The following is a 57,671-nucleotide window of genomic DNA, read 5'->3' on the forward strand; positions in this document are numbered from 1 at the left end:
TAACTGTTGGGCACCTTCTGGGTGTACAGCAGGGCTACGATACCTTCTTTAGGGTCAACCCAGTACGTCGTACCGAAGTAGCCACCCCACTCGAAGGAGCCTTCGGAAACGGGCAGCCGGGCTGCTCCCTGCACGGTAGTGAGGCCGAAGCCCAGACCAAATTTGTTTTGCCCCTGATTCAGATCGCCGATCTGGTTCGTCGTGATCAGCCGGATGGTGGCTGGGCTCAGGAACCGTTTGCCATTGTACTGACCGCCGTTCAGCAGCATTTGCAGGAAGATAGCGTAGTCGAAGAGCGTGGAAGACAGGCCGGCTCCCCCCGAAAAATACGTACCGGCTGCTTTGGGATAATCCGGCGACAACCGACCGCGGGGCATCATGCGCCGAAGTGCTCTGGTCGAATCTTCGGTGTAAAGCACCGTGAGCCGGTCCTGCTTCGGAGCAGGCAGATAAAAGTGGGTATCCTTCATGCCCAGCGGCTCAAACAACCGGGCGCGAAGGAACACATCGAGCGACTGCCCCGACAAGACTTCGATCAGGTAGCCTACTACGTCGGTGTTCAGGCCGTAGGTCCAGCGGTCGCCGGGGTTATGCATCAGCGGTAACGCAGCCAGCCGGTTGATGGCGTCAGAGAGCCGTCCCTCCGGTGTGCCGATGCCGCTCGGGATGGTATTTTTGGCGTAGATCGCGTTGGCTTCTTTGGACCCGATGGATGGGTAACCGATTCCCGATGTGTGCGTAAGCAGGTGACGGATTGTGACCTCGCGTTTGGCCGGAACCGTCGTGTACGACGAGTCTTTCTCGTTGAACTTGTCCAGTACCTTCGGATTCTTAAACGCCGGAATATACTTCGATACGGGGTCGTCGAGCAGAAACTTGCCTTCTTCATACAGCATCATCAGGCCGATGCTCGTGAGCGCTTTCGTCTGCGAGGCAATGCGGTAGATGGCGTCGCGCTGCAGCGGGGAGTCAGTATCGAGGTCGCTTTTGCCGTAGGCCTTGTGCAGGATGATTTTGCCATTGCGGGCAATCAGCACACCCACGCCGGCCTGTCGGCCCTGGCTAACGTACTCGTTGATGACGGCGTCAATGCGCTGGAGCCGCTCAGTACTCATGCCGACGCTTTCCGCTTTGGCGGCCAGCAGAATAGGGGAGGGAGCCGCAACCTGCGCGGTAGCCGTTAAACAAAAACCGGCCAGAAGACCGGTTAGAATAAACGTTTTCATGCACGAAAAAGCTATTTTCAGCTCAAAGCTACCTATTTCTTCGTACAGGTAATGCTGCCATTTTTCGTGAGAAGCTGCGAAACGGCGCGAGTTTCGGATTTGGTGGTCAGCAGCAGGTTGTTCTCCGTAAACTGGCCGGTGGCTGTGTAAGCCGCGTCGTAGCCCACGGGAGATCCTTTGCTGTCGGTACCAAAGTAGATGGTTTCGCTTTGTTTGTCAGTGATCGTAAACTTGTTGTCGGTCAGCTGGGCCGTCCGGCGCTCTTTCGTGGTTGAATTGAACGTAAAATCCAGGTACAGTTCGTTAACCGCCTGACTTTTCGATACGGCAATCGTGACTTTACCGGCTTCATCGGCGTAGGGCAGCGCATTATTGATCAGCGTCTGGGTTGTGTAGCCACCATCATACGTACCGACATACTGATCGCGCGGGTCAATTTCGCCGGAACCGGAGCCTGATTTTTTGCAGGCCGTTGTGCAGACACCAAGGAAACATAACGCCAGGAACAGATTACGAAGCGGGCGAGACGCGTGAGGAGTGATCATGTTTGTCTGAATCATCAAATTTGTCTATGAAACGATGGGGAATGGCCTGTAGTATACCTGCCACCGGAACTGAGCGGCCAGACATACAGTACGTGCCCGAAGGAAGTATACATAAAAATTAACTTAAATGCTATTTTTTAAGGAAATAGGCATAAAATGGCGTCTGCTCAGACCTGCATAGCCATTCGAAAACGTTGCCGGGTTACCAGATGTCATTCGATCGACGACGCCAATCGCCCGGCGGTTTTCCCACTGTATAAATCAGTAAACCTCAGTCAGCCAACGAGGTTATTAAATAGTGTAATTAAACGCTAGGATAAGTGGGAAATCGATTAGACAAGAAAGTCGCCATTGTAACCGGGGGAGCTACCGGCATTGGTGAAGCCATCTGCAAAAAATTTGCCCGGGAGGGTGCCCGGGTGGTCGTTGTCGGACTGCCCGACGACCCGGTCGATCAGGTCGTGAAGGAAATTGAACAGCAGGGCGGGATTGCCGTGGCCTTCAAAGGCGACATATCCGTCGAGGCCAACGCGAAAGCCTGCGTTGAGCTGGCGATCCGGATGTATGACCGGCTCAACGTTCTGGTGAACAATGCCGGGGTGTTTCCGGAGACCAACTTTATGCAGGACTTTTCGGAGGAAGCTTTTGACTACCTGGTCAGGAACAACATCAAGTCGACTTTTATGATGACGAAGGCGGCTTTGCCCGAACTGCAAAAAACGAAAGGCAACATCGTGACGGCGGGATCGGAAGCCGGGCAGATGGGCGAACCGCAGGCCGTGCCCTACGGCGGTACGAAAGGCTTCAACCATGCGTTTGCGAAGGGGCTGGCTACCGAGCAGGCGAAGTTCGGTGTACGGAGCAACGTAGTGGCGCCCGGTCCGATCGATACGGCCTGGACGCATACCAGTACTGGGCCGATGGACTCGGAAATGGAAAAATCGACGACGGCTGGTACGTTGATGGGGCGCCGGGGTACACCCGAAGAAGTGGCCAACGTGTACTTGTTCCTGGCCTCCGACGAAGCGTCGTTCGTGACGGGAGCCATCTACTACGTCGACGGCGGCACTACCATTGCCAAAGGACCTCAGGGCGAAAAAGCCGCGGATACTTTCAAAAAGGAACCGGAAGGTGAACTGAATCTGCAGCATTCGCTGGAAGGACACACGTCCGTCAGATCCTGATCCGGTCTGGGACCGAAACGCCCTGGGGTTGAGTATCACCACTCGGCTCCAGGGCGTTTTTATGACGACACCAGTACCGTTTCGGCAACCGGCGTAATCAGCGGGACGGTGACGAGGAATCGGTTATTGTCTTCGCGCACCTCCACCGCCGACTGATCGAGCAGTTTATATTTCATCACGATGTTCTGAAGCCCAATCCGGTTCGATGCAACGGCGCTTTTCTTTTTCTGGAGGTTGTTTTCTACGTGCAGCGCGCCCGCCCGGGTGTACAGCTTGATAACAAGTGGGCGGTTGACCGAGATGACATTATGTTTGATGGCGTTCTCGAAGAGAATCTGTAGGGTCAGGGGCGGAATCAGAAACGACAGATACCGTGGTTCTACGTCGGTTTCCATGAAAATGGCCTCGCCGTAGCGGGTCTTGAGCAGGTGAAAATAAGCGTTGATAAAATTGATTTCGTCGGTCAGTGGGCACAAATCCCGGTTGTTCTGCTGGAGGAGGTACCGGTACACCGCCGAGAGTTCGTCCAGGAAACTTTCGGCCTGTCGGGCATCCGTGCTGATCAGCGACGATAACGAGTTGAGGTTGTTGAACAGAAAGTGAGGGTTGATCTGGGTTTTCAGCGAGTCGAGCTGGGTTTGCAGATTAATCTTTTTCAGTTGCTCCGTTTCCATGAACGACATTTTCCACCGCTGATACAGGTAGATGCCCTCGTAAACGGCGGCAATCTGGATGGTGCCAACGACGGATACGAGCGTATTGAAAAAATACGGCTTGAACAGAAAATAATCTTCGGCCGGAAACAGATTAAGCTGGTGATACGCAAACGTCTGGGCGATCCGGATGAGGCTCGAAAACATGACGAACCAGATCAGTTGATACAGCACCCGCCGGAGCGTCTGGGTTAGCTCAGGGTACCGCCGACGCGAGTAGATGATGCCCCAGCGGTTGCATTCCCACACCATGACAGAGCCCAGCAGAAAAAAGAACGGCACCCGCCAGTCGTCAGGATAGGCCACGTTTGTATAGCCGTACATGATCCATTGTCCCGTTAGGGCCAGCAATGGGACCCCGACAATGCGCATCCATTTGTCATTCAGTTTCTGCATCGTTTATCCGGGCCGGTTTGGCCATGCTTCCCAGGTTACGGGCCGGGAGCTTTACTACGTAGGTAGGGCGCCAGTTTGTTTCTGTAAAAATAAGCAATGTCACCGGTATCCGTAAGCGGTCGGCTGGTTACGTTTTCGCCGAAGGTACCCGTGTGTCGGCAGTTGATACATAGCCGTCGGCTCACGTCAATTGCGATAATTTCTTTTTCTTTGAGCGGCCAATGGGTTGATACAGACCAGCCATCCGCTTGGGGGAGCGCGTCCTGGTATGCCGGGAAGTCGAACCCGCGAAACAGGATCAAACACTTTGAGCCCCGAAACGGTAATTAGTACGTTCAACAACTTTAATGAAAAACAGCTATGCGTTGGATTGGAGGACGCGAAAGTGATAACGTCGACGATCGCCGGGGAAGCGGTGGGGGCGGATTGGTAGTCGGTGGGGGCATCGGCACCTTGGTTATTGCCCTGGTTGTATACCTGATGGGGGGCGATCCCACGGCCATACTGAACCGGACCGACAACAGCCCGGCTACGTCGCAGTCGCCAACGGGTCCGCAACCCGACGACGCAGCGGCCAGTTTTACACGCAAGGTACTGGCCAGCACCGAAGATGTCTGGAACAAGCTTTTCGCCCAGCAGGGAGCCCAGTATGCCGAGCCTACGCTGGTGATGTTCCGGGGAGCTACGACTTCGGGCTGCGGAACGGCCCAGGAAGCCATGGGTCCGTTTTATTGCCCGGCCGACCAGAAAGTGTATATCGACCTGTCGTTCTATGACGAACTCAGTCAGCGGTTTCAGGCACCCGGCGATTTTGCAATGGCCTACGTGATCGCGCACGAAATCGGGCACCATGTGCAGAAACGACTGGGGGTTATGGATCAGGTGGATGAACTGCGCCAGCGCCTGAGCCGACGCGAGTATAACCAGGTATCGGTGCGGCTGGAACTCCAGGCCGATTTCTTCGCCGGTGTCTGGGCACACCACGCGCAGGGCCAGAATTTTGTCCTGTCGCCTGAAGACGTAGAAGAAGCCATTACGGCGGCCAACGCCATCGGCGACGACCGGATTCAGCAGCAGACGCAGGGGCGCGTGGTGCCCGACGCGTTTACCCACGGTACGTCGGCGCAGCGGGTGTACTGGTTCAAGAAAGGACTCAAAACCGGCGATCTCAGCCAGGGCGATACGTTCAACAGCCGCGAAGATGCCAATTTACAGTAACTAACCCTTGTTATCCGAGAAGCCCGGCATCTTGCGGTGCCGGGCTTTTGCGTCAATCGTATGCTCGAACAGATTCAGGAAGCCACCCGCTACATTCAATCCCAGACAAACCTACAGCCGGCTATCGGCATCATTCTCGGAACCGGCCTTGGCGCGCTGGCCGGTGAGGTAACGATCGAAACCACGCTGCCTTACGAAACCATTCCCCATTTCCCGCTCTCGACCGTTGAGTTTCATTCCGGTAAACTGCTGCTGGGTACGCTGGGCGGCAAGCCGGTTGTGGTGATGCAGGGCCGTTTTCATTTCTACGAAGGCTACACCATGCAGCAGGTTACGTTTCCGGTGCGTGTCATGCAGGCACTGGGGGTCCGAACGCTGCTCGTGTCCAATGCTGCCGGGGGGCTGAACCCGGCGTTCAGCGTCAGCGATCTGATGGTAATCGACGATCACATCAGCCTGTTGCTGCCTCAGAATCCGCTGACGGGTAAGCACCTGCCCGCCTTTGGTGATCGGTTTCCCGACATGAGCGAACCCTACGATCCGGCCCTGATCCGGCAGGCGTTTGACCTCGCGCAGGCGCTTGGGATTCCGTTGCAGCGGGGCGTATACGTCAGCGTGACGGGGCCGCAGCTCGAAACCAGGGCCGAATACCGGATGCTGCGGCAGTGGGGCGCCGATGCCGTCGGGATGTCGACCGTACCGGAGGTGATTGTGGCTCACCAGATGGGCATGCGCATCTTCGGCGTATCGGTCATTACCGACATGTGCATTCCAGAGACCCTCGAAAAAGCTGATATTGCTAAAATCATCAGGGCGGCCGGTGTGGCTGAGCCGAAGCTGACCGCCCTGATGAAGAAGCTGGTGAAGGCATTATAGCCAGGTCCTACTCAGGCAATCGTGCGTACCACACCCCCATCGACCCGAACGGCGGCTCCATTGGTAGCCGATGCCAGCGGGCTGCTGAGGTACACGACCAGATTGGCCACTTCGTCGGTACTCGCAAACCGCTGCAGGATGGACGTAGGCCGGGCGTGCTGAAAAAACTCTTTTTCGACCTGGGCTTCGTCTTTTTGCTGCTGCCGGGCCAGGCTGCGAATAAACTCCCCAACCCCTTCCGAGTACGTCGGGCCGGGCAGCACGGCATTAACCGTTACGTCGGTGCCGGTGGTGAGTTCGGCAAGCCCGCGCGAAATGGCCAGTTGAGCAGTTTTCGTGGTGCCGTAGTGAATCATCTCGGTGGGAATATGCAGCCCGGATTCGCTGGAAATGAACAGAATCCGGCCCCAGTTCCGCTGGAGCATCCGGGGCAGGTAGTGCCGCGCGAGCCGCACCCCACTCATGACGTTGACGGTAAAGAACCGAAACCAGTCTTCGTCGGTAATGTCGACGAAATCTTTGGGCTCAAAAATGCCGACGTTATTGACCAGGATGTCCACCTCGGGTTCCTGCTGAATCAGTCGGTCAATGTCGCCGGTCTGCGCAAAATCGACCGCTACCCCACGAACGACGGCTTCGGGCTGCTGCTTCTTAAGCTGGTTGATAGCCTCCTGAATCCGTTGTTCGGTACGCCCGGTAATGATGACCGCGGCTCCTTCGGCCACTAACTTTTTGGCAATGGAAAAACCGATACCGGCTGTTGAGCCAGTTACTAACGCTGTCTTTTGACGAAGCTGCAAGTCCATACGTCTGTTGGGTTGATGGTTGTACAGCTACCACCCGCGGTGGTAACCCCTGCAAAGGTCGCTATCTGGCCGATACCGGCGGAACAGTACACTCGGTTTATTGAAAAAGCGCTGACCAGTTCGCGAGTCAATCCATGTGCTGCTGAATGACTATACTCGGCTCACCTCCCGCTGGCCATCTGTTAGCGTTTGTTACTTCTTGGACACCTGTAGCCCTCTGTGCCTTGCACACAGGAATCCTCAAACGTTAAAAACCCCGGCCATTGTGGTCGGGGTTTTGACTGTTGATCAGACGTAGAAACCGGGTATTAGTTTACCCGTAGCTTCTGTCCGGGCCGGAGCTTTGATCGGGCCGAGATGTGATTCTTGCGGGTCAGAGCCGAAACCGACATGCCGTAGCGGCTGGCAATGGAACTGAGCGTTTCGCCCGATCGAACGCGGTGCAGTACGGTCCGTTTAAAGCGCGGCTTGGGGCTGCTGCTGACATCGGACGTCCGCCCGCCCCGCAGATAATCCCAGACCGAACTGGTCAGCAGGAAGTGGTCGGAGTTGATGGTGTTGGCAGGAAACGTATAGATAGTGAGGGGGCTGAACGGATTCCCTTCGTAACGTACTTCGTAGTGCAGGTGCGGACCCGAGCTGCGGCCGGTGCTGCCGCCCAAACCCAGTTGGTCACCAGCCTTAATGAGCTGGCCCACTTCCACCGTTTGCTTGGACATGTGGCCGTAGAGCGTTTCCAGGCCATTGTAATGCCGAACCAGTACGTACCGACCGTAGCCACCACCGTCCCAGCCGACTACCCGCACGATACCGTCGAAACTGGCGTAAACCGGATCGCCGGTTTCCAGATCGAGATCGGCACCGGTATGCCAGCGGCCCCAGCGAAAGCCAAAATTAGACGTGAGTTTACCTTCGTTCAGGGGAGCCGACCAGTAGCGATTCGCCGGTGGGTCGTAGAGCTTGATGTCGATTACCTCGTCGAATTCGAGGGGATTTATGTTGTAGGGGTCGATGTGGCGGGAATCCCAGACGGCGTAGTAATCGGCAATTTTAACCCATTCGTCGCCAACCAGTACGGAGTCAATGACTTCTACCACGCTGGTCTGACCCTGGTCGATCATGCTGGTATCTTCGCTGACGACCGGGTTAAGTTCTTTTTTCGGTTCAAACTGGCTGTTGAAGCGAAGTTGTGTTGTTTCCTGTTCAAAAGGGCCATCCGCTTTTTGAGGCTGATCAACGGCCGGTGCACTGGTGTTTACCTGATTCTTGGGTGTAATGCGCAGATTATTTTTAAATCGCCCCCGTTCCTGCGCCTGGGTTGTCAGAGCAAAGCTCAGGCACCCGATGGCCAATAGCCAGCGTACAGCCATTTTTTGCATCATCTCATAATAAGGGTTTACGGGTAAAGGGGCTCGATTGACTGGAACCGGGCCCCCTTAACCGTAAACCGTTGGTTTTTGGTTAGTGAACAAGTTGTTCCTGCACTTCGAGCGTCACTAAGTAACGCTCGGCATCCAGAGCCGCCATGCAGCCGGTTCCGGCTGCCGTGATGGCCTGGCGATAAATGTTGTCCTGAGCGTCTCCGCAGGCAAAGACGCCGGGAATATTCGTTCGGGTACTGCCTTTTTCGGTCAGGATGTACCCGTGGTCATCCATATCGAGGTAGTCCCTGAAAATGTCGGTATTCGGTTTATGACCAATAGCTACGAAAAAGCCCGTTACGTCCAGAATGCTTTCTTCGCCGGTCTCCACATGCCGTACCCGGGCGCCGGTCACCTCCTCGTCGCCGAGAATCTCCAGCGTTTCCGTATAGTACAGTATTTCGATGTTTGGGGCCGTCTGTACACGTTGCTGCATGAACTTCGACGCCCGCATTTCGCCCCGCCGAACCAGCATGTATACCTTCCGGCAAAGGTTGGCCAGGTAGCTGGCTTCTTCGGCGGCCGTATCGCCCGCGCCAACAATGGCTACGTCCTGCCCCCGGAAAAAGAACCCGTCACAAACGGCACAGGCCGAAACGCCCCGGCCATTCAGCCGCATCTCCGACGGCAGGCCGAGCCACTTGGCCGACGCTCCGGTGGAGATAATGACGGTGTCGGCGGTAATTTCGTGCGAATCATCTACGATAGCCCGGTGAGGCCGGTCGCGGCCGGGCTGGTCCGAAAACTCCACCTTCGTTACCATGCCGTATCGCACATCGGTGCCGAACCGGCGCGCCTGATTCTCAAGATCCTGCATCATCTGCGGGCCGTTCACCCCGTCCGGGTAACCAGGAAAATTATCAACTTCGGTGGTAATGGTTAACTGACCACCAGGCTGGGCTCCCTGGTACAATACAGGTTTCATGTTAGCACGCGACGCATAGATCGCTGCAGTATAGCCGGCGGGTCCGGAGCCGATAATCAGGCACTTAACGTGTTCGGAAGTCATTGCAGAAGGCAATAAGTTGTCTGACAAATGAATAAGCCATTCGCTAATAAGGGATGGCTTAAAGACAACATACGCAAAATTGAAAAAATTCTCCCACGAAAGCAAAGAGAGTCTTAATGTATGATACAGTATAGGTAGTATGTAGTGTACGGTATTGAAATCACCGGCTACACAGTTTACACCAAACCGCTTGGTTCATACACGTCCTATTAAAGCACCCGCCATTCGATGCGCCGGTTCAGGCGTCGGTTTTCGTCGCTGGTGTTGGGCGCAACGGGTTTGGTTTTACCGTAGCCGATGGCTTTGATCCGGCCCGGGTCAATGCCGGCTTTGGTCAGGTACGTGACCACCGACTGCGCCCGTTTCTGCGATAACGTGAGGTTGGCAGCCGCATCGCCCCGGTCGTCGGTGTGGCCCGCAATCTCAATCCGCATGGTTGGATTGGCGGTCAGGAAGGCCGAGAGCCGGTCGAGTTCCGTGCGCGATTTATCGGCCAGATCATAGCGCCCTGACTCGAAAAACAGGTTGTTCAGCGTTTCTTTGCCGGCCGAACCAACGGGTTCGAGGGGGACGCTCAGCGCCATCCCTTCGCCTTTGGTTTTCTGCGTAAAATCGAACGACAGGCTCTTGAACAGATACCCCGGCACGCTCACGTACAGCGCGTACTCACCACCGCTCGGCAGGACAGTCGTGTACTGACCCGTCTGCTCGTCGGCCTGCACCCGCGAGATGACCTGGTTCGTGCCAAGATCGATCAGTTCGACGGTGGCTGCCAGTGGTTTTTTTGTCCGGGCATCGGCAACGGTGCCTTTCAGGAAGCTGACGGGCCTGACCCGCTCCCGCAGCGGTTCGGGCAGGTCGAAGACGTAGAGCCGGGACTTCTGCGAAACGCCATCTTTCTGCTCTTCAAACGAGTAGTAGGCCCGCCGACCATTCGACGATACGAACAGCGACGCCTGGTCTTCGGACGTATTGATGGGATACCCGAGGTTGGTAGGAGCCGACCAGCCGGAACTGGTACTGTCAGCAACGAACAGGTCGTAGCCCCCCATGCCAATGTGTCCGTCTGACGCGAAGAACAGGCTCCGGCCATTGGCGTGAATAAACGGCGAGGCTTCATTGAAGGGGGTGTTGACCTTGTCGCCGATGTTGACCGGCTCGCCCCAGGTTCCGGCGACATCGATGTCGCTGCGCCAGATGTCGCGCCGGCCCTGGCCACCCGGCCGGTCGGATACGAAATACAGCCGCCGGCCGTCGGCCGAGAGGGAGGGCTGCGATTCGTAAAACCGGGTGTTGATGGTGGGGCCGAGGTTATTGGGGGCAGACCACGTAGTACCGGTTTTATGGGATACGTACAGATCGCAGCTCCCGAAGCCTTTGCGCCCCTGGCAGGCCGTGAAGACCAAGGTGCGTCCGTCGGCCGAGAGGCTGGCCGTTCCTTCGTTGTCGGGGGTATTGATGTCCGAAGACAACGAGACCGGAGGAGACCAGGTTTCGCCATTGAAAGACGATACGTACAGATCCTCGTCGCCTTCGGGTTTGAGGGCCGTAAAGACCAGCGTCTGCTCGTCGGCGGTCAGCACCGGGAAGTACTGGGAAGGCGTCGTGTTCAGAACGGGCGAAACTGGTTTGGGATCGACCGGCTGCGGGTGCTGCAGGGCTTCCTGACCAAACCGGGCGCCTTCGAGCAGCCGGGCGATTCGCTTGCCCTGAACGGACTCATCCGGAAACAAACTTTTGTATTTTTCGAGGTAAGCCAGGGCTTCCTGGTACCGACCCAGCCGCAGCAGAATGTTGCTCAGCGACTGATAAGCCGCGCCGGTTGCCGGGTTGTCGGGCTGGAGCCGAACGGCATCGCGGTAAGACGCAATGGCCGGTTCGAAGCGTTTCGTGAACTCGTAGAGCTGGCCGAGCTTGAGGTGCGCATCGAGGAAGTTCGGGTCGCGTTTGATGGCTTCCTGCATGAACGGAATGGCTTCATTGGCCTTCCGCTGCCCGAACAGTTTGATCGATTGGTCGTATAACTCTTTGGCCTTCTGGTTCTGAGCGAAGGAGGGAAGAAGAAACGGAGGAAAGAGAAAGGGGAGGAGGGAGAAAAGAAGAATGCTTACCCATTTTCCTCTCGTCCCTTTCCTCCTTCCTCCCTTTCCTGCTTTCTCCTTTTTCAGGGTATGTCGAGATACTTGTGCGTCTGCAACGATATTTGCCATTGCGGATTACGTTTTACGTAATCAACGATGCGCGGTAGCATTTCGTTTGAGCGACCCCATTCGGTTTGCAAAAACAATCGACAATCGGGCCGCAGATGCGGGACGAACGACTCGGCAAACGCGAAGTCTGACTGGTTGTAGATGATGACTTTCAGCTCGTCGGCCCGCTCAAAAATTGCCGGGTTCGGCTTCCTGAACTTCTTGGGCGAGAAACAGATCCAGTCCCAGGAACCCGTTACGGACTCACAGACGCCGGAGGTTTCAATGTTGGTCTGGAAACCGGCCGACTGCAGGGCCGCGGTCAGGTTGGTGAGGTCGTGCATGAGCGGTTCTCCGCCCGTGACGACCGCCATGCGACCCGGATGGGCCAGGGCTTCGGTTACAATCGTGTCGATGGTACGTTTAGGGTGGACGTCGGCATCCCACGACTCTTTCACGTCGCACCAGTGGCAGCCGACGTCGCAGCCGCCGAGCCGGATAAAATAAGCCGCCCGACCGGTATGTGCCCCTTCTCCCTGCAGGGTGTAAAAGGCTTCCATCACGGGCAGTACGGTCTGGTTTATAGTCTGTTGTTTCTGTTCGGTAGTCATTGAAAAAACGTACGGGTTTTGAACCCGCTGAAAAACAGGACAAAGATACGACATTGCCGGGTTGCGGCCCGTCTTTGCCGGGGTAATTAAGCGGAATCTATGCCGGGTCTCCTCCGGCAATTGTGTACCTTTGCGGCAAATTTTATGTTCATGTTCCGCGGCCGTAACTACGCTTTATTCGTTTTCTTTTTTCTTTTTCCGTATTTGGTTTGGTCTCAGACGACTTCGGTAATCATCCGGCTGCAGGAAACAAATCGCCGGCCCCTCATAGGCGCAACCCTCCGGCTGACCGACCGGGCCGATACGACCCGCCACCTCTACGCCCTGTCCGATACGTCAGGAACGGCTGCTTTTCGGGTTGCGCCGGAGAAACACTACGGTCTGCTGGTAACGTCGGTCGGCTTCAAACCCCTGCGGAAACTGATTCAGCCGGGGCAGACCAACGTAACCGTAACGCTGGAGCCGGACAACGTAACGCTGCAGGCGGTATCGGTCGTGGCGGCCAAACCGCTCGTGAAGCAGGAGGACGACAAAACCATCGTTGATCCCGAACCCATTGCCGCTACCAGCACGAGCGCCTACGAGATTATGGAAAAAACGCCGGGTGTCTTTCTTGACCCCGACGGCAACGTGTACCTCAGCAGCACATCACCGGCCACGATTTACATCAACGGGCGGGAGCAGAAAATGAGTGCGGCCGACATCGCGTCCATTCTGAAAAGTCTGCCGCCCAACAGCATCGAACGCATCGAGATTCTCAGAACCCCTTCGGCCCGGTACGACGCCAGCGGTACGGGTGGCCTTGTCAATATCGTGCTGAAGAAAGGGGTTAAGCTGGGGCTGACGGGATCGGTCAACGCGGGGGTGAATCAGGGGCGGTTCGGCAATCAGTTTGCGGGGATCAATCTCAACAATACCCAGCATGGACGCACAACGTATCTAAACCTGAATTACACCAACCGCAACAGCTACGAGCAGGTGCAGAGCAACCGCCGGTTTGCACCCGATACGGCGTTGACCCAGGATGCGTACACGACGTATCCGGCGCAGATTGCCTACGTCGGCTATGGCGTCGGGTTTGAGCTCTCGCGGAAGTGGGATCTGAATTTCGACGGACGGTTTTCGTGGAATCAGGCCAATTCAGAGGCCGTCAATGAAAACACAATCCGTCGGCTCAGCACCGGCCGGGTGCTGTCGGATAACCTGAACGAGGTCGACAACCGAAACCGGGTGCTGTCGTTCAGCCAGGGCGTCACTACACGACTGAAGCTGGACACCATCGGTTCGGAACTGACCACCGACGTATCGTACAGTTTCATCGGTACGCGTGGTGTCCAGAATTTTTCAACGCGCTACCTCCAGCCCGAACGTCCCGGTACGCTGGGCGACGGCTCGTTCGTTAACCAGCGGCACCTGCTGGCGGCTCAGGTGGATCTGAAATACAAGTTGCCGGCTGCGATCACGCTCGAATCCGGGGTGAAAACAACGGTACAGACCTTCAGCAGCGACGCGGCTTATTTTACCGTAGTGAACCAGATCCGCCGGCCGGATCAGAGCCGAACCAACCGCTTCGATTACCGGGAAAACATCAACTCGGCCTACGTGCAGGCGTCACGCCTGTTCGGGTCGATCTTGTTGAAAGGGGGCGTTCGGCTGGAAAATACGAACATGGATGGACAACAGCGCCTACCGGCCGATACGTCGTTTCGGATCAATCGTACCGATCTGTTCCCGTACGTGTATCTGAGTCGGCGCGTAGCCAAAATCGCCGGCTACGAATTGCGGAGTTATCTGGTGTACCGGCGGTCGATCACGCGCCCGGCCTATGATTACCTGAATCCGTTTGCCCGCTACGTCGACCAGTATCTGTACGAAACCGGGAATCCGGCGCTGCGGCCGCAGTTCACCGACAATTACGAAGCGAACATCAGCGTGGAAGATCGGCCCATCTTTGCCCTCGGCCGGAACTACACCCGCGACATTTTCACCAACGTAGTGTACCAGGACCCCGCCAACCGGAGTATTGCCTACCGGACGTACGACAACCTGGGCGTAAACCGCGAAACCTACTTCCGGATTCTGGGGGCGATTCCGCCCGTCAACCGCTACTTTTTCGTGGTCGGGGCGCAGTATAATCACAACGACTACACCGGCGTGTACGAAAACAGTCCGCTGAACTTCAGCCGGGGCAGCTGGTCGTTCTTTACGTTCCATTCGTTTAAAATCGACAAACGCTCGACGGCTACGATGAACGGCTTTTTTCGCACCCGCGGGCAGCTTCAGTTCTACGAGCTGAGCAACTTCGGAGCGCTGAACCTGAGCGTCAACCGGAAATTCATGCAGGACAAGCTGATGATCACCCTGGCGGCCAACGACCTGTTGTTCACCAACTACTACCAGTTCGTTCTGAAGCAGGGGAGCGTTACGGCCGATGGCCTGCGCCGGAACGACACGCGCCGGTTTGGGGTAACACTGCGCTATAATTTTGGCCTGCGTAAACGCGAAGAACGGATGAATATGTTCAACGTCGAACCACCCACGCAGTAGCCCGGCCGGGGGTGTCCGGGAGTGGGCAGGAAGAAACAAATCCCGCCCGTTGCCCGCTTTTGATCGACGTACGCCCCGGCAATGGACGCCGGCTATGTCAGAACCGCTATTTTTGTGCTATGCTCCAGTCCGTACGTACTTTTCTGAATCAGCCGCTTGCCGAAGACTTCAGCCTGAAGAATACGATTCGCGAATCGCTGCTGGCGAGTCTGTACGTGTTCGGTTTTCTGGTCCTCCTGAACCTCCGGCAATTTGACTGGGAGCTGGTAGGCGGGGCATTTCTGCTCGGAGCTGGCTGTTTCATGGCGTCCCTGTCGGCCAATTGGTTGGCCCCCCGATTATTACCGTCGTGGTATGATGAAGAACGCTGGACGGTTGGCCGGCATATTCCCCACACGCTGTTTGTCCTGCTGTGCATCAGTGTCACTAATCAGTTGCTATTAACGGTAATGGGCTCGGGCAAACCGCCTTTCTGGCAAATGTATCTGTACGTAACGCTGATTGGGTTCTTCCCCATAACGCTGGGGGTACTGGCCGCCGAGCGCCGTCGGTTCGCCCGCAACGCCACGCAGGCCCTGGCGGTTAATGCGCAACTGGAGCGACGACAGGAAAACCGACCGGCGCTTTTGGACCAACCGCAGCCGACCATTACGCTGCTGTCTGACACCGGTAAGGAAAAGCTCAGCCTGCACCCCGATCAGCTCGTTTACGTGGAATCGGTCGGCAACTACATCGATGTGCACTGGCTGAATCTGAACGCCCCGCAGAAGACGGTGTTGCGCAACACGCTCAAAGAGGTTGAAGCCGTACTCCGCGAGTATCCCCAGTTTTTCCGCTGCCACCGGGCCTTTATCGTGAACCTGAAAGCGGTGAACTGCACCGAAGGCAATGCCCGTGGCTACCAGCTTACGCTGACCGGCGCTGCGGTCGGGATTCCGGTCTCACGCAGCTACCTGGATGCCTTCGATCAGCGCATGGCCATGCTGACGTAGCCTTCCCATTCATCCCAGAAACGGTCTAAATACCCCAAAATCGGGCGTTTTGTCCCTTCCCGTTTGTCAGCTATCCCACCCTATTGCGAAGGGCAGGCCGGCCGCCGATGTTTGTATCAACGATTCGCTGACGCAAACACAATTCGGCTATGATACGCATCTACTCAATCGGGCTTATTCTCCTCACAGCGCTGCTGCTGTTGCCGTTTACGGTCTTTGCCCAGAAGATCCGTGTGCAGGGAACGGCCACTTACAACGGTATTCGCCCGCTGCCCAACGTGAGCATTTCGCTGGACGGTTCATACGACGGCGCCACTACCGACGACAAAGGCCGGTTCACGTTTGAGACGGAGGAAAATGGACCGTTTAAACTAATTGCGCGAGTCGCTGGCTTTGTCGACGTAGCCCAGCCAATCGAACTAAACGGCGCTACCACTGTGGTTGCTACCATCGTGTTCACGACGAAAGCCGTTACGTTGAATGACGTAACCGTCCGGCCGCGGCTGTTCGATCTGACTGATAAAAACAAGTACACGGTCATGAGCCCGCTGGACGTATTGACGACCGCTACGGATGGCAATATCACGTCGGCGCTCAGGACTCTGCCGGGTGCTCAGCCCGTTGGCGAGAGTGGCGACCTGTTCGTGCGGGGTGGGACCGGTACCGAAACCAGGGTGTACATTGACGGTTTGCTGGTCAATAACTTTACCTACAGCAGTCCGTCCAACATGGCCGCCCGCAGCCGCTTTGCGCCCGGCATGTTCAAGGGCACGTTTTTCTCAACGGGCGGCTACTCAGCTCAATACGGGCAGGCGCTCTCGTCGGCACTGGTACTTGAAACCGAAGATCTGCCGGTGAAAAGCAGCGCCGAACTGACCCTGTCGCCGGTCATGGCCGGCGCAACCCTCGAAAAGCTGAGCCGTGACAAGAAGACTGTCTACGGGGGAGGAATCAGCCATACGAGCCTGCGTCTGTATAATTTGCTTGCACCGGCTACGGTTTTGTTCACTAAAACGCCCCGCTACTGGGACGGTAACGGGTTTGTCCGGCGGCAGTTCAGCAACGGGGGGATGCTCAAATTTTTTGTCAACGGTGGCCTGAGTGATGTCGGTCTCGACCGGCCAAATCTGGACTATGAGGGTGTGGTCAACAACATCCGGTTGACTAACCGAAATCTGTATACCAACCTGACGTACCGCCGGAACCTGAACCGTGGCTGGAAGTGGCAGGCGGGGCTTTCCTACAACTATAACACCGATCTGACCAACGTAGCGGCTCGCGTTGACGGGGGCTTGCGAGCCGATTCGCTGGTCCGGCAGGCCGATCGGTCGGCGCTGTGGCAGGCTCGTAGTGTAGTTTCCAAACTGATACTGGCCCGCACCCGCCTGCACGTTGGTACCGAGCTGCAACGGGTCAGTGAGCAACGCAATGACAGCCGCAACGTCGACACCTTCCTGGCTCAGTTTGCCGAAACCGAATCGTACCTGACCGACCGGCTGTCGGCGCGGATTGGGCTGCGGTTCGAATACGCATCGGTGCTGCGGAAAGCCAACGTAGCGCCCCGGCTGGCGCTCGGGTACAGCACCGGAACAAATGGGCTGCTGTCGGTGTCGTACGGCCGGTTTTATCAAAAACCGGAGCGGCAGTTCCTGTGGCAGACCACTGATATAGGCTACACCAACGCCGATCATTACATTGCCAGCTACCAGCAGCTTGCCAACGACCGGACGTTTCGGGCTGAGGGTTTCTTTAAACGGTACAACCACCTGATCCGGACAACGCCGAACCTGGATAACGGCGGCTGGGGCTACGCCCGCGGGGTTGAGGTTTTCTTCCGCGACAAGAAAAGCATCAAAGGGGTTGATTACTGGCTGTCTTACTCGTTTCTGGACACGAAGCGGCTGTTTCTGGACTACCCAACGGTCGTACAGCCGTCGTTTGCCGCCCGGCACACAGCCTCGGCCGTCGTGAAGCGCTTTTTCTCAGCCGTTCAAACCAATATTGGCCTGTCGTACACCTACGGCTCAGGTCGCCCGTATGTCAACCCAAACCGCCCGGTCGAAGCGTTCATGACCGATCGGACCCCGCCTTACCATAACCTCGGCCTGAGCATCGCCCACCTGATGAGCGTTCGGAAAGCCCAGTCGGTGCTGGTTCTGACGGTCAGCAATGCGCTGGGTAACCGGCAGGTATTCGGCTACACCTACTCAACCCGACATCCAGAGCGCCGGGAAGCCATTGTGCCTACCAATAACCCTTTTGTGTTCGTCGGCCTGTTCGTCACCCTCGGTGCCGATCGTCGGCAGGAAATCATCAATAGTCAATTGTAACCATAAACTCAATCCATTTTATAACCATGAAAACGCTTGTCATTACCCTGATTAGTCTTGTTTTGCTGGCTCATGCTACGTTGGCTCAGAGCGATAAGTACCAGAAAGCAATGGAAAAGAACCTGGCCCAGTTTGATACGGCCCGCACCGTATCGTCGCTGCTCGGCCTGATGAATACGTTTGAACGAATTGGCTCCGTCGAAAAGGCGCAGTGGTTGCCTTACTATTACGCCGGAATGTGCGCTATGAACCTGGCCAACAAGGAGAAAGATAAAAACCAGATCGACAGTTGGGCCGATAAAGCCGAAAGCTTCGCCAGCCGGGCCGACTCGCTCAGTCCGAACAATTCCGAAATTTCGTGTCTGAAAGCGACCATCCACTTTGCCCGTATCAACGTCGACTTCATGAGCCGCGGACCCAAATATTCGGCCCTTGGTGCGGAGGCTTTACAACAGGCGTTGAAACAGAACCCGAACAACCCCCGTGCTATGGTTGTGCTGGCGCAGTTGAAACGCAGCGCCCCCGAAGGCTTTGGTGGCGACAAGGCGATGGCCTGTCAGTTGGCGGCCAAAGCCGCCCGGATCTTTGAACAGACCCCGACGGGTAACCCCATTAATCCAAAGTGGGGCCAGAACAGTGCCCAGGCCCTGCTGAAAAAATGCGAAGAGCCGACCGCGCAGAAGTAACCGAAGGGGCCGGCTCCTGTTCGGAGGGTGGCCTGGACCACTTCAGTATTACTGGAATGTAGTTGCAACGAAAAAACGTGAGCGATTCCAACGGTTTAACAGTTTCAGGAGTCATGCCGTAGGGATCGCTCATGCCATGAAAAATATATTGGTTATTCTGATGGTCATAGTCATGGAGGCATGCCACCCCGGCGACGGAGCGGAGTGCCTGCCCTATGTGGGGCGAGTGTACGGTACCGGCTGTAGCGCCGTAGCCGTTAAAGTCCTTAATAAAGAGGTCAATTCGAGGATCCCGACAGGTCAGAATGCATTTGAGAATAACGTCATTGAGCTTATAGGAATACCAGACACTGTACGAGCCGGCCAAACGTTCTATTTTGACTTCAGAGATGTTCAGCCACAGGATGAGGCTCCTCCCTGTCAGGCTATTTTTGCAGCCGCTTCCCGAAAAGTTGTGCTGACCCGGTTTGGTTACACGCGCTGTGACATCCCGTGATTCTCCGCTGCTCAAACAAACCGCTTTATAGAATTTCGACCTGGCGACTGAATGGCAAGGTGGCTTCCCTATTAGTCTATTTAAACAGCATACTGTCTTCGTCTGCACGTTTTACGGAGGCTATTGGGAAGTTGCCTGATTTTTCTATCATCACAACTAAATTGTATGAAAGCGTCCTCCTTTTTGCTACGTTACTGCTCCGGCAACCCAGCAGTAACGTTCTCAATGGCTCTTCATTGACGGACAGTAAATAGACCGTTATCGAACTGTCGGGTCAGCCAATACCGGATTGCAGACAATCAGTTGTGCTTAGCAACGGCGATACGGTAATAGTCTAACTGCGTGGTGGGCCAAAACCGCAGTCCAGAGGTAGTGTCTCAGTGTAAATTTCAATGGCATTGCCTGCATGATCTGTTAGCGGATGCGACTAACCTATTCGGAATCGCATTCTGAAGACAGCGTGTGATTTGTACCTTTTCCAGACGAGTTCTGTGACTGATGTGTTTGTTGCAAAAGTCCGTTAGCCGCTTAATCGAACTGTTCTGGCTGCTAGTATATGACCAAAAAGTACTTACTCTTGAGTCCAGTGGCTACCTGAACAAGCAAACCTGAAACTTTTGCAACAGTCACTGGCATCATAATAAGCTATGGTAATGGATACTTGGAAATATAGACCACACCCCGGCCCTGTTTACTGTTGCAAAATGAGAAAGGCTCACCCGTTTTGCCACCGCGACCGCAAACAGCATCTGTACCGGCCATGTATAGCCGTTGCTTGCTATCCAGGTACAGGCTATTCAACTGATGAAGCAGAGGAAGATCAACTCGACGCCCATCTAAAGTAATCACCCCAGGTGTTTCAAAATGACCAGTTGTAGCAGTTGGATCCACGAAGACCCGATTAATTCTATACGTAGTTCCTGTAGACGTCGTTACAGGATTAATCAATAGTCTTTTGTCGATTGGTTGACCTGATCGAGGTTCATCGAGCAAAGGATTCCGCTTTGTGTACCGTTGCCACGTTTGGCCATCGTCCAAACTGTAGTTATCAGCATGAATTAAGATTTGTTGATAGTAGTCTTTTGGCGTTTGATTGATCAGCCCAGTCATGGTGAATAGGGTATCCTGATTCTGGACGATACCGAACATACCATTTGACTGCTGATAAACCTGCTGCCAGTGCTTGCCTTTATCCGTTGACCGGAAGATTGCAAATCCAGTCGTTATGAGTAACGTTTTGTCCCAGTCTCCCCACACTCCTTGAATTTCTTTATCCACTGGAGCTTTGAGCGTGTACCAGTTTGGGTATTCGGCGAGTACGGTGTCGTGCTCAGGATCGACGATGTCAGATGGAGCCTTTTTACAAGACAAGGCTAGTAGAAGGAGACTACAGCAGAGCAGAGTTTTCATAATCGTTGATTCTTGGTTTTACTGCTTCTAAAAGGCAGTGACAGTAACTTTTACTATTTGACTTAACTAACGTTCATGCTGTCAATCTACAAAAGCCTCAGAACTACTTGCTCATACAACTACTCAGACTGAAAGCGAGTATTTGCGAAATTCGACGACCGCCAAATCAGTTCGGGTGAGTGGCGGACAGACTTTTGCAACAGCCACTGATGTTATGTAAAAGTAATATAAAAACAAAAGCTACGCTGTTACAAAAGTGATTAGCCTTGGTTTTATCTAAATGATCTCTTACAGATTAATTGGCTCTTATTATGAAGCAATGTTTGAATACCTTGGTACCTCTTCTAATCATACTAGGTGCTTGCCAACAGCAAGAAAAAAATCAGCAGTTAACCATAAAGGGCCTCTTTGCAGATTCGACTGGCAAGCCAATTGCCAATATGCAGGTTTTGTTCGTTGAAGAAAAACCAAATGAGCACTTTAACCCTTTCATACCAAGTACTGTTGTTGCTCAACATGTATTACGTTCTGACTCAGAAGAGCGTTTTTCTCAACCAGTTAGCTGGCACTCGGGTGTTTTCTTCACGGTAGCCTCTTATCCTGATTCCGTTGCCCCCTATCTAATTGTTAGCTGCTCAGCCGAGACGCAAGGTAATACGTGTCGAATAGTTCCTCCCTTTCCTACTACTGTAAGCCTTACGGTTCGACGGTTTAATTAGACCTCTGAAATTTGTTGTACAAGTGGCATTAAGTTGGGTAAGTGATCAATATTTGGTACCAGAGCTGCTTACGATAATACCTGTGTTATGATAGATGGGATAGATACTGGTAGTAGATGAGATTAACTTTGTATGCAGCCTAACAGGGTTAAAGGCTTCTCCACAAGCCTTTTGGAACGCATTAATATCTACTATATTCCTTACCCTTACATCAGCAGAACGCTTCTCAAGTGCTCTGATTAAACTTACAATCAGTCTGGCGTTGTCTCGACTAGCTTTACAAATAAACAGATCGACACCGCTCTCTAACTGATAATACAGGCCTATCAATTCAGTATTCAAGTCACAACTGGTAAGCTGCTTTGTTTGCTTTTTGGCTCCCAGCAAGACCATACAAGCCAGAGTGATAAGTCCCATTAAGAACAGAAGATGTGTCATCAGGTCTGCTTCTAAGATTCGTTGTAACGCCATGGGTCGTTTTGTGGATTAATGAATTTGTTATATAAACTAACGATATTAATAAAACGTCCTTAATTGTCAGATTATCACGGTCGTTGACAATTTTTTACAATAATAAACTATGTAGCTGTTCAAAGTGAAACATTACCAGTCCGGAAACTGACAATTAGCCTAAGAATCGCTTTTGGTTGATCTACCCGCACAAACACTACCTTTGCCGGGTTAGTTAACCCAAGCATGAATCGACGCCTACTTGCAGTCTGTATACTTTGCCCCTGCCTGGCCACCGCCCAGGATAGTCTTTCCACTACGTCGCCGGTCAATTCGCAGGGCCGACTGACGGACGATACGCTCCATCTGAACGAAGTGACCGTGACGGGATACGCCACGAACCGGCGTCTGCTCGAAACGGCCGCGTCGGTGGGCCTGCTGACAGCCCGGGATCTGAACCGCCGTTTTGGTACGCCCACGCTGGTTCCGGCGTTCAATACGTTGCCGGGGGTTCGGGCCGATGAGCGGTCGCCGGGGAGTTATCGGCTGTCGATTCGGGGGAGTCTGATCCGTTCGCCGTTTGGGGTGCGGAACGTAAAGGTGTACTGGAATGAACTGCCGCTCACCGATGCCGGTGGCAATACGCCCCTGAATGCGCTGGATGTCCGGTCGCTGGGTCGGGTTGAAGTAATCAAAGGGCCATCGGGAAGTCTCTACGGGGCTGGTACGGGCGGCACCGTCCTGTTTGGCGGTCTGGCGGTACCGGCGGGGCGCTCGTCGGTCGAGGTGTCGGCGCTGGGTGGGTCGTACGGGTTGTACGGCAACGGTCTGACCTTGCAGACGGGTAAAAACAACGCGGCTGTTTCGCTGAGCTACAACCACCTGCAAAGCGATGGCTACCGTGAGAACAGCGCCCTCGTACGGGACAACATCAGTCTGGTCAGTTCGTTCAATGTCAGTCCCAAACGCACAATTTCGATGCTGGGCTTCTATTCGGACCTCTATTACCAGACTCCCGGCGGACTAACCGAAGCGCAGTTTCGGGCCAATCCCCGGCAGGCCCGTCCCGGTACCCGCGTTACGCCCGGCAGTGTTGAACAACGGGCGGCCATTTATCAGAAGCTGGGCTATCTGGGCGTTTCGCAGGAATACCGCTGGAACGACCGCATCCAGAATACGACGGTTCTCTACGGATCAATCACCGACTTTGCGAACCCATTCATTACCAATTACGAACGCCGGGCCGATCAGGGCCTTGGTGGGCGCACAATCACCCAGGTACGTTTCCCGAACGGACCGCTGCCCACGACACTGACCATCGGGGCCGAATACCAGCGTAATTTTACCGTGACGCGCAACTACGGCAACCGGCGCGGCACTGCCGATACGCTACAGACCGACGACGAGCTGCGGGCGCAGCAGTCGGTGGTTTTTCTGCAAACCGAAACCACGCTGCCCGCCCGGCTGCTGCTGACGGCGGGCCTGAGCCGGAACGAGCTGCGCTACGATTTTACCCGCTTCTCAATCCGACCCGTATCGCCCCAGCGCCGGACGTTCGATCCGGTTTGGCTGCCCCGGGTGGCGTTGCTGCGTACCTTCGGTCCGAACGTATCGGTGTTTGCCAGCATCAGTACGGGCTATTCGGGGCCGACAAGCCTGGAAGTGCTGTCGTCGACCGGCCAGTTTAATCCGACGCTGGAGCCGGAGCGGGGCGTCAACTACGAAGTGGGAGTCCGTGGGTCAGCTTTGAGCAGCCGACTGCGGTTCGATGTAGCGGCCTACCAGTTTCAGCTCCGGCAAACCATCGTCCGGCGGTCAGCGGATAATGGTGCTGAGTTTTTTGTCAACGCCGGGCGCACGGATCAGCAGGGGCTGGAAGCACAGCTATCCTACGACTTTGTAAGTCCGGTTTCAAGGTCGTCGTCCCTGTTTTCCCTGCTGCGGCTCTGGCAAAACGTGAACCTGACCGACTACCGCTTCCGGAACTACCAGCAGGGGGCCACCGATGTTTCCGACAAGCGGGTGCCCGGTATTGCCCCCACGACGCTCATCAGCGGGTTTGACGCCGAACTACGGCTGGGATTTTACGCCCACCTGACGTATCAGTTTCTGAATCCGTTTCCCCTCGATGAGGCCAACACGGCCCAGGCTGATCCAACCCGGTTGCTACAGGCCACGGTCGGATTCCGGCGCACGTTTGCCAGCCGCTGGACGCTCGATCTGTACGCCAGTGGTGATAACCTGCTGAACCAGACCTATTCGCTGGGCTACGACCTGAACGCCTTTGGTGGCCGCTACTTCAACGCGGCTGCCCCCCGAAACGGCGTGGCCGGTGCGCGACTGCGTGTACGCTGGTAGATGGTTACGCGGATCGGGGCCGGTGCTTCGTCAGCGCGAGTCGCAGGCTGAAAACCGCCAGCAGGAGGGTCAACGGCGTAAACGCGAGTTTCTCAAACTCATTCAGCGAAGCTAGATTGGCCACCGTGTTGACCGCAAACAACCCAGCCATCAGCCACAGTGCTATATTGATCAGCAACGGCAGAAAGTTGACGCGGAGAAGTCCGGCTCGTATGGCGACAACCACCAGCATGAAGGCATTTATGGCGATGGACGTCAGTTCAAAGCGTACCATCTGCGTATCGGAGGTCAGGCGGCCACCCCAGACGATGGTGTAAGGAATAACGTGCAGCAGAACCAGCAGGTGAAAGACAATAACCAGCGACAGCACAGCCAGCAGGCCGTTGGCTGCGAACCGTTCGGAAATAAGCGTTTTCATGAAAAGCAGACTAACAACAGCTCTGTAGCGTGTTGTGGTCGTCAAAAGTAATGCCGGACGGCAGGCCTACAAAAATCCGACCCACCGATGGGCGGTGGGTCGGATGAGCGAACGAATACTGCCTTAAGCGGCTACGTCGGCCGTAGTCGGGTCGATGATCGTTGCTACCTCAGCGACCGAATTCGCCGGGAAGCCACCCTGTTCAGCGTGTTCGCGGATCATCTTTTCGTTGGGAGCAATGTATACGCAGTAAATTTTGTCGCCTGGTAAGCAGCTGTGCGTCACTCCGTTTGTCTGTACAGCTCTCGAAAATTGCTACATAAAACAAGTTGACTATGTACGTATTTATAATAGAAATGGCCGTTAATATCATGATTAACGGCCATTTTCGGAATACTACCTATGATTTAGTTTACCCTACCAACCTGGATTCTGTTTGATATTTGGATTTCGTTCAATGACCGTCGTTGGAATTGGAAACAACCGGAATTTCGGATCCGCGATGCGACTACGGTCAATGACCAGCTTTGGTCGTTCCGCTTTGGTAGGAACTGCTCCCACCGACGCCTGTGACACCCGTTCGATGAAGATGTCATAAAAGCGCAGGCCATCAAACCACCCGTGCGCTTCCATAACCAGTTCCTTCCGGCGCTCAGTGTACAAGGCCTGGCGGAACCGCTGGTAGTCCAGACCCGTCAGGTCAACCTGCGCATCGGGTGAAGTAATGCTTTTTCCAAACGCCCGCCGACGTACCCGGTTAATCAGGTCGTACGCTTCCGCATTGGGACCTTTGTTCACCTCGTTCAAAGCTTCGGCCAGCATCAGCAAGACGTCGGCGTAGCGCAGCACAATAAAATTAGGCTCCTCTTTGTCGAGGTCGGCGGTTCTGTTGAAGTCAACGTTCTTGCGGAAGCCGGGGGTATCCTGCGGAAAACCGTTGGCAGTTGGGTTGGCCGGGTCAAACTTAACCACCTGCCCGTTCCGCAGAAACTGGTTGTCGAACGTAACGTCTAGGCGGGTGTCGCCCGGGTTGTACGATTTATAAAAATCCAGTTCTACGTTCATCGTCTGGAATGAACTAGCGTAGGTGTTGCCCGTGTTGGCCGTTGAAATCTGCCGGGTCAGCCGCCCACCCAATCCCGACGTACGCGTCAGCTGAATATCGAAAATTACCTCCGCATTGTTTTCGTTGGTTTCGTAATCCCAGAGTTTGGCGAAACTGGCCTCCAGCGCGTGATCACCGTCCGTGATGACCTCCCGTAAGGTCGTTACGGCCTTTTGGTAGTCGTCTGGCTGCGCCAGTCCGGTAACGGTGGCACGGGTCAGGTAAACCTTTCCCAACAGCGTCTTGGCCGCACTACGGCTCGCACGACCTCGGTCAGCGGCTCCGTACGTTTTTACCGAAGGTAAATTGTCCTTGGCAAACGTCAGGTCTTCGATAATCTGCTGATAAACGCGTGATGCCGGTGCGGCTTCCACCTGCAGGTTATCGAGGCTGCGGGTTTCAGTAAGCAGCAGAGGCAGATCCCCGTAAAGCCGCACGCCGTTGAAATACGCCAGCGCCCGCAAAAAACGAGCCTCCCCTAAAATCCGCTTTTTCAGCGTTTCGTCCATGGCGATGCGGGGCACGTTGTCCAGCACGGCGTTGGCGCGGTTGATAATCTGATAGGTGTTCTGGTAGATTCCACTTACATCACCGACGCGAGTATTCCAGGTATCCAGCCGTCCAAAATCCACCGATTGGTCCCATAGGATGCTGGTGACGGCTTCAGTCGGCAGTTCGTTTATGGCCAGCATATTGTAGCCATAGTAGTTGCCGTCGTTATCGTAGAATTTCTTGTAAACACCATTAACGGCCGCCTGGGCATCTTTGGCGTTGGCATAGAAATTACCCGGCGACAGGAAGCTGTAGGCTTCTTCTTCCAGGAACTGTTCGTGGCAACTACTTAGCGACAACATAGCCGTGAGCGCCAGAAAGGTTGATATTTTTTTCATGCTTAATTGAATAGATGGGTCAAAACTCGACGGTTAGTCCCGCCATATACGTCTTAGCCAGTGGGTAAGCGCCAAAATCAATGCCCTGGTTGATGGTGGATTGGCCCCGGTCGTTCACTTCAGGATTGTAGCCCGTGTATTTGGTGAACGTAAGTACGTTCTGCGCGGCTACGTACACGCGGGCCTGCTTAAGAAAGGGTTTATTCTTAACCGGCAGGGTGTACCCTAACCGAATATTACGCAACCGGAGAAACGAACCGTCTTCAACAAAGAAATCGACATACTCATCAGCCGTAGGGGTGTTGTTGTAACCTGAACCACCGATCATAGGCAGCGTGCCGCCCGGATTCTGGGGGCTCCATGAGTCGTACAGCGTGCCCTTCGCTAGATTGTGGCGGCCCAGGGTCGCGTACAAATCCCGTTTGGTTGCGTTCAGCACGGAATTGCCATATACACCCTGGAAGAAGAAGTACAGTTCAAAGTTTTTGTAATTAAAGGTATTGTTCCAGCCGTAGATAAACTTGGGAGCCGGGTTGCCCAGAACGGTTCGGTCGTTTCCGTCCAGCTTGCCGTCGCCATTAACGTCTACGTAGCGAACATCACCAGGTTTGGCCGTGGGTTGTACCGAGGCTTTCACGTCTTCCGCTGTTTTGAAAATACCCGCCGTTTTGTAGCCGTAGAACAACCCAACCGGCTCGCCAACCTGCAGCATATTGCCTCGCCAGCGGTAATCGAACGTGAGCAGCGGGCCAAATACCTGATTCACCGTTGATAAAGCCAGCACTTTGCTGCGGTTGGCCGACCAGTTCAAATCCGTCCGCCAGCGCAGTGGGCCATCCAGTACGTAGCCGCCCAGCGTTAATTCAATGCCCTGATTCTGAATGTTGCCTACGTTTCCCTGCGTCGACGAGTAGCCTGAGTTAAGGGGTAGGCTGATGTCGAAGAGCAGGTCAGTCGTTTTCTTGAAATAGTAATCTGCCGTCAGCGAAAGCCGGTCATTGAATAAACTCGCATCCAGACCGATATCTGTTTGCGTGGTCGTTTCCCACTTCAGGTCAGGATTCCCGATGGCGGTGGGCGTCAGACCCGTCACCCGTTGTCGGTTAAAGGTGTAGTCAGAATTAGTAATGCGGGTCAGCGAGCGGTAGGGACCAATTTCCTGATTACCGATCTGACCAATACTGGCCCGCAGTTTCAAGTCGCTGATGAACCGAACCTGCTTGATAAACGGCTCTTCGCCCAGTTTCCAGCCAAGGGCCAGCGACGGAAAGAACCCCCACTTGTTATTCGCTCCGAAGCGGGATGAACCATCGGCCCGCGCCGATAGCGTAGCCAGGTACTTGTCTTTGAAGATGTAGCTGATGCGGCCCAGGTACGACGCTAGTGACCAGCGGTTTTTGGACGAGAAGATGCCCGGTCCACCCACCTGTGTTCCGGCCCCGATGTTTTCGAAGCCGAACGCGTCCGTCACAAAAATGCTGTTCGACATCCCGCGGAATTGCTGCGTCCGCTGCTGAAGTTCGTAGACACCTGTCACAGTAAGCTGGTGCGCCCCAAATGTTTTGTTGTAGGTGAGCTGATTGGTATTGATCCAGCTGTAGGCCGCCGTTGTTCCAATGGAAGCTGAGCCCTGGGCCGTCAGGTCGCGTTCTCCTTCTCCCGCGAAATAGTAATCCCGCTCCCGGTTATCAATATCGGTACCGAGTGTCACCCGCAGGTTTAGCCCATCCAGGATGCGAAAATCACCGAATATGTTTCCCAGAATACGGTTTGAGGTCGTCAGGTCCGTTGTCGATTCAATGAGCTGAACCGGGTTCGTCCGGCCAAAGGGCGACATAGGGCTGGGTTCGTCTTCCCGACGCGAATAAAGCCCGTTGTTGAGCCGAATGGGCAGGATGGGCAGGTATTGCAGCGATGCGTGTACCGCTCCCGCATTGGCGTTACCCATTCCTCCGTCCACAATCTGGTTGTTGAGTGTCCGGCTCACCGTCAGGCTGGTGCCCGCCTTGAAGCGGTTGCTGATCTGGGCATCGAGATTCGTACGCAGGGAGTACCGCTTAAAATTCGACTTCTTCACCACGCCATCCTGATTAAAGTAGTTACCCGAAATAGCGTACTGAACCTTTTCGGAACCACCCGAGAACGAAAGCTGGTAGTTCGAGATGGGAGCCGTCTGGAAAATCTCCTTTTGCCAGTTTGTGCCTTCGCCGGTCAACAGGGAGTTCCAGTCAGCCTGGTTATTGAATGTCGGGATGGTCTGGGGCGTATAGTACTGGGGTTGGCCAAGATTGGTAGCCTCCTGGTTTAAAAACTGAGCAAATTCCCGACCGTTCAGTACGTCGATGGTCCTGTCAACCTGCTGCACACCATGATACACGTCCAGATTTACTTTACCCTGACCGGCCTTTCCGCGCCGTGTCGTAATCAGCACGACGCCATTGGCCCCGCGAGACCCGTAGACGGCCGTAGCCGACGCGTCTTTCAACACCTCAATTGATTCAATATCGTTCGGGTTCAGCGACGCCAGTGCGTTCGGGGAGGTGCGATAACCACCCAGTCGGCCGCCCGAGGGATTGGCTTCGTCGTTATTGTTGTAGATCGGAAAGCCGTCAACCACGTACAGCGGTTCGTTCCCGCCGTTAATGGAATTGCCTCCGCGAATGCGCACCGAAATACCACCGCCCGGGGCCGAAGACGCCTGCGTAACCTGAATGCCGGCTGCCCGCCCCTGTAGACCCTGCTCCAGCGACACGGTGGGCATCTGCCTGATTTCATCGGCTTTAACGGTTGATACGGACCCGGTCAGATCGCTCTTTTTAACCGTACCGTACCCAACGACCACCACTTCGTTCAGCGATTTGATGTCCGTTTCCAGTTGAACGGTCAGGTTGCTGCGAGCGCCAAGTGCGACCTCTCGCGTTAGGTAGCCGATGTACGAGAAGACCAGCGTCGCATTCGCCGACGATTCTGGCACATTCAGCGTAAACCGGCCTTTGCTTTCGGTTGTAGTACCGGTTGACGTATTTTTTAATACGACCGTTACGCCCGGTAAGGGTTCGTTGTTGGCATCAGTCACCAGTCCAGTGACCATTCGGCTTTGGCCCAGAGCCCAGTTCGACAAGCCTGTACATGTCAGTAGTAAAACTAGACATCTACCTAAAAAAGGGTATTTGTTCATCATGTTTATTTTATACTTTTTCTATTTTGCTGGTTTGTGAAATTCGGGCAGATAACTCATCTGTATGGGGTAAAGACTTTGCCGGTGGACAGAAACGTATTTCTAAGCTAGGGCCATTTATGGCGCTCCGCAATGATTTTTTAGTTAGAAAATAAGATTTTTTTTACTTTAACGTTGCCGAAAACGTTAAAGCCCGTTACCGAAAAAGTACTCTGCTTTGATGCAGTTGAAGATTCTGTGTATATTTCCGTCTGGAGGGGGGTAGTGAACTTGCTTGCCTAAACCCCAATGCTGAACTTGCTCTACCTCGCTTTACTTGATTTAATAAATTGTATTTATTCGCTATCGAGCGAAAAGGCTGCCAGTGCTTCCACTTACGTATGAAAAACAATCCGGCAACAATTAAGGACATTGCCCGCAAGCTCAATCTGTCCGTAACAACCATCTCGAAAGCCCTGCGGGGTATGCCGGACATCAGCGTACCGACGCGCCAGTTAATCGTGGAAACGGCCCGCCAGATGGATTACCAGCCGAATCCGATCGCGCAAAGTCTGGTTAAGAATCAGACGCACAACATCGGCGTCATCATCCCCAGTTTTACGATTCCGTTCTATGCGTCGGCCATCAGCGGGATTCAGCAGACGGCGGCCGAAGCGGGCTACAACATCATGGTTTGCCAATCGAACGAATCGGTGGCAACTGAAATCACGTATACGCAATTGCTGCTCAACAACCGGGTGGATGGGCTGATTGTCTCTCTTTCGCGCGAGACGACCAGCTTCGACCATTTTGCCCCGCTGATCCGGCGGTCGATCCCGTTGGTGTTTTTCAACCGGGTATCGGAGGAAATGCCGGTTTCTAAAGTTGTCGTCGATGATTACCAGGGGGCGTACCGGGCTGTGAGCTACCTGATTGAGCGGGGTTGCCGACGGATTGCCCATATCGCCGGACCAGAGAATTTGCTGTTAAGCCAACAGCGATTAAAGGGATATGTCGATGCCATGCGGGAGGCAGGCCTGTCGGTACCGGATGAGTACATACGTCACGGCGATCTGACGATTGCCAATGGGGCCTTCATTACGAGTGAGTTACTGACGGACGTCAACCCGCCTGATGCCGTTTTTGCCGTGTGCGATTCGGCGGCTTTCGGCGCGTTGCAGGCCGCCAAAAGCCGGGAGCTAAACATCCCGTCGGACCTGGCCCTGGTTGGCTTTACGGATGAGCCCGTGGCAGCCATCGTTGAGCCGGCCCTAACGACGGTGGCCCAGCCAATTTTTGACATTGGGCAAGTAGCGGCCAAGCTGTTCCTGGATCAGATACGGCTGGGTGAATCGTACACGCCTACAACACACGTACTGGAAACCAGACTGGTTGTGCGGCAGTCAACACCCTGAGTGTTCAGCAAGCCGGGGGTAGCTACCTCCGGCTTGCTGAACACTTAGCATACTCTATTCTTTCAGAATACGGCGAACCTGCTGGCGGCCCTGCCCATCGGTGATCTGTAACAGATACATACCCGTATGGGCTTTGTTCATCGTAATTGGAACAAGCTGCTCGCCATTTTCTGCTACCTGAACGGTCCGGCTGAAGTCGGCCCGACCAGCCATGTCCAGCATCTTTAGGTGATACGTTTCTCCGGGAGTGCCCTTTACCAAAACCTGTACGCGCTCGGTAATGGGGTTAGGATAGACCTCCACCGAAAACGAAGGATCACGCCTACCTTCCTCGGCTATAAGCCGTGCTCCCGCTGGTTTGGTTACCTTTAAAAAATCGATGTCGGGCCCGACGTTATTAAGGGCTGTCAGCCGAACCGTATTGGAGCCGCTGTTGAGCGCTACATTGCTGACGGTTACGGTTGCCCACGTACCCCAGCTGGTGGTTCCATTGAAAGCGAGCGAGGAGTTCACGGTTATGCCGTTTACCTGTAACTGCAGCGGCCGGTTAGCCCCCGAGCCGTTGGTATACCGGAACTCCAGCGTGTGAGTCCCGGCCGTTGACGCATTTACCGTCCACTGGGTGTACACCCCCGATCCAAAGCTGCCAGGGTAATCAACATACGCACTGTTGGAGGCCCCTGTCCAACCTGAAGCTGTCTGCACACCACCGGCTTTGGTCGCGTTTTCAGCTTCATAGGTGGTGCTGGTTCCCCCCGTACTGGCTGATTTTTGATACACTCTTACCCAGTCTACCTCCATGTACCGGGGCAGATTAACACAACTTAAGGTTCCGCCGGTCCAGGGTTGGTTGGCAGCATGGACGTTCAGCATCATGTAAATACCATCGCTTACGGCATTCCACTGGTTTAAAAATGCATCTGCATCGGGCCGGGCGTAGGTACGCCGAACCTGTCCGTCTACGTACCATTTGATGTAGTTAGGATCCCATTCGCAACCAAAGGTGTGAAACGCCGTCGACAAATCACCGCCATTCCAGGCTTGTCCGCTTTGCTGGTGCGTAGCTGAGCTGCTTCCCCAGTGTACGGTAAACTGAGCACTCTGGTTAGAGCCAAATATCTCCATGATATCCAGTTCGGGGGGCCACTGATCGTTGTTGAACTTTGCCCAAAAAGCCGGTAACAGTCCGGCTGCAGCGGCCGGTACCTTAATCCGGGCTTCCCAATAGCCGTACTTCTGGATGAATTTGTTACGCGAGTTGATGGCTCCTGATTTATAGCCGTTGTCGCATTCCATTTCAATTTTTAACGTACCGTTTGAAACCACCACATTTTCAGGCCGCGTTGTTTCATTAAAGGCCCCACTGACCGGCCCCCAGCCAAATCCCTGGCTCCATTTGGTCTGATCGAGGGACGTACCATTAAAGTTGTCTTCAAACTTCAGCGTCCAGGTTGCTCCCGAGGGTGGCTGCGCCCAGCTTAGCGTAGGTAGTGTCAGAATACTCAGGAAGAGAGAAAGCCATTGCCAAATACGTAGTGATTTTAACATAAAAAATCAGAGTTAAGGGTGAAATGAAAAAAGATTACATACATAAATAATACAATCCAACGACTAGTGACAAGGGTGGAATCAAGAAGACGAAGTTGGGGTATGGATGTAGCAGATGAATGGAAGTTATAACAGCTCAACAGCAATTATCAAGAAAAATATAAACTATTTATCAAAAAATTTTACTTTAACGTTACCTAAAACGTTAAAGCTGTAAAGGGTATAACAAAGAAGTGAGTCGTTGAACTACTCTTTTGTTACAACTTACTTATTAACCGTCATCAAAATCTGAGAAGTCAATTCTAAGAATAAGTCAATACTTTGCTAACGCTTTCCTGTTAATTCCCGGTTGATAAAACCAAAAAGCCTCACACTACCGACCAAGGCCTGCGCAATTCCATACAACCTTAAAAAAAGTCAATTTGCAGCCATCGCTTACTAACTAGACAAGCACAGATCCCTTACAGGTGTTTAGTCGCCTTCGCTGCGCCGGATACAAACCAATTAAGGATTTTTTTGTGGTTCACTTTAACGTTAAAGAACCTATGCTGACCAGTTAACCCAATTTTTTTAGGAATAGCTGTACTAAAAAGTGTTGCCTCTTTCTGTAACTTCTCCTTCGAAACGGGTCAAGTTTGAATTTGCAGAATCGTTTCAAAGCCCAAAGCTCTTTTAATAATACAATTCATATGTACCAAAGGACTACCTGTATTAACCTCCTCATTACCGTCGTCACGCTGTTATCGGCTCGTACCGCAGTAACGGCTCAGGCCGACAACTTCACGGCGGTTCAGGCCGAGGTTGACTTTTCGAAAAAAATAAGACCCTGGGATGGGTTTGGATTCAACTATGTCGAAACCGCTCAAACTATAAACTACGGCAGGGATAAGCAGGAATACGGGGGTTTTAGTTTGCTAAAAGAGGCTGATCGGCAGCGTATTCTACAACTGGTGTTTGGTGAGGATGGGCTGAAAGTAGGGCTGCTGAAGATGTTCTACGATCCTCACCACCAGCAGGCGGCCAACGGCGCGTTTGACCACGAAAGCTCCACCCAATGGATTCGGCAGTTTGCCCGCGAGGGGCTAAAAATTACCCGACAGCGCGGGGCAGATCTGCAAATCATCACGACGCTGTACGGCCCGCCCCCATTCGTCACCAAGCAGAAAACCATGCGTGGCCGCGACCTTGACCCGGCCATGAAAAGTGCCTTGTCGCAATATCTGGTGGATTGGGCAACGTACTTGAAAGAGAAAGAAAAGCTGCCGGTCCGTTACATCTCCCTGCACAACGAAGGCGAAGACTGGTTCCGGTGGGACCCGGTAGACGAGACGGGTAACATAGGCCACGGCCATGATTATAATATGTTCTGGTCGCCTGCTTTGGTGGCCGAGTTCATCAAACGCGTACGAACGGACCTCGACAAAGCCGGCCTGAAAGACGTCGGCGTTACGCCCGGCGAAAATACGAACTGGTACCGCTGGAGCCACTGGGGCTACGCAAACGCCATTGCCGATGACCCGCAGGCACTCCAAAATTTGGGACTGATTACGTCGCATGGCTTCTATGTCGGCAGTTACGGTCGCTGGTTTGGCGAGCACACTAGTTTCGGTACTGATCTGTTACGCGAGAAACGACCGGAACTGCATGCCTGGGTAACGTCCACCAGCTGGAGCGGCATGGATACGAAAAACGTGAAGGAGTTTCACGGCAACATCTATACCGCCAAAGTCAACGGAATCATTCCCTGGGCGGGTATTCAGCGGCCGGTTCAGTGGGTAGGTGGCGACCCGAATCCGGGCTCGGCGTTTACTGTGCGCGAAGACGGTACGTACGAAATCCGGCGGGGTTATTACTTCTACAAGCAGTTAACCCGCGCCGGTCAGCCGGGCATGGCCGTGGCCCGCACGTCGTCAATGGATTCAGAGATGCCCATCATCGCCTTTGCCGGCAATGGGACTGCGAATAAAGATGCGTTCGTGGTCACCAACATGTCGGCGTTTAACCGGCGGATTGTCATTGCCCTAAAAGGCACCGGAGCAAAAACGTTTACGGGTTTCCGTACGACCGAAAAAGCCGACCGCTATCAAAACATTGCCGAGGAGACATACAAAGCCATCGGAAACGTATCAGTTAACGCGGAAGGTAATCTGGTATACGAAGCGCCGGCGGGGTCAGTGACCACTTTCTTTGCCAACTGACGGACAGGTATGGCAGCACTTCTCATTGTTACCGGGGGGATAGTCGGGTTGCTGTTCCTGATGGTATTTCTTCGGCTTAACGCTTTTCTGGCGCTCATTATCACCTCCTTGATGGTAGGCGTAGCTGAGGGCATGGCACCCGTGGATGCGTTGAAGTCGGTGCAGAGTGGCGTAGGCAGTACGTTGAGTAGCATTGCCCTGATCCTGGCCTTCGGTGCCATGTTGGGTAAGATCGTTGAAGACAGTGGGGCCGCCCAGCGCATTACGTTTGGGTTGATTGGCCTTTTTGGCCAGAAACGATTGCAGGGGGCACTACTGCTTACGGGGTTTGTTGTCGGCTTGCCGATGATCTACAATGCCGGCTTTCTGGTGCTGATTCCGCTGGTCTACACGCTGGCATCGGCTACCCGACTGCCTTTGCTGTACGTCGGTATTCCCATGTCGGCCTCCTTGTCGGTGGCGCACGGCCTGTTACCACCCCATCCGGCCCCAACGTCCGTAGCCGCGCTATACCACGCTGACGTGAACCTGACATTGGTGTACGGCATTGTGTTGGCCATACCAGCCATCGGCTTGTCGGGCTTATGGTTCTCGCGCTTGTTTAAGCACTCAACGGCCGAAATTCCATCCCGGTTTTTTACCTACCAACCAAAACCGGACGCCGAATTACCACCAATTGGCGTGAGTCTGCTTTGTACGCTGCTACCGGTTTTTCTGATGATCGTATCGGCTATACTGGACTTACTGCTGACCAAAGACTCACCCTTGACGCAAGCCGCTCATTTTCTGGGCGACCCGACCATTGCCCTCGGGCTGGCGGTGTTGTTGAGCTGCTGGCTTCTGGGTACCCGCCGGGGCCGCACGATGGCCGAGATGATGGATCTGGCCGGCACGGGCGTTAGCAGCGTGGCTATGGTGCTCTTGATCATTGCCGGGGGCGGAGCGTTCAAGCAGGTACTTCTGGACAGTGGCGTCGGAGAAACCATCAAACAGGTAAGCGCTGGCCTTTCGCTGTCCCCGTTGCTGCTGGCCTGGTCGGTAGCGGCTCTGCTGCGGTTGGCGTTAGGCTCGGCTACGGTAGCGGCCATCACCTCGGCAGGGATTGTGCTGCCGGTTTTAGGAGCAGCACCGTCGGTGAAGCCGGAATTGCTTGTGCTCGCGTCGGGAGCCGGTAGCCTCATGTTCTCGCACGTCAACGACATTGGGTTCTGGATGTTCAAGGAGTATTTCAACCTGAACCTCCGGCAAACGTTTTTCTCCTGGACGGTTATGGAGACGATTGTAGCGGTAGTCGGATTATTGGGAAGCATCGGATTGAGCTATGTGGTATAAAGCCTTTCTTCTTGGCATTCTGATGATGTCGTTGAAACCCGCTAAGCTGTTGAAACCGAAGGAGGTGTACCAGGTGCTGTACATTAATTCGTACCATGCCGGCTACGGCTCCAGCGATTCAGTGATGGCTGGTATCCGTCAGACGCTGGCTGCGTCGGATAATGTAGCACTGAACGTATGCTTCATGGATACCAAGCGGCACCCTGACCTAGCAACGGCGAAAGCCCAGGCGATCAAGCAACAGATTGACTATCTAAAACCTGACCTTGTGATTGCGTCAGACGATGATGCTGTCCGCGAAGTCGTCGTGCCGTATCTGAAAAACAGCAGTATACCGGTTGTTTTCTGTGGAGTAAACTGGTCGGCCAAGGCTTATGGATTACCCGTCGCCAACGTAACGGGTATGCTAGAAGTGGTACCGATTCGCGAAACACTGGAGACCATGAAACGCTGCTATCCGCAGGCCCGGAAGCTGGTGATTTTGTCCGAAAACAGTCCCGCCGAGCAAAAGAATACACAGGTGCTGGACACCCTGTACCGTGCTCTTGGGTTTAGTCCCGAGTATGCACTCGTTGATGATTTCAACGCCTGGAAGCAGGCCTTCCGAGACGTTAACCAGACGGCCGATCTGATCTACCTGTCAACGAACGGCAGCATCCGGGGCTGGCAGAACGAGGAAGTCAGGGCGTTCGTCGCCCAGACGATTCGTCGGCCGGTAATTACCTGCGACGACTTTATGATGCCTTATGCGGTGTACGGACAAACGAAGGTGGCCCGCGAACAGGGCGAATGGGCCGCTCGTACCGCCTTAAAAATTCTACAGGGTGCTAAACCGGCCAGCTTTCCGCTGACGCGCAATCTTCAGTCGGTTTGCTGGTTTAACCCGACTCTGGCCGAGCGCATACAGTTCAAACCGGATACCAAACAGTTACAATCTTGTCGAAAATTATTATGATCATTGACGGAGACACCCACATCTCGCCCCTCCCGACGGGCGGCAACAGCATTACAATCGATGAACTTCTCCGGCGTATGGACCGGGCGGGCGTCGACAAAGCTATTACCTGGATTCAGCCTCCCTACTGGCGGTTAACTGAAGACTCGAACCGCTACGTGTACCAGGCCACCAAGGATCACCCCGACCGGATCCTGGGCTTTGGGTGGGCCGACCCCAACTGTGGTGTACAGTACGCATTAGATGAGACCAGGCGGTGCATTGAGGAATATGGCTTCTACGGCGTCAAGATGAATGGTGCGCAAAACGACTTCTTCATTGACGACCCAAAGCTGGCCATGCCCGTGATCGAATACATGGCCACGACGGGCAAAATGATGGCTTTCCACATCGGCGGAGATTCGCCTGAGCATACGCACCCATTCCGACTGGCTAAGATCGCCCGTTTGTTTCCCGCTATGCAGATTTTCAATGTGCACATGGGGGGCGCTCACTTCCACGACTTCGGCAATGCCTGCATTGAACTTACGCAGGAGTGTCCGAACGTAACCATCATTGGCAGTGTAATTCGGTGCCAGCCCTTGTTGAAAGCTGTAAAAACCCTGGGGGCTAACCGGGTATGCTATGGCAGCGATACGCCGTTCGAACTCATGCACGTTGAAGTGGCCAAATACAACGCTTTGCTCGATGGGGAGGTGACTGAGGACGAAAAAGCGCTGATTATGGGCGAAAATATCGCCCGCCTGTTCGGATTGACCCCCTTGCCGACGACCGTAAGCGCCGACGTGCAAACCGTTATCGCGTAACCAGTCTCTTGCCATAAACGCAAGCCGGTGAACCACCGATTCACTGGCTTGTTGTCCCCGCCGATGCCGCAACCGGCGATGGAAGTACATACTGAATAATTCCTTCTTCGGTCGCCTAACGTTCATGTATAACTAGCTCATAAATCACCCTTGCTTACTGCTTAGCGGAAAACGGTCGTTTTCCTGCTTGCCAGCCAACACCCTAAACTTTTAGATTATGAAAAACTGTACAATCTATTACCTCGTTCTCTTTCTGCTGCTGGTCAGCAAAGGACAGGGGCAATCGTACCGCTGGGGTAATGTAGCGGTAGGTGGTGGTGGCTACACCATCGGCATAAAGATTCATCCCAAGAATAGTGATCTGATTTACGTACGAACCGACGTTGGCGGTATGTATCGCTGGGACCCGGCGGGTCAAAGGCTAGTTCAACTCTTTAACTGGGTCACCTCCGAACAGGACAATCTATACGGTATTGTAGGCATTGCGCTGCACCCCACTGATCAGAACCTGGTGTATGCCGGAGCCGGTAAGTACCTGGGATCAACGCCACACGGCGTCTTTAAGTCAACGAACCAGGGCGCTACGTGGGTAAACCTGAACCTACCCGTCCCCAATGCCTTTGACGTAAATAATGGCAATACCGACCATCGTTTCGGTAATCCAATTGAAGTTAACCCGCACGCGCCGAATCAATTATGGGTTGGAACCGTAAAAGACGGCTTGTACGTGTACGACGAAACCACGGGCCAATGGTCGCTCGTAGCCTCCATTCCAACCGGTTCCAGCGTTCGGAACATTGTATTTGACCCCAAACCTAATTCTTCGCTTGTATACGTCGGCATCCGGGATAAGGGGGTGTACCGAAGCACGGACGACGGTAAAACCTTCAGCCAGATTCCCGGCAGTGAAGGCTTTACCATTCAGGATTTAGACCTGTCGAAGAGTGGCAATAAACTGTACGTGACCACCGAAACGCAGGGTATCCTCCGCCTGGAAAACCCCAAAAAAGCGTCGCAGTGGATAACCATTTCACCGGGTGGACAGACTGAATTCCGTGGCTTTGCCGTTAGTCCCCACGAAAACGATGTGTTGGTTACGTCGCCCAAAAACGGCATCGGGCTCAGCACGGTTTATGTCTCTACCAACGCCGGGGATACGTGGACACTGACCCAGAAAGGCACCATTGACCAGGTCTTTCCCTGGCATCCGGCTTCGTACCCCGGCTCGGCGATTTCTCAATTTGTTTTCGACCCAAATCCGGCCTATCCGAACCGCGTTTATTTCACCGACTGGTACAGCGTCTGGCGCACGGATAACGTCCTGGCACCTACTGTCGACTGGACCAACCAATATGGCCAGGGACACGAGGAAGTGGTCAACCTGAGCATGGCTGCTCCGCCGAACAACGGAGCAGGGGTTGTGCTGTACTCGGGCTTTGCTGACATCAGCGGGTTTCGTCATTCTAACCTGAAAGCGTTTCCCACGCAGAACATCCGGACCATAACCCCCGGAGCGGGCGGAAACCTCAATGACATCACCGGCATTGACCACAGCGAAAACAACCCTTCGTTCGTAGGGCTGAGCAGTGAGGACAAACATGCACCCAACACCGGAGCGTTTGCTTATTCTACTGACAACGGGGAGACGTTCACGCTATCGGACGGTTACAATCCAGCCTGGGGATACGCCCGCGTTGCAGTAGGTACTACCTCAGCAGCACCGGGGGTGCCGGCTGTAGTCGCCGTGTCTAAAGGGGGAGGTGTACGCTACTCTACGGACGGTGGTAAAACCTGGGCTGCTTCAACCGGCACACCTGGTTCAACGGATATGGGCATTACGAACTCCCTATTCAATAGTTATGTGTATCCCGTCGCTGCAGATCGCGTAACGCCTAATACGTTCTACATCTACGTCCGAAGTAGTGGGCAAGTGCTACGAAGCACCAATGCCGGTGGCAGCTTTGCGCCACTGACAACCTGGCCGGTGGGTGGCACGAGCCTTATTAACGTAGAAGCCACGCCGGGCGTAGCGGGTCATGTGTGGGGAGCCTTAGGCAATAGCGGCCTTTACTGGTGGAACGGCACGAGCAGTACCCGTATACCCGCTGTAGCCGAGGCCCGACTCATGTCGTTGGGCAAGCCAGCGCCGGGTTCTCCGTACCCAACTATCTATCTGTACGGCCGCTTGACCGGAGACACCGAGCGGTGGATCTACCGGTCCATCGACCAGGGAAGCACCTGGATTCGCATTAATAATGAGCGCAACCGGATTGGCGACAGCCCGCAGGTGATGAAGGCCGACCGTCAGGTGTACGGCCGCGTGTACATTGGCACCAACGGTACGGGCGTGTGGTACGGAGAAGCTGTTAACTCCGGCGTAGAGGATTCACAGGCACCGAGCATCCCCCTGAATCTGACGTCGCCCGGGAAAACAGACAAAACAGTTGATCTGATCTGGTCGGCAGCTACCGATAACATTGGCGTGATTGCGTATGATATTTACCAGGGTACTACGTTCGTGGGCACGTCGACTACCACTAGCTACCAGGTTGGCGGCCTGGCGGGGAACACGAACTATTTGTTCTCGGTGCGTGCGCGTGATGAGGCCGGCAATACGTCGGAAGCCAGCCAATCGCTCAGCGTAACGACCAATCCTGCGCCGTTGAAGTCAATCTACGAAGCCGAAGACGGGGTATTTTCAGGGCCTGTCATTGCCCAATCGTGGACGGCCTACTCGGGTACCGGCTACCTCGATTATCCCAGCTTCATCGGGGCTTTTAATCAGTGGACCATAACCGTTCCTTCAACTGGTATGTACACCCTTGAGATCCGGTATACCAACGGCTCTGGCGTCAATCGGCCTTTGAGCTTACAGGTTAACGGCACGATGGTGAAGTCCTCCGTTGACTTTAACGGTACCGGGACCTGGGGCAATTGGCAGACCGTAACCGAAACGGCGTCCCTGAACGGGGGCGATAACACCATCCGCCTGACGGCTATCCAGGCCACAGGACCGGACATCGACTATGTGAAGGTTACGCCTGTATCCGGTGGTAGAAAAGGACTTGCTACGGTAAGCGAAGGTGACATTTTTTCCTTATTTCCCAACCCGGTGCGGGACCACGTAACGATCCGTTACTACTCGCAGAACGAGCAACCAGTACGCGTACTGATTTCGTCAAGTGCCTTGGTGCGCGTTGGCAACATAGAGAAAGTTGTAAAGGCAGGTCTCAACCAATTTACTGTTCAGTTGCCCTCCCTGCCGACGGGTTTGTATTTTGTGACGTTGCAGACGCAAGCGGGCGAGCATTGGGTTAAGAAGCTTGTCGTTGAGAAATAGATGTAGGTGTGCTGGAAGCCTTTAAGTTCATATAGCGAATCTGAAAAATCCGACCCACCGATGGGCGGTGGGTCGGATGAGCGAACGAATACTGCCTTAAGCGGCTACGTCGGCCGTAGTCGGGTCGATGATCGTTGCTACCTCAGCGACCGAATTCGCCGGGAAGCCACCCTGTTCAGCGTGTTCGCGGATCATCTTTTCGTTGGGAGCAATGTATACGCAGTAAATTTTGTCGCCTGTTACATAGCTGTGTAACCACTGAATTTCAGGCCCCATGGTACGCAGTACACCACATGAAGTTTGAGAAATGGCCTGTAGTTGTTCGGTTGACAGATTTCCGGCCCCCGGAATTTCACGTTCAATTACATACTTGGGCATGTTAGAAGCGGTTAAAAGTAACCCTACTCATCTGGCTTTTCGGAACGCCCCGTTTTTTACATGGTAGCTGGTCTCCATGATTGACTTTCAGTACGTTGTAGGCTTGCTGGCTGTTATGCTTTCTCCCCGTAAATTACCCGGGCGCTGGCATCGATCCGTACGTTGCCATCCGGGTATTTCTGCTGAATCAAGTCAAACACATCGGCCTGAATCTGCGCTTTCTGGGCGTCATCGGCTTTGCTGAGCGCACCAACCACCGGGGCTACGACGTCGTTCATGAAACGCCAGTACACCTCGAAGCTACCCACGTTCAGTTTGCTGTTGACTTCCGTTTCGACTAGGTTGGTCAAACCGGCTTCGGCGAACAGGTCGGCGATAAGCCCTGGTTGCGCACAACGGAACATGCCGGGTGCGCCCGCCGGGGGGGAAGGGAGCTGCATGTGTTTGTTGATGACACTCATGGTGGCCGTGACCCAGAAATTCTTATCGGGTCCGTTCCAGACCGACGTTGCCAGGCGGCCACCGGGTTTCAAGACGCGTACCATCTCCTGCGCAGCCAGCCGCATGTCCGGAAAGAACATAAAACCGAACCGGCAACTGACGGCGTCGAACGTATTGTCCTCGAAGGGCAGCTCGCAGACATCGCACACCTGCGTATCAAAATTAGTCAGGTTGCGTCGGGCCGCGTTTTCCTGCGCTACGGCCAGCATCCCCTCGGCCAGATCGGTGCTGATGACCCGGCCGCTGGTCAGCATCGACGCAATGGTCAGGCCCGGTTCGCCCGTGCCGGCGGCTACGTCCAGCACCCGGTCATCGTCCCGGATTTTCAGGAGTCTGATGATCTCGTCGCCCATGGGCTTCAGGAAATCCATGGTCAGATCATCCCATTTCTTCCAGCCAGGTGAGAAGTTGTTCCAGGAGGCTTTCTGCTGGTCGCGAATTTGCTCCAATTGTAGGTCCATCGACGTAAGGGTTTAGGGTATGATGCGTTTGAATTCGTTGCTCGGTTGGGTTGTCATCCACCTATCGGCGGGTCAGACCGGCCAGCAGGCAGCACGAGTGAGCCGGATGCTGATAAAAGTATCAGGTAGCCGGAATTGTCCGTAAAATCCTTGATTAATCGGTAGGGCGCACTTAGCGAAAGGAAACCATAAGGAGCAGCGGCCTGCCGGCGTGATAAACGGGATAGATGACAAAAGCGGTTAGCTGTATTTTTGCCTAAATCAATCGCTGCGCCTTGCTCACCTTTACCAACGTAACGAAGTCGTATTCAGGGCGCACCGTCCTGACTATCCCCGCCCTGACGGTTCAGCCCGGAATTCATTACGTTCGGGGAGGGAACGGTTCCGGGAAAACTACGCTGTTTCGGACCTGTGCCGGACTGCTGCCGTTTTCGGGTCAGATTCTGCTCGACAATCACTACGAAATCAGCCGCGATCCGGTGGCCTACCGGCTGCGGGTCAACTACGCCGAAGCCGAACCCCAGTATCCGGGGTTTCTGTCGCCCCGCGACCTGACGTATTTTGTCGGGAAAACCAAGCGAGCACCGGACGGGCAGATCGACAGCCTGGCCGAGGTGCTGGGAGTCGATCAGTTCTGGACGGCTCCCAGCAGTACGTTTTCGAGTGGGATGCTGAAAAAACTGGCCTTGCTGCTGGCGTTTCTGGGTCGACCGCGGCTTATTTTGCTCGATGAGCCGCTGACAACCCTCGATCGGGCAACGGCCGGGCGGCTGTTCGATCTGATTCGCCGGTACCGGACTGAACAGGACGTAACGTTCCTGCTTACCTCGCACCAGGACGTAACGCTGTCGGATCTCCCGCTGACGGGCGTCTGGGAGGTAGGAGGGGGGCGGGTCAGCGCCGTTGAATGAGTCTATGCTAGTAATCCTATACCGAACGCTGATCAGTACGTTCTACGCACAAAACGCCGGCTTCTTTCTGGTGATTGTGCTGATTGCGTTCGGATTTATGCGGCCCATCGAACACGAAGCGCTGATTGCGGCTACGTTGGGCTCGCCGTTTCTGCTGGCCCTGGCGGCTGGCTTGTGGCTGCTCTATACCCTTAAAACCACGGCCTATGTGCGCCGACAGCTCCGTGCGCCGGAACATCTGTTTCTGCAAACGTTCTGTCTTTTGCCGAGCCCGCGACGCTGGAGCCTGTGGCTGCTGGTTCAGACGGCGCTGCTGGTGCCGATCCTAGGCTACGGCGGCTGGATGGTAGCCCGGGGTTTACGCTACGGGGCGCACGAGGCCATCGGGGCCATCGTTGGTGTGCAGGGGTTGCTGCTAATGGGTGGCGCCTGGGCGAACGACTACCGGCTCCGGCACCCGAATCCCGAAGGGCCGGCGGTGCCCCGGTTGGGCTTCCGGTTGCCCTACGTCCTGTTTTTTCCGACGTACTGGCTTCGCCACGAACCCGTGTCGATGCTGCTCACCAAAGCGTTTTCGGGCCTGTTGCTGGCGGGCGTTTGCCGGCTGTACCCCACCGACGAGTACGACCAGCGGCTGCTGCTGATTGGCCTGGTGCTGTCGGTGGCGACCCACGCCCAGGTGGGTAGTCAGGTGAGCGCGTTCGAACACCGGTACCTGCTCATTCTGCCAAATCTGCCACTGGCCTGGTACCAGCGGCTGGGGCGTTACGCGCTGACCTACGGGCTCATCTGGTTTCCTGAACTGCTGATTGTACTGCGTAACTGCCCGGTCGCCGTTGGGCTTGACTACGTCGTCTGGCTCTGGCTGACGGGCTGGGGCTGGCTGCTCTTCCTGCATGCGCTGTCGTATGCATCCGACCGGTCGCCGGACCGCTGGCTGACGGGCATCCTGATCGGCGTGGTGGTAGCAACGCTGACCATCATGTTTGGCCTGCCGGTGGGCGCGTGGCTGGCCATCGGGTGGCTGGGGGCGGTGGTGGGCGGGTACCGGTTTAAATCGCCACCGCGTTAACGCTGATCAACTTTTCTTCTGCTTACCGGCCAGGTTCTGTTTGCCGGCGATGGTGGTGATTGCCGCCACGAGCCGGTCCAGATCTTTGGGGGTGGTATAAATGTGCGGAGTTACCCGGACTCCATTGATGTTTTCCCACGCAATGGGTGAGGTGTGAATTTTGAACTGGTTGAGTAGCTGGCTTTCAATCTCGGCGGGTTTCATGCCATCAATCGAAAACAGGGCCAGGGCACCGGCGTACTCCGGTTTCAGCGACGTGTGAATGCGAACGCCCGGTAGGTCGCGGACGCGCTCGGCCCAGTAATTTTTGAGGTAATGCAGGCGGGCAAACTTGCGGGCCGCGCCGATGCTCAGGTGAAAGTCGACGGCCGTGCCGATGGCCATTTCGGAGGCAAACGAACGCGTACCGAGCGATTCAAACTTGCGAATGTCGGGGCCGTCGGGTTCGTTGTTCGAAAGCAGCGCCCATACGTTGCGGATTTTGTTCTGACGGATGTACAGCATACCACTACCAAACGGGGCGCAGAGCCATTTGTGCAGGCTGGTCGCGAAATAGTCGCAGCCGAGGTCGGGAATCCTGAAGTCAATATGAGCGAAGGAGTGAGCCCCGTCGGCGATGACCTCAATGCCCCGCTTGTGGGCTTCGTCGGCAATTTTGCGCACCGGCAGCAGTTGACCGACCCAGTTGATCAGGTGAGTGACGTGCACCACCTTAGTCCGGGGCGTGAAGGCCTGCACGAACTGGCTGACGTAGTACTCGTCATTCTCGACCGGTACGTTCAGGTCCAGGAACACCAGCTTGATACCGTCGCGTTTTTCGCGCTGTTTCCAGGCGTTCAGCATGTTGGGGTAATCCTGCCTGGTCAGCACCACCTCGTCGCCCGGTTTCAGGTTCAGTCCAAAAATGACCGTGTTCAGGCCCTCGGTGGCGTTGCGGTTGATGGCGAGTTCCTCCGCTGAGCAGCCGGCCAGATCGGCCAGTTTGCTCCGTAGTGCTTCGCGACCCTGGTCCAGAATCCGCCACATGAAGTACGACGGGGCTTCGTTGGCGTACTGGTAGAACCGAACGTGCGCATCCTGCACGGCTTTTGGCTGCGGACTTACCCCGCCGTTGTTCAGATTCAGGAGGTTGGGCGACACCGTAAATTCCGTTTTGATCCACGACCAGAAGTCTTCGTCCTGCGCCCATTCAGCGGCCGTTTTTAACCCGGCATCGGCAACCGGCTTCGATTGCGCGTAGGGTTCAGGCAGAAAAGCGGGCAGCGTGAGGGCACCGGCGGCCTGCCGGAAGAACGTTCTGCGGGTAGTCATGGCTTGGGAAAGAATAGGTGTATAGACAAAAGAAAGCAGCAAATGGCATTATCGCAAGCGGTTTGCAAAAGATTATTAGGTAATAATAAGCATTAGCCATAGACATTTAAACCGGTGCCCGAGTCAGTGCCGTTACGTTTTTGTTACCCTATGTTTTTGTAAGGCACTCCTTGATTAGTTTTGGCATCGTATCCTGGGAAGTAGGATACTTGTTAACAACTCAAACGATATGAAAACGAACCGCGTCAAACTGCCCGTATTGATGTTGCTGCTGGTAACTGCCTGTGAAATCCCGGCGCTCAATGGGGGGTACAACAAGCGATTGGGTAAGTATAACTCTAAGGTTGAAGCCCAAAATAATGCGATGCGGGAGATACTGGAACGCTTCAATAGGCTTCCCGACGATAAGAACTACAAAATCTTGTACACTTTCAACTCTGCGCCCGGTAGTAGAGGTGAGGAAGCTATGTGGTATAACCGAGGTAACCAGCGCCTGGCGTTAGAGGTTGATCCACAGAGTGGTATCGCGTGTTCTTGGTTTAAGATTGACAAAACCATCTTGGAAAAAGCAGTTGCGGCAAACGATGGGATAACAGGGCTCGATTCTCTGGCCCAAACCGTAGGCAACCTTCCTGTTACGTGTCGTTGAAGGTTATAAAACAGGACCGGTTGTTTGCCGGTCCTGTTTCCATTTATAAGCCATCCTGCTTTCTGTTCGTACGTTGGGCCGGTAGATCAACTACTCTATCTCGAACGTGACCGTTACGTTTGACCTGCCCAGAGCAGCCGCCAGCCCCGTTGGGTTGTCGACCCGGCTAAGCTTCGTATAGCTGTAGGAAGTCCGGAAAGTTTCATAGAAAAGTACCAGCGTATTGGAACCGTACAGCATCAGATCTCCCGTCTGTATCGTGCCGGGATTGGTCGCGTTTGAGGGTAGGCTATTGGGCAGATCGACAAATTTTTCGTTTCCATTCAACTCTTTCATCGACAGCGTGAGCGGCAACTGCGCTTTAAAGGCGGTTACGGTCGGATTACTCTGCAGCGTCGCGGTAAAGGTGCTGGAGCCAACCCGGATGCGTAGCCGGTTTGAGGAAGTATTGGTCACTGGATTCGTAGCGGGGTCTGTTGGTGTCGACATACTCGATTGATTCTCTGGAACCGGATTGTCCGTTTTACAAGCCATACTACCCAGGAAAACCAGCAGGAAGGGAAGAAGCAGAAAGAGAGTCCGTTTCATAGTTGTTGACTTGTATGTGCCTCACGAATACTTGAATACGATGCAAAAGTACCGGCTGGTTGCCCGGTACGTTTTATAGATTTTACGGTTTTGCCTACCACTTTTACTGACCCCGCCATAGAACACCGGTTTGCGTGGTAGATTTGATTAAAAATCGGATGGGACGGTCAGCCGCAGCTGCCACCCGCGCCGAACCAGAAGCGATGATCGTCTACGACACGATAAAAAAATACTCGGAAACCTTCAACAACAAAACCCAGCACCCGCTGATTAGCTTGGTCAATCTGGATCAGTCCAAGCCCTTGATGCGGTCGAAGTTTACATTGGGTTTTTATGCCGTTGTCGTGAAAGAAACCCGTTGTGGCGACTTGCGGTATGGGAACCAGTATTATGATTATTCGGAAGGAACGCTGGTCTTTTTCGGGCCTGGTCAGATCGTAGGCAATGAACCCGAAGGTGAACTGCACCAACCCTACGGGAAGGCCCTCATCTTCCACCCCGACCTCATAAAAGGCACCAGCTTAGGCAAGCAGATTCACGACTATTCGTATTTCAGCTATCAGTCGAACGAAGCCCTCCATCTTTCTGAGAAAGAAAGAGAGGTGGTGATGACTTGTTTCAGCAACATAGCCACCGAAGTAAGCCAGAATATAGACCGTCACAGTAAGGCGTTGATCGTAGCCAACCTGGAACTGTTGCTGAAATATTGTTCCCGTTTTTACGACCGCCAGTTTATTACCCGTAGTCATGTCAATTCTGGCCTCATTGAACAGTTTGAGCAGAAACTAAACGAGTATTTACTGAGTGATACGCTCAAAGCCGATGGCGTTCCAACAGTGGCTTATTTTGCCAGTGAATTACACCTGTCGCCCAATTACTTCGGCGATTTGATCAAAAAAGAAACGGGCAAGTCGGCGCTGGAATACATCCACCTGCATTTGATTGATTTGGCCAAAGAACGACTTTTTGATACCAGCAAATCCATCAGTGAAATCGCGTATGAGCTGGGCTTCAAATACCCTCAGCATTTTACGCGCTTCTTCAAACAGCAAGTTGGGGCTACTCCCCTTGCGTACCGAAGCGGGGTGAATTAGTGCCCCGGTGACTCAACCGCTTATTGTCCCTGGCAATTCGGCCGGCAGGCCCGAATAGTTTTGCCGGGTTGCCCTGCTGCCGCTGATCTACAACTGGGTCTGACCAAATGACCGAATTGAGCTATTTAATCGAAACGAAACCGAGAACTATATGACAGTCTCAAACGGACGAATAGGATTTATAATTACGCTGGGCCTGTTGAGCCTTTGTCTCCAGGTCGGTAAAGCGCAACCGACCACAACCGGCACGAAACCCGTGACCGGTAGCGCTATTTTTCCCAAAGGGGAAAAGGGCTCCGCCCAGACTTTTACCGGTACGGTATGGGTGCAGAGTCTGGTAGAAAACGACTCCATCTATCAACTGGTCAGTGGTAGCGTCACCTTCGAGCCGGGGGCGCGCAGCTTTTGGCACTCCCACCCGAGCGGTCAGGTTCTGCTGGTTACGGACGGAATTGGTTATCATCAACTGGAGGGAAAGCCCCGGCAGGTCGTCCGAAAGGGGGACGTAGTCAAGTGCCCGCCCAATACTCCCCATTGGCACGGTGCTTCAGCCGACAGCCCCATGACACACATCCATATTATTCCCAAAACCGAAAAAGGTATTGTCAGGTGGCTCCGGGCCGTCACCGATGCCGAATATACCGGTGCCCGGTAGACCGGGTTGGGCTGCTCGACCAAACGAACGTCAATCGTTGGAAACTGGGTGGAAAAAAGGTCAAGCATATCCATGATTCGTTCGGGCCGAATAAGCTTGCATACACCCAACGTAACGATTTGCTGATCTCTGGTATAAATGGGCCAATTTTCACTTTAACTGAAAACGCCATTTTTTGAGAATCAACCAACTGCGATACGATGACACCACTCGGTAGACGTGATTTTTTGACCCAATTGTCGCTGACTGCGACAGCCGTTTCTGTTCCCACCTACGGATTCTCATGGGGTGGCAAAACGGATGAGTTTGTCGAAGCTGACACCACCTATGGCCGGGTCAGAGGTGGGCGAACTGACGGGGTAAGTGTGTTTAAAGGGATACCCTACGGCGGCCGCGTTTCGGGCGACCGGCGCTTTCGACGACCCGCTCCGCTCGAACCCTGGACCGGTGTTCGGGACACCCTGCAGGTCGGCCCACCCGCCATCCAGGCCCCGCGTCGCAATGAACCGGCCCCGGCCGAAGATTGTCTCTTTCTCAACGTCTGGACCCCGGCTGCCGACAACCGCAAACGGCCCGTCATGTTCTATAGCCACGGCGGTGGGTTTGTTATTGGATCAGGCGCTTCTGCGAGTCAGGATGGGTCTAATCTGGCGCGGAACTTCGACGTAGTGGTTGTGGAAACCAACCACCGGTTAGGGCTGCTGGGCTTTCTGTATCTGGACGAGCTTGCCGGCAGCGACTACGCCGGATCGGGCAATATGGGTATGCTTGACATAACGGCCGGTCTGAAATGGGTCCACAACAACATTGCTCAGTTTGGCGGAGATCCGGCCAACGTCATGATCTGGGGTGAATCGGGCGGGGGGGCCAAAACCTCCTGTTTATACGCCATGCCCGAAGCCGCTCCTTATTTCAATAAAGCCTCGATTGAAAGTGGACCCGGCGTCCGGATGATTCCGAAAGACGTAGCCGCAGAAACGACCGCCATGTTGCTTAAGGAATTGGCTATCGCACCGAAAGACTGGCGAAAACTTCTGGACGTACCCGCGGCTGATTTACTGGCGATGCAGAACAAACTGCCGTTTGTACCTCCCTTTCAGGAGAAGAATAAAAACCAGGGGACGATGCGTCGCAACTACGGCGGGTTTGGGCCGGTCGTGGACGGCGTTGTACTGCCCCATCATCCGTTCGACCCGACGGCCCCGGATTTGTCCAGGAACAAGCCGCTGCTGGTAGGCTGGAATGAAGATGAATTCACCTTTTTTGCCTGGGAGCGCAGGGATACCGAATTTTCCAAACTGGATTTTGTGGGTCTGCAAAAAAAGCTGGAACCAGACTATGGAGCCGACGCTGGAAAAATCGTCGATACGTATCGGAGAGCTAACCCCAACGCTTCAGCTCCGGCTCTTTTCGTAGCGATCTCTTCCATCACCATGATGGGCCTGGGGTCGGTAGATATTGCGGAGAAAAAGACAAAACAGGGTGGCGCTCCGGCGTATCTGTACAACTTTGGCTATAAGTCGGAGAAAACGATTCCGGGCACCGACTATGCAATGGGTACGCCCCACGCCATGGATATTTCGTTTAAATTCAACAATGAACTGCCGCCCCGCGACGGCTCCGCCCCGAAAGAAAGTTTCTTCGGCGGTAACCGGCCCGAGCGCTTTACTGCTTCCCGGCACTTTGCCGAGCTCTGGACTACGTTTGCCCGAACCGGTATGCCCGCGGCCAAAGACGTGCCTGCCTGGCCCGCTTATACCCTCAAAACCCGACCCACGATGCGGATTGATGCCCAGTGCGAAGTGATCGACAACCGATTTAGTCAGGAACTCGCTCTGTGGCGGTCGCTTGGAAAAGTATAGCCGATCGCGTCATTTAGAACCGCAGCAGCAAACTGACCCGGCCCCACTGGTGAGGCCGGGCGGTGCGAAACTCCCGGGTGCGGTGGGTCTGTGAAGCCGTCAGTTGAAAACCTGCGTAGCCCAGCACCCAGCCGTAGTCAATCTGGCCGTAGAAGTGCGTCAGCTCCTTGGACGGCAAAGCGTAGTAGTTCTGGCGTCCGCCAAACCAGCCGCCCTGCAGCAGCGAATTGTCCAGTACCGCCCGCAGGGTCGGTCGAACAAAGGCATACACCTGCCACCGGCGGCTACCTTTTGGATACAAACGACTCGGGCTGGCGAAGTAATCGACAAACCGCCCGAGCCAGACCACGCCACCAACCCCCGCGAAGTTGGATACCGTACCGACGTTCACCTCGATACTACCCGCTACGTCGAAGTTGGGGTGGATGCGTGGAAAAAGCCGCCCGTCGTAGCGTACCGCATAGCTGATAGCCAGGCTGTTGCGTAGTTGGTTGGACCAGCCGGCGGCATCGGCCTGCCCCAGCCATTCATGGAGCAGGTTCTGGAGTTTGTCGGCCTGGCTTACTGGACCGATGATGCCGACGTCGGCGGAGGAGGTCAGGCGTCGGCCGCCGATGGAATCAACCGTCGTGAGCGACCATGAACCATAGATGTAGCCGGCATAGGGCCGGTCGTAGGGATACAGTTTAGGCCTGGCTGTTCTGACATCGTGTGGCGTGTACATCTCCTGGCCGAGTGCAAAGCCGTAGAGCGAGCGGTAGGTACGTCCGTCTTTCGCCGGAAAGGCCAGGAGCAGATGCCGGGTTGGCCAGCGCTGCCAGTAATGGCTTTGCAGGCTCAGTCGCAGGCCATTGGTGTAGTAATAGTCGGTGATGTCGCGGTCCCGCCATTGCAGGGCGTCGTTCTCCCAATCCAGCCCGATCAGGGTGCCCTCTTCATGCGTCGACTGCGCCCGACCAGTACCCACAAGAAAGACTAAAATGATACTGAATAATGTAATATGATACATTGTAGTATGTAAAATCGTATAAATGTATCACTGATTGCCCAGAAAACCAGACTTGGTAGTCAGTTCTCCGGTTCCTGATGGCCGGAAATGGCAACAGGGGCGTAGTTCCGGTTCTGAGCGACAGCCACTAACCGCCGAAGACCGGGCCCGTGGGTAGTACTCTACTTAGTTGGTCCATTTAAATAGATAATCGAAACCAACACAAACTGAAGTCGTTAAGAGCAGATACCGGTTGGCGGTCAAGCTGAAGCCGGTTTTATCTCATTCTATAACCGCTTCGCATGAAAGCAGCCGTTTTTCACAAAGCGGGGGACATCCGGTATGAAACGATGGATGACCCCCGAATCGAACATCCGAGGGATGTCATTCTGCGCATTACGTCTACGGCCATCTGCGGCTCCGACCTGCACATCTACGACGGATTTCTGCCTCAACTGCGCAATGAGGTGCTGGGTCACGAGTTCATGGGCATTGTTGAGGACGTGGGCGCGGAAGTGACCAATGTCAAAAAAGGTGACCGGGTCGTCGTGCCCTTTACGATTGCCTGCGGAAAATGCTTCTTCTGCAATCACCACCTGGAGATGCACTGCGAAAACTCCAATCCCGACGTGTACGGCCCCGACGGTGGTCTGATGACCGAGAAGGGTGGGGGGCTGTTCGGCTATTCGGACCTCTACGGCGGCTACAACGGTGGTCAGGCCGAATACGTCCGGGTGCCCTTCGCCGACTACGGGCTGCGTCACGTACCCGACGGCCTGAAAGACGAGCAGGTGCTGTTCCTGACCGATATTTTCCCGACCGGCTGGAGTTCCATCGAGTGGGGGGAGCTGACCGGGGGCGAAACGGTAGCCATTTTCGGTTCCGGACCGGTGGGCCTGATGGCGCAGAAATCGGCCTGGCTGCAGGGAGCGGGCCGGGTTATTGCCATCGACCCGTTGAACTACCGGCTGGAACGGGCCAGGCGCGTCAACAAGGTCGAGACCCTGAATCCGCATGAGGTCGACGTCGTGGAAGCCATCCGCAGCATGACCGAAGGCCGCGGAGCCGATGTCTGCGTGGATGCCGTCGGGATGGAAGCCGAACGGACCGTGCTGGATAAAGCCAAGGCGGTGTTCAACCTGGAAAAGGGGACGCCGGCCGTACTGGAACAATGTTTCCGGGCGGTGCGCCGGGGTGGCATCGTAACGGTCGTCGGGGTGTACGGGACGCCTTTCGACAACTACCCGCTGGGCCGGATCTTCGACAAGGGGCTGACGGTCCGATACGGGCAATCGCAGGTCCACAAAAACATCGATCATCTGCTCAATCTGGTGGTTGAAGGGAAAGTGGTGCTCGACGACATTGTGTCGCACGTACTGCCGCTGACCGAAATCTCGCGTGGGTACGACATCTTCAAGAAGAAAGAAGACGACTGCACAAAGGTGATCCTCAAACCGTGATACGGTTTTCGGTGTACGGCGCTGAGCTACATCCGGCGTCAGCCAACCGAAACCCGTAAAAAAACTCAACTATGGAAACACAACAGAATGGTAAGACCGTGCTCATCACGGGGGCCAGCAGTGGTATCGGTCGCGAACTGACGCGGCTTTTCGCCCGCGACGGCTATAAGCTGGTACTGGTCGGCCGCGACGAGGAAACACTGCGGCAACAGGCTTACAACTTTCAGAATCAATACGGTACGCAGGCAACCATCATCAGCAAGGACCTGGCCGATCCCAATGCCCCCGACGAGATTTACGCCCAAACCAGCGGTGAGGGGATGCAGATCGACGTGCTCGTCAACGATGCCGGGTTTGGTGAGTACGGTATGTTCGCTACCGAAACCGATTTTCAGAAGGAACGGGATATCGTGCAGGTCAACGCCGTAGCGCTGATGCACCTGACGAAGCTGTACCTCAAAGACATGGTCGCCCGCAACGAAGGGAAAATCCTGATGCTGGGGTCGGAAGTATCCGTTGCCCCGAATCCGCTGATGGCCGTGTATGGCGCGACGAAGGCGTTTGTCAAGTCGTTTTCCGAAGCCATCCGCAACGAACTAAAAGACACCAACGTGACCGTAACGGTGCTGATGCCGGGGGCCACTAACACCAACTTCTTCAAAGCCGCCGGCGCAACCGAAGCCAAAGGTGCTGATCCGAACAAGACCGCCGACCCGGCTGCCGTAGCCAGGGCAGGGTACGAAGCCCTGATGAGTGGTAAGGACCACGTAGTGGCAGGCTGGGTGAACAAGCTTGCCGTAGCGCTCGCTCACATCCTGCCTGATCCGCTGGTAGCCGCCAATGTGCGGAAGGATATGATGCCGAAAGAAGAAGCTGACCGGCAGCAGCAACAGACCCTGGCCCTTGCCATCGGCGCGGCTGCCGTACTGATCGGCGGCATCTGGCTGCTGTCGCGGAGTCGGTCGTCGGTTGTTCCGGTCAGTGCCTACGATAAAGCCCGGTATCGGTTCAAAGCTGCCAAAGCCCACCAGTCGGCTAAAAGCGCGCTGTCGTCGGTAGGCGATTCCATTCAGGGAGCGTATCACAACGCCAGATCCGCCGTCGAAGACGCGCTCGTCTAACAGATGTTCTTTTCAGGTGGCCGGTGCGAAAACCGGTCACCCTTTCTTACGTTATGGAAGCCATCAAAACAAAAGCCTACGGCGCTAAGGCGTCGCTGATTGATTCGCTCAGCCGCCTGTCGCGGATGGACATCGAGCGGAAGGCACCCAGGGAGGATGAGGTGCTGATTGATATTCTGTATTGTGGTGTGTGCCACTCCGACCTGCACCAGGTGCGCAACGACTGGGCCAATACCATTTATCCGTGTATTCCCGGTCATGAAATTGTGGGTCGGGTTGTTGAGGCCGGCAGCCGCGTAACAAAGTTTAAAGCCGGCGATGTGGTGGGTGTCGGCTGCATGGTCGATTCGTGCGGTCAGTGTGCCTCCTGCAGCGGGGGGGATGAGCAATACTGCGAAGGACCCGTCAGTTGGACTGCTACGTACAACGGCTATATGAAGCCCGATGGCAGCGGCTACAATACGTTCGGCGGCTACTCAACCAGCGTCGTCGTGAAAGAATCGTTCGTGCTGCGCATACCCGACAAGCTCGACATCAGCAAGGCCGCTCCCATCCTGTGTGCGGGCGTAACGACCTATTCACCCCTGCGGCACTGGAATACCCAGCCCGGCGATAAGGTGGCCGTAGTGGGTATTGGCGGCCTCGGACACATGGCGATTCAACTGGCGAAAGCCATGGGTGCGCACGTAACGGCGATTACCCACTCGGAAGGGAAGCGGGCAGCCGCCGAAGCGCTGGGGGCTGATGAGGTGCTGATCGAGAGCGACAAAAAAGCCATGGAAGCGCACCAACTGGCGTTCAAGCTGATCCTGAGTACCATTCCCGACAAGTTTGACATAAACCCGTACGTCAGCCTGTTACAGCGCGACGGGGCGTTAGTGGTGGTTGGGGTGTTGGGACCGTTCAAAAGCCCGACCAACAACATGGAGGTTGCGTTTCACCGGCGCTCGGTGGCGGCTTCCATCATCGGCAGCATTGCCGAAACGCAGGAGGTGCTGGATTTCTGCGCTGAACACGCCATTGCGCCCGAGGTGGAACTGATTCCGATGCAGGACATCAACAAGGCATTCAGCCGGATGCTGGACAACGATGTCAAGTTTCGTTTTGTAATCGATATGCAGACGCTCAAGGACGAAAACTAAGTCTTTTAAAACGACCTTTATGATCAATACCTATTTTCGGGCGTTCAGCCTGGGAGTCATCGCGGGCATGCGGTCAATGACGGCCCCGGCCCTGCTCAGCCGCAAACTGGTTCGAACCATCCCGACCAAACAGCCGTCGAAACCGATTCATTACCTGGCCCTGCCGACTACGTCTATGGTGCTGACAACGCTGGCCGGTGGTGAATTGATTGCCGATAAAGTACCCAGTGCCCCGAACCGGACGGAGCCGCCGGTATTCGGTTCGCGGGTAGTGACCGGAGCAACCTGTGGTGCATTCCTGAGCCAGGTAGAAGGGGGTGAAGTGGCCGCCGGAGCCGCGGCCGGAGGGCTGGGCGCTGCGGTCGGCACGGTCGCCTTTTTTCAACTGCGCATGTGGCTGACGCGTGGGCTGGGCATCCCGGACCCCGTAGTGGCGCTGGCCGAAGATGCCCTCGCTATTACGCTGGGCTGGCAGGTGGTCAACAGCATTGAGCCCGACGTACAGACGGCTTGATGCCGCCAGGAGCGATCTATCAGAAATCCCGACGGTTAATCAGTACTTGTCGGGATTTTTGATTTACAGCCGGACCAGTGTTCTGACGGTCGTATGGGGTTGCTGCGATCCCAGTTCGAAAAAGTTGCCCAGGCGTAATTCCCCGTTGCGACGGCTGATCGGATAGGCCTTGTAGGCCGAATTCGATGAAAGCAAACTACGGACATACATCTGTCGGCCCGAAACGTAGTAGTCGTAAATGCCGCTGCCGAGCCTGGGTACGATGTATCCATCTGGATTAGTAGTTTTCCCCCGGTTGACCTGTAACCAGCGGGTTGGCTCCCTGCCCAACGTACTAAGAAAACTGATTGTGTCCTTCCGGGCGGAGGCCTCAACCCAGGTGCCTGACAGTTCGTCCGGGTTTACCTCTTCCGAAGCCTTGCAGGCTACGAAACCTGTACCAAAAAGCAGAAAAAGATAAAGGCCGATTCGCATATTAATGTGTGGTTTCTATGAAGCTGTTCAGGGTTTCAGTGGGGAACATTTTTGTCATCCCGACGCAGGAGGGATCTTCGGTCGCCGGAGGTTTTTAGCTTCCCCCGAAGATCCCTCCTGCGTCGGGATGACAAAATATGCCTGATGTTTATCCCTTTTTCAAAATCCTAAACAGTTTCTATATGACCCCACCGTCGACCTGCCGGTTGGAATACAGGGAGATATAAAGGTAGACGACGTAGTGAACTCTTCAACAAGAAAGTAAAAAGGGCCAGCAAGATGCTGGCCCGGACCGTTTACGGAAACTTCGGAAACTTGCTGAAGTCCGGCTTGCGCTTTTCGAGGAACGCGTTCTTGCCTTCTTTCGCTTCGTCGGAGAGGTAGTACAGCAGCGTAGCGTCGCCGGCCAGTTGCTGAATACCGGCCTGCCCGTCGAGTTCGGCGTTGAAGGCGGCTTTCAGCATCCGCAGGGCGATTGGGCTTTTTTCGAGCATCTTGCGGCACCACTCCAGGGTGGTTTCTTCCAGCTGATCGAGGGGCACCACTTTGTTAACCAGGCCCATGTCCAGGGCTTCCTGCGCGTTGTACTGATCGCAGAGGAACCAGATTTCGCGGGCTTTTTTCTGCCCCACGATCCGCGCCAGGTACGACGCCCCAAACCCGCCGTCGAAACTGCCTACTTTCGGGCCGGTCTGTCCGAAACGGGCGTTGTCGGCGGCAATCGTCAGGTCGCAGACAACGTGCAGGACGTGCCCACCACCGATGGCGTAGCCGGCTACCATGGCCACGACCGGTTTCGGAATCCGCCGAATCTGCATCTGCAGGTCCAGTACGTTCAGACGCGGTACCTGATCTTCGCCGATGTAGCCACCGTGGCCCCGAACCGACTGATCGCCCCCCGAGCAGAAGGCTTCACCACCTTCGCCGGTCAGGATCACCACGCCAACCCGGTCGTCCTGCCGGGCGATTTCCATGGCTTCCGACATTTCTTTGACGGTCAATGGCGTAAACGCATTCCGTTTGTGCGGGCGGTTGATGCTGATCTTGGCCACACCCTCGTAGTAGGAGAAAATGATCTCCTTGTACTCCTTAATTACTTCCCAGGGATAGTTGCTTGTCATACTTAGTGACCGGGTCGCCGGTG

The 57,671-nt window shown here is 54.8% G+C and carries 46 protein-coding genes (1 of these 46 only partly in view); 24 read left to right on the forward strand and 22 right to left on the reverse strand.

The window, feature by feature from the left end:
* A protein-coding gene (locus DYU11_RS30065; RefSeq protein WP_119671454.1) for a serine hydrolase domain-containing protein crosses the window boundary here: on the reverse strand, window positions 1-1,226 show its 5' portion. The gene continues 73 nt to the left of window position 1, outside the view; the window shows 1,226 of its 1,299 coding nt (coding positions 1-1,226); it begins with the start codon at window positions 1,224-1,226; its stop codon lies off the left edge, out of view.
* 32 nt (window positions 1,227-1,258) lie between these two features.
* A complete protein-coding gene (locus DYU11_RS30070; RefSeq protein ID WP_229366121.1) occupies window positions 1,259-1,786 on the reverse strand; it encodes a hypothetical protein in 528 nt (175 codons plus the stop codon).
* A gap of 305 nt (window positions 1,787-2,091) precedes the next feature.
* On the opposite strand from DYU11_RS30070, the gene DYU11_RS30075 reads away from it, so the two are divergent.
* Window positions 2,092-2,955: an SDR family NAD(P)-dependent oxidoreductase gene (locus DYU11_RS30075; protein ID WP_119671455.1), complete on the forward strand. Its 864-nt coding sequence runs from the start codon at window positions 2,092-2,094 to the stop codon at window positions 2,953-2,955.
* Window positions 2,956-3,014: 59 nt separating this feature from the next.
* Here DYU11_RS30075 and DYU11_RS30080 read toward each other — a convergent pair whose 3' ends face one another.
* Window positions 3,015-4,064 carry a sensor histidine kinase gene (locus DYU11_RS30080; protein WP_119671456.1) on the reverse strand — a complete coding sequence of 350 codons (1,050 nt, stop codon included), beginning with the start codon at window positions 4,062-4,064 and terminating at the stop codon, window positions 3,015-3,017.
* A 360-nt stretch (window positions 4,065-4,424) separates the two neighbouring features.
* Here DYU11_RS30080 and ypfJ point away from each other — a divergent pair, with 360 nt between their 5' ends.
* Both ypfJ and DYU11_RS30095 read left to right on the forward strand, forming a co-directional pair.
* Entirely contained in the window at window positions 4,425-5,282 is an 858-nt protein-coding gene (gene ypfJ, locus DYU11_RS30090) for a KPN_02809 family neutral zinc metallopeptidase (RefSeq protein WP_119671458.1), read from the forward strand.
* Window positions 5,283-5,342: 60 nt separating this feature from the next.
* Window positions 5,343-6,158 carry a purine-nucleoside phosphorylase gene (locus DYU11_RS30095; RefSeq protein WP_119671459.1) on the forward strand — a complete coding sequence of 272 codons (816 nt, stop codon included), beginning with the start codon at window positions 5,343-5,345 and terminating at the stop codon, window positions 6,156-6,158.
* A gap of 11 nt (window positions 6,159-6,169) precedes the next feature.
* On the opposite strand, the gene DYU11_RS30100 is transcribed toward DYU11_RS30095, so the two are convergent.
* The 5 genes from DYU11_RS30100 to DYU11_RS30120 form a co-directional block, all read right to left on the reverse strand.
* A complete protein-coding gene (locus DYU11_RS30100) occupies window positions 6,170-6,964 on the reverse strand; it encodes an SDR family NAD(P)-dependent oxidoreductase (RefSeq protein ID WP_119671460.1) in 795 nt (264 codons plus the stop codon).
* Window positions 6,965-7,272: 308 nt separating this feature from the next.
* Window positions 7,273-8,346 (reverse strand): peptidoglycan DD-metalloendopeptidase family protein, encoded by a 1,074-nt coding sequence (locus DYU11_RS30105; protein ID WP_374756014.1) that lies wholly within the window; start codon window positions 8,344-8,346, stop codon window positions 7,273-7,275.
* A 79-nt stretch (window positions 8,347-8,425) separates the two neighbouring features.
* Window positions 8,426-9,394, reverse strand: a complete 969-nt coding sequence (trxB, locus tag DYU11_RS30110; RefSeq protein ID WP_119671461.1) for a thioredoxin-disulfide reductase — start codon at window positions 9,392-9,394, stop codon at window positions 8,426-8,428.
* A gap of 209 nt (window positions 9,395-9,603) precedes the next feature.
* A complete protein-coding gene (locus tag DYU11_RS30115; RefSeq protein WP_119671462.1) occupies window positions 9,604-11,604 on the reverse strand; it encodes an OmpA family protein in 2,001 nt (666 codons plus the stop codon).
* Entirely contained in the window at window positions 11,559-12,194 is a 636-nt protein-coding gene (locus DYU11_RS30120; protein ID WP_119671463.1) for a 7-carboxy-7-deazaguanine synthase QueE, read from the reverse strand. The genes DYU11_RS30115 and DYU11_RS30120 overlap by 46 nt, the downstream gene beginning before the upstream one ends.
* A 204-nt stretch (window positions 12,195-12,398) precedes the next feature.
* Between DYU11_RS30120 and DYU11_RS30125 the strand changes: the two genes are divergently transcribed.
* The 4 genes from DYU11_RS30125 (at window position 12,399) to DYU11_RS30140 (ending at window position 18,749) form a co-directional block, all read left to right on the forward strand.
* Window positions 12,399-14,741: an outer membrane beta-barrel protein gene (locus DYU11_RS30125; protein ID WP_229366122.1), complete on the forward strand. Its 2,343-nt coding sequence runs from the start codon at window positions 12,399-12,401 to the stop codon at window positions 14,739-14,741.
* Between the two features lie 119 nt (window positions 14,742-14,860).
* Window positions 14,861-15,733: a LytR/AlgR family response regulator transcription factor gene (locus DYU11_RS30130; protein WP_119671464.1), complete on the forward strand. Its 873-nt coding sequence runs from the start codon at window positions 14,861-14,863 to the stop codon at window positions 15,731-15,733.
* A 149-nt stretch (window positions 15,734-15,882) separates the two neighbouring features.
* Entirely contained in the window at window positions 15,883-18,063 is a 2,181-nt protein-coding gene (locus tag DYU11_RS30135) for a TonB-dependent receptor (RefSeq protein ID WP_119671465.1), read from the forward strand.
* 26 nt (window positions 18,064-18,089) lie between these two features.
* Window positions 18,090-18,749 carry a tetratricopeptide repeat protein gene (locus DYU11_RS30140; RefSeq protein WP_119671466.1) on the forward strand — a complete coding sequence of 220 codons (660 nt, stop codon included), beginning with the start codon at window positions 18,090-18,092 and terminating at the stop codon, window positions 18,747-18,749.
* Window positions 18,750-19,890: 1,141 nt separating this feature from the next.
* Here the strand turns inward: DYU11_RS30140 and DYU11_RS30150 are convergent.
* Window positions 19,891-20,655 (reverse strand): beta propeller repeat protein, encoded by a 765-nt coding sequence (locus DYU11_RS30150; RefSeq protein WP_119671468.1) that lies wholly within the window; start codon window positions 20,653-20,655, stop codon window positions 19,891-19,893.
* A gap of 764 nt (window positions 20,656-21,419) precedes the next feature.
* Window positions 21,420-21,845, reverse strand: coding sequence for a hypothetical protein (locus DYU11_RS30155; RefSeq protein ID WP_119671469.1), 426 nt, complete (start codon window positions 21,843-21,845; stop codon window positions 21,420-21,422).
* Window positions 21,846-22,070: 225 nt separating this feature from the next.
* On the opposite strand from DYU11_RS30155, the gene DYU11_RS30160 reads away from it, so the two are divergent.
* Complete coding sequence (locus tag DYU11_RS30160) at window positions 22,071-24,182, forward strand: TonB-dependent receptor (protein WP_119671470.1); 2,112 nt, start codon at window positions 22,071-22,073, stop codon at window positions 24,180-24,182.
* Window positions 24,183-24,186: 4 nt separating this feature from the next.
* On the opposite strand, the gene DYU11_RS30165 is transcribed toward DYU11_RS30160, so the two are convergent.
* The 4 genes from DYU11_RS30165 to DYU11_RS30180 form a co-directional block, all read right to left on the reverse strand.
* Window positions 24,187-24,600 (reverse strand): hypothetical protein, encoded by a 414-nt coding sequence (locus DYU11_RS30165; RefSeq protein ID WP_119671471.1) that lies wholly within the window; start codon window positions 24,598-24,600, stop codon window positions 24,187-24,189.
* 123 nt (window positions 24,601-24,723) lie between these two features.
* The gene (locus DYU11_RS30170; protein WP_119671472.1) at window positions 24,724-24,885 is read right to left on the reverse strand and encodes a nickel-binding protein; all 162 of its coding nucleotides are present in this window, start codon (window positions 24,883-24,885) and stop codon (window positions 24,724-24,726) included.
* A gap of 132 nt (window positions 24,886-25,017) precedes the next feature.
* Window positions 25,018-26,595: a RagB/SusD family nutrient uptake outer membrane protein gene (locus DYU11_RS30175; RefSeq protein ID WP_119671473.1), complete on the reverse strand. Its 1,578-nt coding sequence runs from the start codon at window positions 26,593-26,595 to the stop codon at window positions 25,018-25,020.
* Window positions 26,596-26,614: 19 nt separating this feature from the next.
* The gene (locus DYU11_RS30180; protein WP_158600396.1) at window positions 26,615-29,686 is read right to left on the reverse strand and encodes a SusC/RagA family TonB-linked outer membrane protein; all 3,072 of its coding nucleotides are present in this window, start codon (window positions 29,684-29,686) and stop codon (window positions 26,615-26,617) included.
* 467 nt (window positions 29,687-30,153) lie between these two features.
* On the opposite strand from DYU11_RS30180, the gene DYU11_RS30185 reads away from it, so the two are divergent.
* Entirely contained in the window at window positions 30,154-31,167 is a 1,014-nt protein-coding gene (locus DYU11_RS30185) for a LacI family DNA-binding transcriptional regulator (protein WP_119671475.1), read from the forward strand.
* Window positions 31,168-31,221: 54 nt separating this feature from the next.
* Here DYU11_RS30185 and DYU11_RS30190 read toward each other — a convergent pair whose 3' ends face one another.
* Window positions 31,222-32,715: a family 16 glycosylhydrolase gene (locus DYU11_RS30190; protein WP_119671476.1), complete on the reverse strand. Its 1,494-nt coding sequence runs from the start codon at window positions 32,713-32,715 to the stop codon at window positions 31,222-31,224.
* Between the two features lie 689 nt (window positions 32,716-33,404).
* Here DYU11_RS30190 and DYU11_RS30195 point away from each other — a divergent pair.
* The 5 genes from DYU11_RS30195 to DYU11_RS30215 all read left to right on the forward strand — a co-directional run bounded on the left by DYU11_RS30195 (window position 33,405) and on the right by DYU11_RS30215 (window position 41,346).
* Entirely contained in the window at window positions 33,405-34,913 is a 1,509-nt protein-coding gene (locus DYU11_RS30195; RefSeq protein ID WP_199736832.1) for a glycoside hydrolase, read from the forward strand.
* 9 nt (window positions 34,914-34,922) lie between these two features.
* Entirely contained in the window at window positions 34,923-36,245 is a 1,323-nt protein-coding gene (locus DYU11_RS30200; RefSeq protein ID WP_119671477.1) for a GntT/GntP/DsdX family permease, read from the forward strand.
* Window positions 36,235-37,200 carry an ABC transporter substrate-binding protein gene (locus tag DYU11_RS30205; protein ID WP_119671478.1) on the forward strand — a complete coding sequence of 322 codons (966 nt, stop codon included), beginning with the start codon at window positions 36,235-36,237 and terminating at the stop codon, window positions 37,198-37,200. The genes DYU11_RS30200 and DYU11_RS30205 overlap by 11 nt, the downstream gene beginning before the upstream one ends.
* Window positions 37,182-38,006, forward strand: coding sequence for an amidohydrolase family protein (locus tag DYU11_RS30210; RefSeq protein WP_199736834.1), 825 nt, complete (start codon window positions 37,182-37,184; stop codon window positions 38,004-38,006). Before DYU11_RS30205 ends, DYU11_RS30210 begins: the two co-directional genes overlap by 19 nt.
* 217 nt (window positions 38,007-38,223) lie before the next feature.
* Window positions 38,224-41,346 carry a CBM35 domain-containing protein gene (locus tag DYU11_RS30215; protein ID WP_119671480.1) on the forward strand — a complete coding sequence of 1,041 codons (3,123 nt, stop codon included), beginning with the start codon at window positions 38,224-38,226 and terminating at the stop codon, window positions 41,344-41,346.
* A 96-nt stretch (window positions 41,347-41,442) separates the two neighbouring features.
* Here the strand turns inward: DYU11_RS30215 and DYU11_RS30220 are convergent, their stop codons facing one another.
* Window positions 41,443-41,724, reverse strand: coding sequence for a DUF4242 domain-containing protein (locus tag DYU11_RS30220; RefSeq protein WP_119671481.1), 282 nt, complete (start codon window positions 41,722-41,724; stop codon window positions 41,443-41,445).
* Window positions 41,725-41,837: 113 nt separating this feature from the next.
* Window positions 41,838-42,686 carry a class I SAM-dependent methyltransferase gene (locus DYU11_RS30225; RefSeq protein ID WP_119671482.1) on the reverse strand — a complete coding sequence of 283 codons (849 nt, stop codon included), beginning with the start codon at window positions 42,684-42,686 and terminating at the stop codon, window positions 41,838-41,840.
* Between the two features lie 275 nt (window positions 42,687-42,961).
* On the opposite strand from DYU11_RS30225, the gene DYU11_RS30230 reads away from it, so the two are divergent.
* On the forward strand, window positions 42,962-43,597 hold the full coding sequence (locus DYU11_RS30230) for an ABC transporter ATP-binding protein (protein WP_119671483.1): 636 nt from the start codon (window positions 42,962-42,964) through the stop codon (window positions 43,595-43,597).
* A 4-nt stretch (window positions 43,598-43,601) separates the two neighbouring features.
* Window positions 43,602-44,669, forward strand: coding sequence for a hypothetical protein (locus DYU11_RS30235; protein WP_119671484.1), 1,068 nt, complete (start codon window positions 43,602-43,604; stop codon window positions 44,667-44,669).
* Between the two features lie 6 nt (window positions 44,670-44,675).
* On the opposite strand, the gene DYU11_RS30240 is transcribed toward DYU11_RS30235, so the two are convergent.
* Complete coding sequence (locus DYU11_RS30240) at window positions 44,676-45,980, reverse strand: aminotransferase class V-fold PLP-dependent enzyme (RefSeq protein ID WP_119671485.1); 1,305 nt, start codon at window positions 45,978-45,980, stop codon at window positions 44,676-44,678.
* A 229-nt stretch (window positions 45,981-46,209) separates the two neighbouring features.
* On the opposite strand from DYU11_RS30240, the gene DYU11_RS30245 reads away from it, so the two are divergent.
* A complete protein-coding gene (locus DYU11_RS30245) occupies window positions 46,210-46,629 on the forward strand; it encodes a hypothetical protein (RefSeq protein ID WP_119671486.1) in 420 nt (139 codons plus the stop codon).
* Window positions 46,630-46,719: 90 nt separating this feature from the next.
* Here the strand turns inward: DYU11_RS30245 and DYU11_RS30250 are convergent, their stop codons facing one another.
* The gene (locus DYU11_RS30250) at window positions 46,720-47,217 is read right to left on the reverse strand and encodes a cyclophilin-like fold protein (RefSeq protein ID WP_119671487.1); all 498 of its coding nucleotides are present in this window, start codon (window positions 47,215-47,217) and stop codon (window positions 46,720-46,722) included.
* A 203-nt stretch (window positions 47,218-47,420) separates the two neighbouring features.
* On the opposite strand from DYU11_RS30250, the gene DYU11_RS30255 reads away from it, so the two are divergent.
* The 3 genes from DYU11_RS30255 (at window position 47,421) to DYU11_RS30270 (ending at window position 50,828) form a co-directional block, all read left to right on the forward strand.
* Entirely contained in the window at window positions 47,421-48,311 is an 891-nt protein-coding gene (locus DYU11_RS30255) for a helix-turn-helix domain-containing protein (RefSeq protein WP_119671512.1), read from the forward strand.
* A gap of 151 nt (window positions 48,312-48,462) precedes the next feature.
* Entirely contained in the window at window positions 48,463-48,966 is a 504-nt protein-coding gene (locus DYU11_RS30260; protein ID WP_119671488.1) for a (R)-mandelonitrile lyase, read from the forward strand.
* Between the two features lie 200 nt (window positions 48,967-49,166).
* Window positions 49,167-50,828 carry a carboxylesterase/lipase family protein gene (locus DYU11_RS30270; RefSeq protein WP_119671489.1) on the forward strand — a complete coding sequence of 554 codons (1,662 nt, stop codon included), beginning with the start codon at window positions 49,167-49,169 and terminating at the stop codon, window positions 50,826-50,828.
* Window positions 50,829-50,841: 13 nt separating this feature from the next.
* On the opposite strand, the gene DYU11_RS30275 is transcribed toward DYU11_RS30270, so the two are convergent.
* Window positions 50,842-51,837 (reverse strand): lipid A deacylase LpxR family protein, encoded by a 996-nt coding sequence (locus DYU11_RS30275; RefSeq protein WP_119671490.1) that lies wholly within the window; start codon window positions 51,835-51,837, stop codon window positions 50,842-50,844.
* 281 nt (window positions 51,838-52,118) lie between these two features.
* Between DYU11_RS30275 and DYU11_RS30280 the strand changes: the two genes are divergently transcribed.
* From DYU11_RS30280 to DYU11_RS30295, 4 genes are all read left to right on the forward strand, one after another.
* Window positions 52,119-53,276 (forward strand): zinc-dependent alcohol dehydrogenase, encoded by a 1,158-nt coding sequence (locus tag DYU11_RS30280; protein ID WP_119671491.1) that lies wholly within the window; start codon window positions 52,119-52,121, stop codon window positions 53,274-53,276.
* Between the two features lie 71 nt (window positions 53,277-53,347).
* Window positions 53,348-54,397, forward strand: coding sequence for an SDR family NAD(P)-dependent oxidoreductase (locus tag DYU11_RS30285; RefSeq protein WP_119671492.1), 1,050 nt, complete (start codon window positions 53,348-53,350; stop codon window positions 54,395-54,397).
* A 53-nt stretch (window positions 54,398-54,450) separates the two neighbouring features.
* A complete protein-coding gene (locus DYU11_RS30290; RefSeq protein WP_119671493.1) occupies window positions 54,451-55,539 on the forward strand; it encodes an NAD(P)-dependent alcohol dehydrogenase in 1,089 nt (362 codons plus the stop codon).
* Window positions 55,540-55,558: 19 nt separating this feature from the next.
* Window positions 55,559-56,053 (forward strand): DUF4126 domain-containing protein, encoded by a 495-nt coding sequence (locus tag DYU11_RS30295; RefSeq protein WP_119671494.1) that lies wholly within the window; start codon window positions 55,559-55,561, stop codon window positions 56,051-56,053.
* Between the two features lie 63 nt (window positions 56,054-56,116).
* Here the strand turns inward: DYU11_RS30295 and DYU11_RS30300 are convergent, their stop codons facing one another.
* On the reverse strand, window positions 56,117-56,527 hold the full coding sequence (locus DYU11_RS30300) for a hypothetical protein (RefSeq protein WP_119671495.1): 411 nt from the start codon (window positions 56,525-56,527) through the stop codon (window positions 56,117-56,119).
* Window positions 56,528-56,823: 296 nt separating this feature from the next.
* Window positions 56,824-57,648 (reverse strand): 1,4-dihydroxy-2-naphthoyl-CoA synthase, encoded by an 825-nt coding sequence (menB, locus tag DYU11_RS30305; RefSeq protein ID WP_119671496.1) that lies wholly within the window; start codon window positions 57,646-57,648, stop codon window positions 56,824-56,826.
* Window positions 57,649-57,671: the final 23 nt, after the last annotated feature.

This window comes from Fibrisoma montanum (assembly GCF_003583365.1).
Lineage (GTDB): Bacteria > Bacteroidota > Bacteroidia > Cytophagales > Spirosomataceae > Fibrisoma > Fibrisoma montanum.

Bases quoted from the DNA above. Each gene is read 5' to 3' on its own strand.
- DYU11_RS30070 (WP_229366121.1), bottom strand. From the start codon at position 1,786: ATGATTCAGACAAACATGATCACTCCTCACGCGTCTCGCCCGCTTCGT.
- DYU11_RS30080 (WP_119671456.1), bottom strand. From the start codon at position 4,064: ATGCAGAAACTGAATGACAAATGGATGCGCATTGTCGGGGTCCCATTG.
- ypfJ (WP_119671458.1), top strand. From the start codon at position 4,425: ATGCGTTGGATTGGAGGACGCGAAAGTGATAACGTCGACGATCGCCGG.
- DYU11_RS30095 (WP_119671459.1), top strand. From the start codon at position 5,343: ATGCTCGAACAGATTCAGGAAGCCACCCGCTACATTCAATCCCAGACA.
- DYU11_RS30100 (WP_119671460.1), bottom strand. From the start codon at position 6,964: ATGGACTTGCAGCTTCGTCAAAAGACAGCGTTAGTAACTGGCTCAACA.
- DYU11_RS30105 (WP_374756014.1), bottom strand. From the start codon at position 8,346: ATGATGCAAAAAATGGCTGTACGCTGGCTATTGGCCATCGGGTGCCTG.
- trxB (WP_119671461.1), bottom strand. From the start codon at position 9,394: ATGACTTCCGAACACGTTAAGTGCCTGATTATCGGCTCCGGACCCGCC.
- DYU11_RS30115 (WP_119671462.1), bottom strand. From the start codon at position 11,604: ATGGCAAATATCGTTGCAGACGCACAAGTATCTCGACATACCCTGAAA.
- DYU11_RS30120 (WP_119671463.1), bottom strand. From the start codon at position 12,194: ATGACTACCGAACAGAAACAACAGACTATAAACCAGACCGTACTGCCC.
- DYU11_RS30130 (WP_119671464.1), top strand. From the start codon at position 14,861: ATGCTCCAGTCCGTACGTACTTTTCTGAATCAGCCGCTTGCCGAAGAC.
- DYU11_RS30135 (WP_119671465.1), top strand. From the start codon at position 15,883: ATGATACGCATCTACTCAATCGGGCTTATTCTCCTCACAGCGCTGCTG.
- DYU11_RS30140 (WP_119671466.1), top strand. From the start codon at position 18,090: ATGAAAACGCTTGTCATTACCCTGATTAGTCTTGTTTTGCTGGCTCAT.
- DYU11_RS30150 (WP_119671468.1), bottom strand. From the start codon at position 20,655: ATGAAAACTCTGCTCTGCTGTAGTCTCCTTCTACTAGCCTTGTCTTGT.
- DYU11_RS30155 (WP_119671469.1), bottom strand. From the start codon at position 21,845: ATGGCGTTACAACGAATCTTAGAAGCAGACCTGATGACACATCTTCTG.
- DYU11_RS30160 (WP_119671470.1), top strand. From the start codon at position 22,071: ATGAATCGACGCCTACTTGCAGTCTGTATACTTTGCCCCTGCCTGGCC.
- DYU11_RS30165 (WP_119671471.1), bottom strand. From the start codon at position 24,600: ATGAAAACGCTTATTTCCGAACGGTTCGCAGCCAACGGCCTGCTGGCT.
- DYU11_RS30175 (WP_119671473.1), bottom strand. From the start codon at position 26,595: ATGAAAAAAATATCAACCTTTCTGGCGCTCACGGCTATGTTGTCGCTA.
- DYU11_RS30180 (WP_158600396.1), bottom strand. From the start codon at position 29,686: ATGGTCACTGGACTGGTGACTGATGCCAACAACGAACCCTTACCGGGC.
- DYU11_RS30185 (WP_119671475.1), top strand. From the start codon at position 30,154: ATGAAAAACAATCCGGCAACAATTAAGGACATTGCCCGCAAGCTCAAT.
- DYU11_RS30190 (WP_119671476.1), bottom strand. From the start codon at position 32,715: ATGTTAAAATCACTACGTATTTGGCAATGGCTTTCTCTCTTCCTGAGT.
- DYU11_RS30195 (WP_199736832.1), top strand. From the start codon at position 33,405: ATGTACCAAAGGACTACCTGTATTAACCTCCTCATTACCGTCGTCACG.
- DYU11_RS30200 (WP_119671477.1), top strand. From the start codon at position 34,923: ATGGCAGCACTTCTCATTGTTACCGGGGGGATAGTCGGGTTGCTGTTC.
- DYU11_RS30205 (WP_119671478.1), top strand. From the start codon at position 36,235: ATGTGGTATAAAGCCTTTCTTCTTGGCATTCTGATGATGTCGTTGAAA.
- DYU11_RS30215 (WP_119671480.1), top strand. From the start codon at position 38,224: ATGAAAAACTGTACAATCTATTACCTCGTTCTCTTTCTGCTGCTGGTC.
- DYU11_RS30220 (WP_119671481.1), bottom strand. From the start codon at position 41,724: ATGCCCAAGTATGTAATTGAACGTGAAATTCCGGGGGCCGGAAATCTG.
- DYU11_RS30225 (WP_119671482.1), bottom strand. From the start codon at position 42,686: ATGGACCTACAATTGGAGCAAATTCGCGACCAGCAGAAAGCCTCCTGG.
- DYU11_RS30235 (WP_119671484.1), top strand. From the start codon at position 43,602: ATGCTAGTAATCCTATACCGAACGCTGATCAGTACGTTCTACGCACAA.
- DYU11_RS30240 (WP_119671485.1), bottom strand. From the start codon at position 45,980: ATGACTACCCGCAGAACGTTCTTCCGGCAGGCCGCCGGTGCCCTCACG.
- DYU11_RS30245 (WP_119671486.1), top strand. From the start codon at position 46,210: ATGAAAACGAACCGCGTCAAACTGCCCGTATTGATGTTGCTGCTGGTA.
- DYU11_RS30250 (WP_119671487.1), bottom strand. From the start codon at position 47,217: ATGAAACGGACTCTCTTTCTGCTTCTTCCCTTCCTGCTGGTTTTCCTG.
- DYU11_RS30255 (WP_119671512.1), top strand. From the start codon at position 47,421: ATGATCGTCTACGACACGATAAAAAAATACTCGGAAACCTTCAACAAC.
- DYU11_RS30260 (WP_119671488.1), top strand. From the start codon at position 48,463: ATGACAGTCTCAAACGGACGAATAGGATTTATAATTACGCTGGGCCTG.
- DYU11_RS30270 (WP_119671489.1), top strand. From the start codon at position 49,167: ATGACACCACTCGGTAGACGTGATTTTTTGACCCAATTGTCGCTGACT.
- DYU11_RS30275 (WP_119671490.1), bottom strand. From the start codon at position 51,837: ATGTATCATATTACATTATTCAGTATCATTTTAGTCTTTCTTGTGGGT.
- DYU11_RS30280 (WP_119671491.1), top strand. From the start codon at position 52,119: ATGAAAGCAGCCGTTTTTCACAAAGCGGGGGACATCCGGTATGAAACG.
- DYU11_RS30285 (WP_119671492.1), top strand. From the start codon at position 53,348: ATGGAAACACAACAGAATGGTAAGACCGTGCTCATCACGGGGGCCAGC.
- DYU11_RS30290 (WP_119671493.1), top strand. From the start codon at position 54,451: ATGGAAGCCATCAAAACAAAAGCCTACGGCGCTAAGGCGTCGCTGATT.
- DYU11_RS30295 (WP_119671494.1), top strand. From the start codon at position 55,559: ATGATCAATACCTATTTTCGGGCGTTCAGCCTGGGAGTCATCGCGGGC.
- DYU11_RS30300 (WP_119671495.1), bottom strand. From the start codon at position 56,527: ATGCGAATCGGCCTTTATCTTTTTCTGCTTTTTGGTACAGGTTTCGTA.
- menB (WP_119671496.1), bottom strand. From the start codon at position 57,648: ATGACAAGCAACTATCCCTGGGAAGTAATTAAGGAGTACAAGGAGATC.